The 40,924-nt window shown below is 68.5% G+C and carries 31 protein-coding genes and 1 tRNA gene; 12 read left to right on the top strand and 20 right to left on the bottom strand.

Features of this window, described 5'->3' with window-relative positions; genetic code table 11:
• Positions 1 to 698 precede the first annotated feature (698 nt).
• The 3 genes from K9U40_RS08025 to K9U40_RS08015 all read right to left on the bottom strand — a co-directional run bounded on the left by K9U40_RS08025 (position 699) and on the right by K9U40_RS08015 (position 7,419).
• On the bottom strand, positions 699 to 827 hold the full coding sequence (locus tag K9U40_RS08025; RefSeq protein WP_282889692.1) for a hypothetical protein: 129 nt from the start codon (positions 825 to 827) through the stop codon (positions 699 to 701).
• 249 nt (positions 828 to 1,076) lie between these two features.
• Positions 1,077 to 1,697, bottom strand: a complete 621-nt coding sequence (locus tag K9U40_RS08020; protein WP_282889691.1) for an invasion associated locus B family protein — start codon at positions 1,695 to 1,697, stop codon at positions 1,077 to 1,079.
• A gap of 136 nt (positions 1,698 to 1,833) precedes the next feature.
• Positions 1,834 to 7,419, bottom strand: coding sequence for a beta strand repeat-containing protein (locus K9U40_RS08015; RefSeq protein WP_282889690.1), 5,586 nt, complete (start codon positions 7,417 to 7,419; stop codon positions 1,834 to 1,836).
• A gap of 694 nt (positions 7,420 to 8,113) precedes the next feature.
• Between K9U40_RS08015 and K9U40_RS08010 the strand changes: the two genes are divergently transcribed.
• The 5 genes from K9U40_RS08010 to K9U40_RS07990 all read left to right on the top strand — a co-directional run bounded on the left by K9U40_RS08010 (position 8,114) and on the right by K9U40_RS07990 (position 13,032).
• The gene (locus K9U40_RS08010) at positions 8,114 to 8,782 is read left to right on the top strand and encodes a helix-turn-helix transcriptional regulator (RefSeq protein WP_282889689.1); all 669 of its coding nucleotides are present in this window, start codon (positions 8,114 to 8,116) and stop codon (positions 8,780 to 8,782) included.
• A gap of 238 nt (positions 8,783 to 9,020) precedes the next feature.
• On the top strand, positions 9,021 to 9,455 hold the full coding sequence (pedF, locus tag K9U40_RS08005) for a cytochrome c-550 PedF (protein ID WP_282889688.1): 435 nt from the start codon (positions 9,021 to 9,023) through the stop codon (positions 9,453 to 9,455).
• Positions 9,456 to 9,472: 17 nt separating this feature from the next.
• Positions 9,473 to 10,321: a substrate-binding periplasmic protein gene (locus K9U40_RS08000; protein ID WP_282889687.1), complete on the top strand. Its 849-nt coding sequence runs from the start codon at positions 9,473 to 9,475 to the stop codon at positions 10,319 to 10,321.
• A 96-nt stretch (positions 10,322 to 10,417) separates the two neighbouring features.
• Positions 10,418 to 12,178: a PQQ-dependent methanol/ethanol family dehydrogenase gene (locus K9U40_RS07995; RefSeq protein WP_414114810.1), complete on the top strand. Its 1,761-nt coding sequence runs from the start codon at positions 10,418 to 10,420 to the stop codon at positions 12,176 to 12,178.
• 167 nt (positions 12,179 to 12,345) lie between these two features.
• Entirely contained in the window at positions 12,346 to 13,032 is a 687-nt protein-coding gene (locus K9U40_RS07990; protein ID WP_282889685.1) for a response regulator transcription factor, read from the top strand.
• Positions 13,033 to 13,138: 106 nt separating this feature from the next.
• Here K9U40_RS07990 and K9U40_RS07985 read toward each other — a convergent pair whose 3' ends face one another.
• The 3 genes from K9U40_RS07985 to K9U40_RS07975 all read right to left on the bottom strand — a co-directional run bounded on the left by K9U40_RS07985 (position 13,139) and on the right by K9U40_RS07975 (position 16,723).
• Positions 13,139 to 14,521: an ATP-binding response regulator gene (locus tag K9U40_RS07985; RefSeq protein WP_282889684.1), complete on the bottom strand. Its 1,383-nt coding sequence runs from the start codon at positions 14,519 to 14,521 to the stop codon at positions 13,139 to 13,141.
• Positions 14,518 to 15,618, bottom strand: coding sequence for an FIST N-terminal domain-containing protein (locus K9U40_RS07980; RefSeq protein WP_282889683.1), 1,101 nt, complete (start codon positions 15,616 to 15,618; stop codon positions 14,518 to 14,520). The genes K9U40_RS07985 and K9U40_RS07980 overlap by 4 nt, the downstream gene beginning before the upstream one ends.
• Before the next feature lie 277 nt (positions 15,619 to 15,895).
• Positions 15,896 to 16,723 (bottom strand): transporter, encoded by an 828-nt coding sequence (locus tag K9U40_RS07975; RefSeq protein ID WP_282889682.1) that lies wholly within the window; start codon positions 16,721 to 16,723, stop codon positions 15,896 to 15,898.
• Here K9U40_RS07975 and K9U40_RS07970 point away from each other — a divergent pair.
• Together K9U40_RS07970 and K9U40_RS07965 are read left to right on the top strand one after the other, a co-directional pair.
• The gene (locus K9U40_RS07970; RefSeq protein ID WP_282889681.1) at positions 16,713 to 16,916 is read left to right on the top strand and encodes a hypothetical protein; all 204 of its coding nucleotides are present in this window, start codon (positions 16,713 to 16,715) and stop codon (positions 16,914 to 16,916) included. The genes K9U40_RS07975 and K9U40_RS07970 overlap by 11 nt on opposite strands.
• 244 nt (positions 16,917 to 17,160) lie before the next feature.
• Entirely contained in the window at positions 17,161 to 17,892 is a 732-nt protein-coding gene (locus K9U40_RS07965) for a response regulator transcription factor (protein WP_282889680.1), read from the top strand.
• A gap of 127 nt (positions 17,893 to 18,019) precedes the next feature.
• On the opposite strand, the gene K9U40_RS07960 is transcribed toward K9U40_RS07965, so the two are convergent.
• From K9U40_RS07960 to K9U40_RS07940, 5 genes are all read right to left on the bottom strand, one after another.
• The gene (locus tag K9U40_RS07960) at positions 18,020 to 18,658 is read right to left on the bottom strand and encodes a DUF6538 domain-containing protein (protein WP_282889679.1); all 639 of its coding nucleotides are present in this window, start codon (positions 18,656 to 18,658) and stop codon (positions 18,020 to 18,022) included.
• 86 nt (positions 18,659 to 18,744) lie between these two features.
• Positions 18,745 to 18,829 (bottom strand) — tRNA-Leu (locus K9U40_RS07955).
• A 313-nt stretch (positions 18,830 to 19,142) separates the two neighbouring features.
• Positions 19,143 to 19,913 carry an enoyl-CoA hydratase gene (locus tag K9U40_RS07950; RefSeq protein ID WP_282889678.1) on the bottom strand — a complete coding sequence of 257 codons (771 nt, stop codon included), beginning with the start codon at positions 19,911 to 19,913 and terminating at the stop codon, positions 19,143 to 19,145.
• Between the two features lie 162 nt (positions 19,914 to 20,075).
• Positions 20,076 to 20,957: a bifunctional DNA-formamidopyrimidine glycosylase/DNA-(apurinic or apyrimidinic site) lyase gene (gene mutM, locus K9U40_RS07945; protein WP_282889677.1), complete on the bottom strand. Its 882-nt coding sequence runs from the start codon at positions 20,955 to 20,957 to the stop codon at positions 20,076 to 20,078.
• Positions 20,958 to 21,182: 225 nt separating this feature from the next.
• Positions 21,183 to 22,349 carry a DNA recombination protein RmuC gene (locus tag K9U40_RS07940; protein WP_282889676.1) on the bottom strand — a complete coding sequence of 389 codons (1,167 nt, stop codon included), beginning with the start codon at positions 22,347 to 22,349 and terminating at the stop codon, positions 21,183 to 21,185.
• A gap of 80 nt (positions 22,350 to 22,429) precedes the next feature.
• On the opposite strand from K9U40_RS07940, the gene def reads away from it, so the two are divergent.
• The 4 genes from def (at position 22,430) to K9U40_RS07920 (ending at position 25,239) form a co-directional block, all read left to right on the top strand.
• Positions 22,430 to 22,948, top strand: a complete 519-nt coding sequence (gene def / locus K9U40_RS07935; RefSeq protein ID WP_282889675.1) for a peptide deformylase — start codon at positions 22,430 to 22,432, stop codon at positions 22,946 to 22,948.
• A gap of 118 nt (positions 22,949 to 23,066) precedes the next feature.
• The gene (fmt, locus tag K9U40_RS07930; protein ID WP_282889674.1) at positions 23,067 to 23,990 is read left to right on the top strand and encodes a methionyl-tRNA formyltransferase; all 924 of its coding nucleotides are present in this window, start codon (positions 23,067 to 23,069) and stop codon (positions 23,988 to 23,990) included.
• 14 nt (positions 23,991 to 24,004) lie between these two features.
• Complete coding sequence (truA, locus tag K9U40_RS07925) at positions 24,005 to 24,742, top strand: tRNA pseudouridine(38-40) synthase TruA (protein ID WP_282889673.1); 738 nt, start codon at positions 24,005 to 24,007, stop codon at positions 24,740 to 24,742.
• A 152-nt stretch (positions 24,743 to 24,894) separates the two neighbouring features.
• Positions 24,895 to 25,239, top strand: a complete 345-nt coding sequence (locus K9U40_RS07920) for a hypothetical protein (RefSeq protein ID WP_282889672.1) — start codon at positions 24,895 to 24,897, stop codon at positions 25,237 to 25,239.
• 72 nt (positions 25,240 to 25,311) lie between these two features.
• On the opposite strand, the gene trxA is transcribed toward K9U40_RS07920, so the two are convergent.
• The 9 genes from trxA to K9U40_RS07875 all read right to left on the bottom strand — a co-directional run bounded on the left by trxA (position 25,312) and on the right by K9U40_RS07875 (position 39,949).
• Positions 25,312 to 25,632 (bottom strand): thioredoxin, encoded by a 321-nt coding sequence (gene trxA, locus K9U40_RS07915; RefSeq protein ID WP_282889671.1) that lies wholly within the window; start codon positions 25,630 to 25,632, stop codon positions 25,312 to 25,314.
• Positions 25,633 to 25,718: 86 nt separating this feature from the next.
• Positions 25,719 to 29,222, bottom strand: a complete 3,504-nt coding sequence (addA, locus tag K9U40_RS07910) for a double-strand break repair helicase AddA (RefSeq protein ID WP_282889670.1) — start codon at positions 29,220 to 29,222, stop codon at positions 25,719 to 25,721.
• Positions 29,219 to 30,034 (bottom strand): PD-(D/E)XK nuclease family protein, encoded by an 816-nt coding sequence (locus K9U40_RS07905; protein ID WP_282889669.1) that lies wholly within the window; start codon positions 30,032 to 30,034, stop codon positions 29,219 to 29,221. Before K9U40_RS07905 ends, addA begins: the two co-directional genes overlap by 4 nt.
• Positions 30,031 to 32,211 carry a double-strand break repair protein AddB gene (addB, locus tag K9U40_RS07900; protein WP_282889668.1) on the bottom strand — a complete coding sequence of 727 codons (2,181 nt, stop codon included), beginning with the start codon at positions 32,209 to 32,211 and terminating at the stop codon, positions 30,031 to 30,033. Before addB ends, K9U40_RS07905 begins: the two co-directional genes overlap by 4 nt.
• A gap of 23 nt (positions 32,212 to 32,234) precedes the next feature.
• Positions 32,235 to 32,936 carry a nucleotidyltransferase family protein gene (locus tag K9U40_RS07895; RefSeq protein WP_282889693.1) on the bottom strand — a complete coding sequence of 234 codons (702 nt, stop codon included), beginning with the start codon at positions 32,934 to 32,936 and terminating at the stop codon, positions 32,235 to 32,237.
• Between the two features lie 62 nt (positions 32,937 to 32,998).
• Entirely contained in the window at positions 32,999 to 34,570 is a 1,572-nt protein-coding gene (gene tsaE / locus K9U40_RS07890; protein ID WP_282889667.1) for a tRNA (adenosine(37)-N6)-threonylcarbamoyltransferase complex ATPase subunit type 1 TsaE, read from the bottom strand.
• Positions 34,567 to 37,134: a sensor histidine kinase gene (locus tag K9U40_RS07885; protein ID WP_282889666.1), complete on the bottom strand. Its 2,568-nt coding sequence runs from the start codon at positions 37,132 to 37,134 to the stop codon at positions 34,567 to 34,569. Before K9U40_RS07885 ends, tsaE begins: the two co-directional genes overlap by 4 nt.
• Positions 37,135 to 37,390: 256 nt before the next feature.
• Positions 37,391 to 38,620, bottom strand: coding sequence for an ArgE/DapE family deacylase (locus K9U40_RS07880; protein WP_282889665.1), 1,230 nt, complete (start codon positions 38,618 to 38,620; stop codon positions 37,391 to 37,393).
• Positions 38,621 to 38,725: 105 nt separating this feature from the next.
• Entirely contained in the window at positions 38,726 to 39,949 is a 1,224-nt protein-coding gene (locus K9U40_RS07875) for a urate hydroxylase PuuD (protein ID WP_282889664.1), read from the bottom strand.
• A gap of 192 nt (positions 39,950 to 40,141) precedes the next feature.
• Here K9U40_RS07875 and K9U40_RS07870 point away from each other — a divergent pair.
• A partial coding sequence (locus tag K9U40_RS07870; protein WP_282889663.1) for a LysR family transcriptional regulator occupies positions 40,142 to 40,924 on the top strand: 783 nt, incomplete at its 3' end.

Raw genomic sequence — 40,924 nt, 5'->3', positions numbered from 1 at the left:
ATAGTGCATGGCTTCGAGGAACTTGCGGTCATCGCGCCCCTTGTCGCCCCGTCGCGACCGGCAAGCGCGGAACACCTCCAGAGCCACCGCCCAATCCTCGTCCGTCATCCGCGTCAGCATGGTCGACCTCGCCAAAAGCCGACCCGCTATGAATCACCGAAAGGACAAGAAGGGAATCCCCCTCCGACTCAACACGGCGAAATCCGTCCACACCGCCTAGGCAGTGTGGACACGTACCTGAGCCAGATGAGGGTTGCGGAGAGCGGAACGCGGGAGCCGTCCGCAAGCCGCTCGTAGCACCGTCCATCGGGACCGCGAAACACCTGCTTGACACTCGTGATCTGCATTCCGTTGCGCTTGGCGAAATCGTGGAAGTCCATCGGTTGTCATTTCCGTGGCTCGGCGGGGATGCGGGCGTGAGCTATGGCCACATGGGTGACATCAGCCCTTGGCCCCTTGTCTGTGGGCCGCGCGCGTAGGAACCGAACCGCGAAACGGTGCCAGGCCGCAGCGTCAGCGGCACCCCGGATTCGGAATCGTGGGCACCACCGAGGACGGTTCGGTTCTTCCGGGATGCGGGACAGGGGAAACCGTCTCCATCTTCCTTCCGCGCTGAGTCGTCAAAGCGCGCCCGGTGATGCCGTGCTCGACCGCCGCCATCGACGGCTTGCCACTGACAGCGGAAGCAACCTGAAGCATCACGCGGCCCGCGCCTTGGTGCCGGCCTCGACCTTGACGCCGAGGATGACGAGCGGGTCCGCCTCGGCGCGGCGGGTGCCGCCATCACGCTGGAGCAGGGCTTCCTCCGTCAGCTCGGCCTCGAACAACCGCGCAGGCGGGCCCGGATCGACCGGGTGAGGACATGCCCGGATCTGGCGGGGGCGGATCGTCGGCCTTCAGGGGGAAGACTGAAAGCTGGCGCGGCATCGCGGCAGGGGCGATGTGCCCTGCGATCAGACCGGGCCCGTGCCGCTCGTGGGCTGCAACCGGGTGCGCGGCGGGAAAAGAAAAAGCCGGATGCCTCTCCGGCATCCGGCTTCGGAACCGCTCGACGGTGTCGGCCCGAGCCGACCCGGTCAGACCTTCTTCAGGCCGGCCAGCACCTTGTCGATGCCGGCGAGGGCCAGCTTCACGTTCACCTGCCGCCCGTCCGCCAGATGGAAGCTCACGGTCGCTTCCTTGGCCGCGGCAAGGTCGTTGGCGAAGGCCTGATCGTAGGCGATCGAGGCTTCGCATTCGGCTTGGCCGCAGGTCTGGAAGGCGAGCCGCCGCACATTCTGGCCGATGGCGATGTCGACGCCTTCGCGCACCAGCACGCCTGTCGGGGTGGTCACCGCGATGGTCGGGACCTCCTTGGCATCACGACCGAGCTTGATGACCATCACGACGCGGTTGGTCTTGTTGTCGCTGACCCGCATGGTGGCCCAGCAGGTCTTCTTGGCGATCTTGGCTCCCGCCGCCGGTGGCAATTCCTGGCAGGTCAGTATCCAGTTGTCGAAGCGGGTGGTCTCGGTCTTCACCGGCCCGGCAGGCGCGGCGGGGGCCGCCGGCTGCGCCTGCCGCTGTTGCTGCTGCGCCTCGGCCGCCGTCATGGCCACCAGCCAGGTGGCCGCCAGGATCACAGCGGCGCCGGCACCGAGGAGGGCGCCGATACGAAGGGAATACGACTTGGGGGAATATGACTTGGAAGTGGTCACGGACGTCTCCGACATCTCGCAATCGGGCCGCGGGGGCTGGGGCGGCCGGGGAGGAAACCCACCGGCATGCTGCCGTTCAGTTGGGAAAGGCGGCGTGCCGGAGCACGCCGCCTCATTTCAACCCGACCGGGCTATCTCACCACTGGTAGCGAACGCCACCCTTCGCGCTGCCGGCGACATAGCTGTCGCCGAACTTGATGTCGGCATTGGTGAAGCCGTTCCAGCCGCTGTCCTTCGAGAAGACGTTCAGGCCGACGCCCACCTCGCCGAACAGGCCGTCGAAATTGTCGACGGTGGTGAAGGGCACGCCCGGATTGAAGACCGTGACCGCATTGTCGCCGAGGAACTCGTACCACAGGCGACCGGTGAGGCTGGCTTCGACCCGGTAGGTCGCGGCGTCGTAGGCCTGTCCACCCACCCGCGCGCCGATGCTGGCCCGCAGGCTGTCGTTGTTTCCGAAGTCCACCACCGTACCGGGCACGAGGGCGAGGTCGTTGATGTCGGTGTTCACGTAGCTGACCGTGGCCAGACCATCAACGAAGCCGGTCGCGCCCCACTTGTAGAAGCGATAGCCGGTATCCACCACGAAGCCGAGGTTGGTCGCATCCGTGGACTGCCCGAAATAGCCCGCCCCGACGAGGGTGGGGGCATTGTAGTCCATGGACAGGAAGTCAGCCTTGAACAGAGCGTCGAGGTACCAATTGGCGTTGATGTAGGTCGCGTAGACACCGACCGTGCCGCCCGAGTAATCCGCCGAGGTGGCCGAAGAGTCGAACGAGAGGTCGGAGGCCACGTAGCCGCCGAGGATGCCGAACACGAAGGCATCGTTCGGGTTGGTCACGCCTTCCTTGCCGAAGTCTGCGCCGGCCATGAACCCGTAGATGTTCTGGTTGTAGCCGGTGTCGAAGCCGTAATTGGCACCGTAGGCCTGGAAGCTGCTGGAGGCGTCACGCGACCCCCAGCTGCCGATGACCTTGCCCCAGACGCCGGGCGTGACGGAGGCCGGCGCACCGGTGACGGTCTTCACGCCTTCCTTGGTCACGAGGGTCGTGGTGGTGCCCTGCAGGTAGGTGCGCAGGTCGGCCTGGCGGTCGAGCCACACACCGGTGGTCTCGTGCCAGATGGCCTGGGCGCCGGTGACGAGCGACGGCAGTTCGAACACTTCCTGGTCGGGCAGGCCGATCAGGTACTGGTCGTTGCCGATGACCACCAGATCGTAAAAGAACAGGCCCTTGTCGATCACGCCGCCGAACTTGGCGCTGTAATTGGCCGATTCGGAGGAGATCACGAAGCTGGCCGGCTGGTCGGCGGTGTACTTGCCGTAGGTGACGCCGGCCGGATCGACCACGTCCACCACCTTGATGCCCGCGAGGTTGAGGGCACCGGGGCCGGCGTTCACGTCGTTGATCACCAGGGCCGTCTGGCCGGGGGTGACAAGACCGGCAATCGCCGCGCCGGTCACGTCCAGGCCGCCCACCTGCAGGATGTCCGAGGTGGAGCCGGCGGAGCCGAGGTAGGAGTCGAGGCCCACCTTGCTGTTGCCGACACCGTTGAACACACCGCTCACATAGGTCACGTCGCGCTGGCCGTTCCAGGCGATCTGGCCGGGCACCTCGTCGCGCAGGTCGAGCAGGCCGGCGCCGAGATAGGCGGCGTCGCCGTTGTTGAAGGTCTCGAGGCTGTAGAAGGAGGTGTACTCCGCCACATCCCCCTGGAGCGCGGTGACAACCCGGCCGGGGTTGTTCACCGTGTCGAAGCCGCCACCGAAGTAGTTGTTGCCGACGGTGACCCAGGTGTTGGAGCTGAAGTTGTTGAACACGTCGTCATTATGGGTCAGGCCGACCCGGCCGACGATGGTGCCGTAATTGTCGATGGTGGTGGCACCGCCGTCCGTATCGATCACGATGTCGCTGGCGGCGGTCACGAGGTCGTTGTGGACGGGGTTGGCGAAGGCCCAGGAGCTCACCAGCGAGTCGGCGCCCACCGTGATGGAGGTCGCGTCATCGCTGCGCACCGAGATCACCGCATCGGACCAGGACTGGCCCGAGCCGGACACAACGTTGTTGGAGCCGATGCTGATCGTGGCGATGTCGGCGTCGGAGATGCGGATGGCGTTGCCGGCTCCACCCTCGTTCGAGTCGCCGATGATCTGGACATAGGAGCCGGTGGTGATGTTGACGTTATCCCACCCGTGGGCGTGGATGGCGTCGTCTTCCGCGGAGATCACGGTCGGCACCAGCTCCGTGCCGCCGAGGACGTTCACGTAGATGTCGCCGGCCCCGAAGGAGCGGTTGGACACCCGGATGCCGTCGTCGCCGGCAACCACCGCGCTCGACGCACCCACCGTGACGGTCAGGTCGCCCTCGCCGCCGAACTTGTGCGCGACGATGCCGTCGTCAAGGGCCTGAACCAGGCTGTTGGTGCCGGTGGTGACGTTGGTCGCCCCCTTGGTGAACAGCGACGTCGCGTAGATGCCGTCATTCCCGGCCAGGATGGCCGAGTTCTCGCCGGTGGTGACGCTGTTGTCGCCGGTGCCGAAGAGATGGGCCGAGGTGATGCCGTTGGTCGCGGCAAAGATGATGCTGTTGAGGCCGGTGGTGGTCGTCAGGTTGCCTTCACCGAAGGCCTTGCCGGCAACGATGCCCGCGAAGACCGGCGCCGAGGGGTCGACGAAGGGGTTCGAGCCGATGGTCGAGCCTTCGCCGGTGGTGACGACCACGTTGCCGTCACCGAACGACTGCCCGGCGACGATGCCGACGCCGGAGGTCAGGATCGAGCTGTTCTTGCCGGTCGTCACCGTCACGGCGTCGCCGCCCGCGGTGGCGCTGTCGCCGAAGAACTTCAGGGCCACGATGCCGCCGAGGCCGGCATTGATGGCGCTGCCCTCGCCGGTGGTCACCACAACATTGCCGTCACCGAACGACTTGGAGGCGATGATGCCGATGTCGTGCGCGGCGATGGTGGTGGCATCCTTCTGGATCACCGTCACATTGCCGGCGCCGAAGAGGGCGTTGGCCTCGATGCCGTTGCCGAAGGCGGACGTGATGTTGGCGTTGGCGTTCACCGCCACGTCGCCATCGCCGCCCTTCAGGATGAAGATGCCGTTGTCCTGAGCGTCGATGGCGGCGTTGTTGGTCACCGTCACCGAGCTGGGGGACAGCGAGGCGCTGAGCACCTGGATGCCCTCGTCACCCGCGGTGATGGCGGCATTGGTGGTGATGCCGATATCGCCGTGGCCGAAATGGGCCACCGAGATGCCGTCGTCGCCGGCATTGATGGTGCCGTTGGCGGTGGTGGTGATGGTGATGGGCGCGTTGCCGATGCCGAGGGCGAAGATGCCGTCGCCGCCAGTGGCGCCGCCAGGGTAGCCGCCGATAGCCGCATCCACGTCGATGGTGGTCGCGCCGTCGCCGATCTTGAAGGTGGAGACGCCGATGCCAGCGGACTGGATGGTCCCGCCGGCATTGATGTTCACGTCCACCGCGCCGGTGCCGACATTGCCGGCCAGGATGCCGATGCCGAAGGCCTGGACATTGGCGTTCACATTGGCCTGGGCGAGGCCGGAACCAAAGGTCACCGCGGCGCCGCCGATGACCGGCGGGTCGATCTCGGCATTCACGTTGAGGGTGGCGTTGCCGGTGCCGCCGGCGAAGGCGGCGGCGCCGAACAGGCCGCCGGCGGAAATCTTCTCCTCGACGTTCACCGTGGTGTCGCCACCGGTGTTGAAGGCGATGATGCCCGAGCCGCCGGACGTGATCGCGGCGTTATTGGTCACCGTCACGGTGCCGTTGTCGCCGACAAGGCCGGCGATGATGCCCTGGGTGCCGGCCGTGATGGCGGCGTTGGTGGTCACGTCCACCTTGAAGTCGTCGCCGATCGCTCCGGCGATGATGCCGGCGCCGCCGGCGGTGATCGCGCCGTCGGTGGTGGTTTCCACCGTCACCGAGCCGGTCTTGCCGGATGCCAGCGCCATCACGCCGAAGCCGGTGACGTCGATGGTGTTGTCCACCAGCACGTCGGTGGTCGCGATGTTGCCGGCGGTGGCGGAGGCCAGGATGCCCGCGGCCGAATTGTTGATGATGCCGTGCTGCTCGACCGTGCTGGTGGCATTCTTGCCACCGCCCTGCGCCGTCGCGAGGCCGGTGATGGCGACGCCCGCACCGCCGCTCACCTGACCGTAGGTGTCGATGGTGCTGGTGGCGTTGCCGAAGACGCTTTCGGTGGAGGCCGCGATGCCGCCCAGACCACCGGTCGTGGTCCCGGAGGAGGTGATGCTGGTGGTGGTGGTCTGGTCGATGACGGTGTTGACGCCGATACCTACTCCCAGGCCGGAAGTGCCGGTGACAATCCCGTTGGTGTTGACCGTCACATCGCCGCCGATGCTGGTCCTATTGATCGCGATGCCCGCCAAGCCGCCGGAGACGGTGGTACCGCCGGCGGTGTTCACATCCACGTTGCCGGTGGCTTGATACTGGCTGTTGATGAGGACGCCAAAGCCGAGGGGGCCGCCGGTCGCCTGCGTCGCGCCGCCGAGGGTGACGTTCACGTCCTCCCCGCGCTGGAGCAGGTTGATGCCGGCAAGGCCGCCGGAAATGCTGGCGTTGCCAGTGGTGGAGACGTTGATCTTCTCGTCGGCGGAGCCGAAGAGGCCGGAACTCACCAGCGGCGCCGTGCCCTGCGCGGTGCCGGAGAAGCCGATGACGTTGATGTCGCCGTTGTCGGTGGTGAGGGCGAGGCCGGCAAGGCCGCCCTGCGCGGTGCCGGAGAAGGTGTTGACGTTGATGTCGCCCTGGGCGGTCTGGGCAAGAATGCCCGCACCCAGCGTGCCCTGAGCGGTGCCGGCGAAATTGTTGACCGTGATGTTGCCGACGACGGTGGCCGAGAGGTCAAGGCCGTTCACGCCACCGGTGACCAGGGCGGTGCTGGCAAAGTTGTTGGCGACGATATTGCCGCTCTTCGTCTGCGCCTGGATGCCATCGAACAGCACACCGTCGGACGAGCCGGAGAAGCCGGACAGGTTGATGTTGCCGACCGCCGTGGTGGCATAGATGCCGTTCACGCCACCCTGCGCCGAGGTGGCGAAGTTCTGGACGCTGATGTTGCCGAGGTCGCTGTCGAGCCGGACGCCGTTGATCCCGCCGAAGATGTGGGGGGCGGAACCGGAAGACGCCGCCGTGAAATTGTTCGCGGTGATGTCACCGCCGGCCGTCGCGATGATGCCGTTGCCCACCAGGCCGGTTGCGTTGCCCTGGAAGCCGCTGAGGTTGATTTCATCGCCGGCGGTGAGGACGAGGCCACTCACACCACCCGAGGTCGTGCTCGAGAAATTCGTGATCGTGATGTCGCCACCGGCGTCGTACGACATGCCGCTCACCAACCCAGCAGCGATGGTCGTTCCGGAGGTATTGACCGTGATGTCGTTTCCGGCTGTGCCGATGATGCCGAAGCCACCAACGTTGGCGCCGTTGGTGAGATTCACCGTGAGATTGTTGCCAGCAGTGCCGGTGACACCAACCGGGTTAGCCGAGTTACAATTCAGCGTGGCGTTGCCCAGGCTGAAGGCGTTGTTGCAAGCCGCCTCGGCCGCGGTCGGCACGAGGAGCGCGCCCATGGCGAGCGCCGGAACCAGTGCCGTGCTGAGGAGAAGGGCGCGCGTGCGCCGCTGGCGCAGGGAGATTTCCCCGTTCACGCCCGAATGGATGGTGCCGCCCTTATTGACCATCTGAACCCCCAGTAATCGGCCGATGCCCTGACCCGGCCGCAAAATCCATTGCTTCGATCGCGGATGACACGCGATCCTTGGATGCAGGTACGGCGAGCGCACCATGCAACTTGAGCGAACTTATCCAGCATGCGCAATCGCCGCTCCGCAACCAACGAATCTTTGCTACTCAAAATGCGAACTTCTTCACATTCGCGCAGTGTGTTGCAGTTTTGCACGAGACGCAAAAATATAAATAAATACAACTAACTAATCCAAATTTCCCGCTCCACGCGGGTCCCCGATACCTTGGGTAAGCCTGACTGACGCAAGTTAAATGGCGGTATAATAATACATCTATTTGCTTTTACACTCTGTTTGGATTGTTCTTCGCTGCGGCATGGGGAGCAGCCGTCTGGCGATGAACAACACAACCAAAGCGGGAGACGCGTTTAGCGTAAGTATTGCAACTCGTGCGGCGCAGACGATCTCGCCTCCGCCTTCAAGAATTGACCGTGCTCCCGGCGACGCGGACGCTGAAGGCGAACAGCCTGACGTAGACAAGGTCCCGCCTTTCGAAACCGCGACACTGCATACACTTGCGATCATTGGCGGAAAGACCGGCCTCCCGGGCACGGTCCATGTCACCTGTGCAGCGGAACCGGGGATCTTCATCGGCAAATGCTCCGAATCTGCCTCGGTCCGTGTCGATGACATGCAGCCCGCCGATGTTGAGGCCGGCCAGGCCTTCCTCTGCGTCATCGCGCGGGAGGGCGAGCTGCACCATGGGGCGGGCGAGGTCACCCTCGTCCTCATCCCGCGGCAGATGCTGAAGCTCGCCGATGCGCTCAAGGCGGCTCCGTTCGGCGTGACGACCGGCCCCGATCCCGCCCTCGACATCCTGGTCGCGCACGCCCGAAGCCTCCTCGGTCGCCCGCTGCCTCCAGCCTTGGCCCTGTTCTGCGAAAGCGGCCTGCTCGGCCTGCTGGCCTTCGCCGCCGGACCCGGCGGCAACGCAAGCGCGCGCAGCCCCGATGCCCGCGATGCGCGCGACGCGCTCTACCAGGAAATCCTGCTCGACATCGCCGCCAATTGCAGCCGGCACGATTTCGGCGTCTCGCAGGTGGCGCAGCGCCACAGAATCAATGTGCGCACGCTGCAGAAGCTGTTCCAGCAGCACGGCACCACGCTGAAGGAACACCTCACCTGGTCGCGCCTCCAGCTCGCCCGCAGCGCCCTCGCCGATCCCGCCAATGCCGGCAAGAAGGTCTCCGACATCGCCTTCGAGGCCGGCTTCAACGACATCGCCACGTTCAACCGGCTGTTCCGCCGGACCTTCGGGCGCACCCCCTCCTCGCTGCGGCAGGCCAACGGCGCGGGGTGAGCGCGCAGCGCCCGAGCGGAGCCCTCCCGGCATCGGTCAAAGACAAAACCCGTCGGCATAAGCCGTCCGCCGCCGTCCGGAAGGACGGCGCGGGCCGGGCTTCAGCTCCGCGGCATGCCGCCCGCCGGCAGGCGCCGGTGTGTGTACCAAAGGGCAATTGGAAGGCGCCGGCGTTTTGGTAGCGTCTTCTGCAACAGATGCCCCCACCAGCGGCATAAAATCTTCCGGGAGGAAAGTAATGCGACTTCGGTACGCCACAGTTACGCTTGCGCTTCTTTCTGCCGTCGGCGTCATCACGGCAGTCTACGGGCACGGCGACGTGGCGCCTCAGCCAGTCGACACGACGGGCCTCGACAAACTGGGCGATGGATGGCGGGAGGAAAACCCCTATCGCCTGTCGGGCGGCGATCAATACCAGCTCGCGATCAAGATCGGCACCTCCGGCTACAGCCAGAACTGCGCCCGCTGCCACGGCCTCGAGGTGATCTCGGGCGGCATCGCGCCGGACCTGCGCTATCTGGAGACCGGCATCGACGGAGACAAGTGGTTCATCAACCGCATCCGCCACGGCTACAGCCAGGACGGCGCCTACAAGATGCCCCCGTTTGAAGGGGTGCTCAGCCAGGAAGCCATGTGGGCCATCCGCTCCTATGTCGAGACCCGCCCGGAATAGCGGCGAGGAGGATGAAGATGCCCGTGACCCGCCTGATCCTCGCCGTCCTGATCGCGACCGTCGCGTGGATGCAGCCGGCCGCGGCCCGGCCCCTCGCCGCGGTGAAGGCGTCCGGCGAGCTGAAGGTGGCCGTCTATGCGGATTTCCCGCCGTATTCCTTCGAACAGGACGGCAGGCTCGTGGGCATCGACGTGGATGCGGCCCGCGCCCTCGCGGACGCCCTGGGGGTGCGCGTGTCCTTCATGGTCCGCGAGGGCGGCGAGAATCTGGACGACGATCTCAGGGTCAATGTCTGGCGCGGCGACATCGTGGAGCGGAAGGTCGCGGACGTGATGATGCACGTCCCGCTCGACCACGCGCTCGCGGCGAGGAATGACGACGCCTTCCTGTGCTGCGCCTATTTCCGGGAGGAGCTCGCGGTGCTCCACGACACGGCGGTGGTGCCGGAGGTGGGCAGTCTCGCCCGCTTCGGCGCCACGAAGATCGCCGTGGAGAACGACACCATCTCCGATTTCTTCCTCACCAGCGCGTTCCACGGCCAGTTGCGCAATTCGGTGGTGCGCGGACGACGCTTCGCCGACGCCGAGGAGGCATTCACCACCGGCGCTGCGCCGGCGCTCATGGCGCCGCGTGCGCAGCTCGAATGGGTCGTTCGCCGCACGCCCCGACATACCGCTCTTGCCCTGCCCGCCATGCCGGGATTGGCAAAGCGATCCTGGACGGTCGGCATCGCGGTGCGCGCGGACAGCCGCGACCTCGCCGATGCCCTCGGCGCGGCGCTCGGCGATCTGCGGGCGAGCGGCCGCCTCGATGCGATCTGCTCCCCCTACGGAGTCACCGCGCTCCCCGTTGCCGGGGAACAGTGACGTAGGGCGTACGTCCGCCTCGCGCATCAACAGAACCAACCAACGGGCAGCACAGCCCGGACGAGGGAGGAAAGCATGGGGTTGAAGCGATTTCTGATGTCGACGGCGGGAGCGTGCATCGCTGCGGTGCTGGCCACCAGTGCGGCGAAGGCCGAGGGGCCCACCATCAATGACCTGATGAACGATCAGGCCACCACCGGCGACGTCGTGACCTACGGCCTCGGCCCCCAGGGCCAGCGCTACAGCCCGCTGAAGGTCCTCAACGCGTCGAACATCAAGCAGCTCACGCCTGCCTGGTCCTTCTCGTTCGGCGGCGAGAAGCAGCGCGGCCAGGAAAGCCAGCCTCTGGTCCACGACGGCATCATCTACGTCACCGGCTCCTACAGCCGCATCTATGCCGTCGATGCGCGGACCGGCGAGAAGAAATGGGAGTATGGTGCCCGCCTGCCGGAAGGCATCCTGCCCTGCTGCGACGTCATCAACCGCGGCGCCGCCATCCTCGGCAACAAGGTGTTCTTCGGAACCCTCGATGCCCACCTGATTGCCCTCGACAAGAAGACGGGCAAGGTGATCTGGAACAAGACGCTGGAAGACTACCAGGCAGGCTATTCCAGCACCGCGGCGCCGCTCATCGTCCCCTCGGAGAAGTACGGGCCGCTCATCGTCACGGGCGTGTCGGGCGGCGAATTCGGAATCGTCGGACGGGTCGACGCGCGCAATCCCGAGACCGGCGAGCTCGTCTGGTCGCGCCCCGTGATCGAAGGCTTCACCGGCACGCTCGAAGGCAAGCCGTCCACCATGACCGGCAAGCTCAACGAGAGCTGGCCGGGCGACATGTGGAAGAATGGCGGCGGGGCCACCTGGCTTGGCGGCACCTACGATCCCGACACCAAGCTCATCTATTTCGGCACCGGCAATCCCGCGCCCTGGAACTCGCACCTGCGGCCCGGCGACAACAAGTGGACGGCGTCCCGTCTCGCGATCGACCCGGAGAACGGCGAGATCAGGTGGGGGTTCCAGACCACGCCCCACGACGGCTGGGACTTCGACGGGGTGAACGAATTCATCCCCTTCACCCTTGAGAAAGGTGGAAAGACCATCAAGGCCGGCGCAACCGCTGACCGCAACGGCTTCTTCTACGTGCTCGACCGCACCAATGGTGCCTTCCTTTCGGCCTCGCCGTTCGTGAAGAACATCACCTGGGCGAAAGGCATCGACGCCAAGGGGAGGCCGATCTACATCGACGACAACCGGCCCGGCGATCCCACCGAGGCGGCGGAAGGCAAGAAGGGCAAGTCGGTGTTCGCCGTGCCCTCGTTCCTCGGCGGGAAGAACTGGATGCCGATGGCCTATTCGCCGGACACCAAGCTGTTCTACGTGCCGTCCAACGAATGGGGCATGGACATCTGGAACGAGCCGGTCGCCTACAAGAAGGGCGCGGCCTATCTCGGCGCCGGCTTCACGATCAAGCCGATCTTCGATGACCATATCGGCTCGCTCAAGGCGATTGATCCCGCCACTGGCGAGGTCAAGTGGGAGTACAAGAACAGCGCGCCGCTCTGGGGCGGGGTGCTCACCACCGCCGGCGGGCTCGTGTTCACCGGCACGCCGGAAGGCTACCTCAAGGCGTTCGACGCTGCGACCGGACAGGAACTGTGGAAGTTCCAGACAGGCTCCGGTATCGTCGGCTCCCCCGTCACCTGGGTGCAGGACGGCGAGCAGTTCGTGGGCGTCACCGTGGGGTGGGGCGGCGCGGTGCCCCTGTGGGGCGGAGAGGTCGCCAAGCTGGTGAAGAATATCAGCCAGGGTGGCTCCTTCTGGGCGTTCCGCCTGCCGAAGCAGGTCGCCGGAAAATGACCGGACGGGCGGCCCCGGCCGGCCTCCGGCCGAGGCCGCCTCGATTGGCCGGAAGGTGTTCGGTTGAGAGAATGGGTCGGACCGGACCGGTCCGACCCCGAAGGGCCGCCGGAGCGGGACGGGGGAAACGTCCGCGCTCCGGCGGCCTGCTGGAAGGGAGTGGGAGCGTGGCCGAGGTGAGCCGGGTCCTGATTGTCGATGACCACCCGCTGTTTCGCGAGGCGCTGCACAGCGCCGTCAATGTTGCGTGTCCGGGGTCCGAAATCCGGGAGGCCACCTCCATCGCCGATGCGGTGGCGATGATCAATGCCACTGAGCTCGCCTTCGATCTTGTCCTGCTCGACCTCACCATTCCGGGCACCGAGGGCTTCGAGGGGCTGCTCGAGGTCCGGGCCCGTTTTCCCGAACTGCCCGTGGTGATCGTGTCCAGCTTCGAGGACACGCGCATCGTTCAGCAGGCGCTATCCTACGGGGCGGCGGGATACGTGCCCAAATCCTCCACCAAGGCGGAAATCGCCAGCGCCATCACCGAGGTCATGGCTGGCGCCGTCCACCTGCCGCAATGCCTCGGCGGCGCGCGGCCGGCCCTCTCGGGGGACGCCTGCGACGACCTCCTGGCGCGGCTGGCCGCCCTGACACCCCAGCAGTTGCGCGTTCTGCAGATGCTGCGCCTGGGCCTTCTCAACAAGCAGATCGCCCACGAGCTCGACGTCTGCGAACGGACGGTGAAGGCGCACGTTTCCGAAATCCTGCGCAAGCTCGGCGTCTACAGCCGCACGCAGGTCGTCATCGAAACTGCGAAAATCGATTTCGAAGCACTGTCCGAGACCCTTCCGCCGCGCTTCAGCCCCTGAGGCAGGACGGCGCGCTTCACGAACCATCGAGGATCGTGGCAAGGCCGGGCGCGTCACCCGCCCCTGCCAGATCCGTCCCTGCCAGATCCGTCCCTGCCAGGTCGCATCACGACAGGCAGTGCGTGATCAGCGCGCGCAGTTCCGCCGGCTTCAGGGGCTTGCGCAGGAGCGGAAAGCCGCGGGCCCCCACCCGCGCCTCGACCTCGGGCGAATGGTCAGCGGTGGTGATGATGGTCGGGACCAGCCGCCCGGTTGCGGCACGCACCGCATCGACCACGTCGAGCCCGCACAATCCGTTGTCGAGATGGTAATCCACGACGAGAAGGTCCGGCGCGAAATGCTGGTCGCTTGCGAGCGCCACGCTGGAGGCCACGTCGCGGGCGAAGCGCATGCTGCAGTGCCAGCGTTCCATCAGCGCCGACATCGCCTCCACGACCGGCCGGTCGTTCTCCACGAGCATGATGTGCGCGCCCCTGAGGCGATATGCGCTTGGAGCGGCGAGCCGCGCCACATCGACCACCGTGCCTTCCCGGGTGGCGATCGGCACGCTCAGGGAGAAAATGGAGCCACGGCCTTCCACCGAGCGAAACGCGAGCGTGTGCCCGAGCGCGTCCGTCATGCGGCGGACGATGGCGAGGCCGAGGCCGAGGCCGCTCCCAAAGGCGGCGTCGCCGCAGACGGCGGGTCCGCGATGGAATTCCCTGAATATGGCTTCGTTCTGGTCCGGCGGGATGCCGATCCCCGTGTCGACCACGTCAATCCTGAGTTGCTCGCCCCGCTGCCTCGCACCGAGGAGAACGCCGCCGGATGCGGTATAGCGGACGGCATTGGATGCGAGGTTCGACAGGATGCGCTTGAGCAGCATCGGATCGCTCCGGACGATCACATCCGGTGACTTGACGGACAGCCGCAGCCCTTTCTGGAAGGCAACCGGCGCGAACTCGCCGGCCACCGCCGCCAGAATCTCGCGTATGGACACCACGTCCATGTTCGGCACCATGACGCCTGCGTCGAGCTTGGAGATGTCGAGGACGCTCTTGATCAGATCCTCGATGGACGAGAGGGCGCGGTCCACCTGCTCCACCAGCTTCAGGCCGCCGGGCGCGAGCGAATGCTCGGCCAGCAGGGACACGAGCAGGCGCGCGGCATTCAGCGGCTGCAGCAGATCGTGGCCCGCGGCCGCGAGGAATGTGCTCTTCGAGCGGTTGGCCACTTCCGCGGCCTCCTTCGCCTCAAGCATGTCCCTGTTGCTTTTCTCAAGCCGGAACTTGGCGGCGAGCAACTCTTCCGTGCGCTTATGGACCTGCTCCTGCAGGATGATCGCGGTCTGGAACAGCGAGTAGGCGCTCGCCTGGTTTTCCATGATGCGTTCGGCGCGCTCGATAAGGACCGCATTTACCTTCTCGATGCGCTCGGCGCGCGTGAGGGGCTGCCCTGCCGGGTGGGGCCCCGCGATCGGACCGCATGTGCCAAGGATGATGTCGCTCACGTTCCAACTCCGCCACCGGGCACTGCGGCCTCCGGCTGGCCGAAGGCGATGCCGGTGAAGGTCTGGTTGATATGCATCGCGTTGTACTGTTCGCCGTAAGTGTGGAAGCCGACCACATTGTAATGGCGATAGCGGTCGGCGACACGCAGGGTGAGTTGCCGGCTCTCCGCCTCCACGCGGCGCAGCACGCACTCGAAGCCGAGCACGATGTCCAAGCCCCCGAGCTCGGCATCGAGCCTGCCCAGGGTCCGGTCGACGCTGTCGGCCATGTCGTAGCTACGGGCGAGGGTGAGCACGACGCCCTTGTCTATGGCGCAGAAGAAGGACAGCCCCTTGTCTTCCACCCGGCGGATGGAGCGGCAGAAATAGTCGTCTCCGATCTTCACCACGAGGGGATGGGAGGCGAAGCTCATGGGCGACAGGCTCGCGGGATTGAGGCCGACCATCTCGGCATATTCGACGGTCGCGGTGGCGCCGTTCATCTCGGTGACGATCCGATGCTCGGCGTCGCATTCCGTCACGACGAGGCGGACGTCGGTCGGCTGATAATGGTCGGACTTGAAGATCCGGAACGGCACCTGGGTGGAGAAGAGGCAAAGGAGCGCCGCATCCCGGTGGGCCGTGCCGTTATGGATGATCCAGGTTTCCCGGAAGGCGAGACCGTCGCCGGCCGAGCCCCCCACATGGGGCAGGTTGCGCAGACCCGCATGGAAGGCGGAAACCATCACCTCCTCGCGGTTGGAGAGGCCGTCGATGAGCGTGAGGGCGAAAGCGGAACCTTCCAGCTCTCGGCCGGCAAGCCGGCCGAGCCGGTCCACGAGCGCTGATGCACAGGCGGCGCCGCGCTCGAAGCCGTGCCGGGAGATCTCGGTCACGAGGCCGCTAACGCAGTGAAAGGCATCGGCCGGAAAGAGGAGCGCCACGGCGCCCCCGTCCATGGGGCCGAACGGCCCGATCTCGCCGGCCGTCGAGCATCCGAGCTGCTCGGGGACCGGAACCTCCCTGAGCAGCGAGTGGGCGAGCGGCGCCGCATCGAAGGCAGGCGAGAAAAAAACCAGGAGCGCCGCAAAACTCCCGCCGGCTGCAGCTTGTCTCACCGTTCGGACGAAGTCTTCGGCGTCTGCCTCGGTGCATATCACGGTCACGATACCGCTGTTCGCGGCCGAAACGGCATGGTCGAGTGGCCGCAACAACGGCGTGCCCTCCGATGTCTCTTCCCTGGGACTGTTTTTTTTGAGGCTAGCGTCTGACCGCCGCCACCACAAGATGATGTTGTGAGCCGGCGCCGGAAATCGGCGATGACCCCGATCGGCCCCGCGGGAGGCCGGTCGGGTCATGCTCACCTGCACACGGGGGAACCTCAGCTACCGTGCTTCACTTGTGAAGCAGGGCCGTCTGAGCCGGCGGGGGATTCCACAGCGGCACGATGAGGCGGAACCAGCCGCGCGTGTCGGTGCCGCCGTAATTCTCCTCGTAGACATCCGTGGTGAGGTAGGCCTGCGCAATCACCGGGCCGAAATCGTAGCCGACGAGGCCGCCCACCGCGAACTGGCTCTGCTTCCTATAGAGCGGCACCGGCGAATTGAGGTCCGTCGAGTAATAGGCGACCGGACCGATCTCGAACTTGCCGATCTTCTTGGTGGCGGTGAGGTCCACGTTCAGGAAGTCGGGATTGATGGTGTTGGTGTCGCCGGCGGCCTGGATGCCCCAGATGGCGTTGGCGGTGAGGTTCCAGCCGTCCGCCGTGTAGCTCAGGGCGAAGCGCTGGTTGAACGAGGTGGAATCGAAGGCGACCCCCGTGTCCACCCCGAGGTAGAAGCCCGCCAGGTAGCTGAAGCCGAAGCCGTTGCCGAGGTTCCAGGCGAGCTGGGCGGCGAACCAGGGATTGTAGAAGCCCGAGATGTAGTCGGCATTCTCGACGCCCACTTCCACCACCGGCACGGCGGCGAGCAACTGGAGCCGCCCGCCGAACAGGAACACGGGCGAGGCCCAGGCCAGCACGGGGATGTCCACGCCCACGCAGGTGGTATCAGGCGAGGTGTTGCGGCAGCCCCAGTCGGCTGTGTTCACGAAATAGAGGCCCTCCGGCAGCGGCGCACCGGTGGCGAGGCCCACCGTTTCGCCGGGCTGGGTCACCGAGCCCGCATGGGCCATTCCGGCACCCGCAAGCAGCATCAGGGTGCCCACGGCCGTGGCCTTCAAAATCGTTCCTTGCATCGACTTCCCCCCTTCACGCATGGCGGGCGATTTTGAGGCTCTCGCCTTCTTGATCCCGCCGCATTCTGTGCTGTTCAAAATCGAAACGGGCGAATTGCGTCCGCTGACGCTCCCGATTTCGACTGTCTTGACATTCAGCAATCACGCCGGCGATGGCCATTACCCTTTAGGGAAGTGAAAGGTCGTCCGGGTTTCCCTATCCCCGTCACGGCGACTGCCATTGCCCGAAGGTGAAATATTCCGCGCCCGGTGCCGCGGATATGCTCGCCAGCCGTACGGAGGATACGCCAAGGCATCCCAGCGCTGTTCCGGCCCCGCTCCCGTCGTCGCTCTCGGCGATGCTCGGCCACGGGCCATGGACACGACCAGCGGAGCCGATCCGTTCGACAAGAGGAAGCCGGAAAGGACTCGCAATGCCGCCCGTGAAACTTCTGCTCATCGACGGTGACGCCGATCACGGCAGCGTCCTTTCCAAGAGCCTCGGCAGCGCCGGATATTGCGTCGACTGGAAGATCCGAGGACGCGAGGGCCAGGAGGCGGCACTCGCAGGGGGCTACGGCCTCATGGTTCTCGATGCCCGGCTGCCGGACATGGACGGGCTCGACATTTGCCGCGCTCTGGTCCGGTCCGGCGAGGCACCGGGGATGCTGCTCCTCTCGTCATGCGCCGACGTGGGCCAGCGTGTGCGCGGTCTCGATGCGGGAGCCGACGACTATCTCGTCAAGCCGTTCGCACTCGAAGAGCTGCTCGCCCGCTTGCGGGCTCTGCTGCGCCGCCGCCTGGCGCCCGCCGGAGCCTCGGAGGCATGCCTGTCGGTCGGGGACCTCGTCCTCGACCGGCAGACGCGCGAGGCGAGGTCCGGCCAGCAGCAGGTTGAGCTCACCTTGCGCGAATTCCACCTGCTCGAATTCCTGATGCGCAATGCCGGGAAACCCCTTAGCCGAGAAAACATCCTCACCTATGTGTGGGATGAGCCGGTATCAATGAACTCCGTCGATGTCTACATGGGCTATGTGCGCCGAAAGCTCGGCGTCCTTCGCTCGGCGACCCGGGTCGAGACCATCCGCAGTGTTGGCTTCAGGCTGGCGCCGGTCCCTTCGCCCGGGCGAGGTGAACAGCATCTGGCCCTGCCTGTCCTGGCGTTTGACGCGTGACGCGTGACGCGGGCCGCTTCCAGCGCAATCCGCCTGCTTGTGGTCGCAACGGAGCCTCCCATCGGCTTTGCAAACCGAAGGTCGGGGGGTCGATCCCCTCATCCGGCACCATTTCAACGCATTGAAATCAAAAACGACTTTCTAGCGAGCCCCTGGCGCTAGGCCGGCCGATGGATGGCATTGTCGCCACCCTGTCGCCACCGCGAAGGAAATTCCCGTGCGGCTCAAGGAGGGCGATCCTCTTGGCTCGCAAGAAGCGGTCAGCAACAGATCCGAGGACCGCCTCCAGTTTCTCGGCATCATGTGCTTTGCGAATCTGCCGGCCAGCGCTCCCCCACACCGCGGTCTCCTCGTCCTCCCACCAGTCCTCGGCGATCACCATTCCCCTGCCTTCGACATGCTCGACTGCAAGGCTCCAGCCGCGATCCGAGTCCGCCCAGGAGCAATAGGGTTCGCCAGCCAGAGCGGTGGCCTGCTTGTGCGTCAGGGAAACAGGCGCCGAGACACGCAGCGCCTTCCAGACCGTATCGAGATAGGCGTCAATCTCCGCCGTCCGGCGCTTGACCTCGGCAGGGTCATCGGTTCGCAGCGATACGCGGACACTCGCAGCCTTCTCCGAAATGGTGAGGGCGATGGTCTGTGACCCCACCAGAACGTGCAGCGTCGTACCCACCGCCCGATCACGGACATCGGTTGGAATTCGCCGGACGAACTGATGATTGCGCGCGCCTTTTCGTCTCACGGGACGAACCAGCCTGAAGAGCATCGTTGCGCACCCTTGTAGCACAGTCGGGCTAGCGCAACACTCTGATAAGGCTGAACTTCTTGAGCTGGCATGCTTTCAGAAGTTGTTGGTGCCCAGGAGAGGACTCGAACCTCCACGGCTTTCACCACTGGTACCTGAAACCAGCGCGTCTACCAATTCCGCCACCTGGGCCCCGGACGGCCCGGGGCCGTCAGGAGCGCTTCACATAAGGGGGTGCGTGGGACGTGTCAATAACACCTGCACACCATGTGATCGAAAGCTGTGAACAAGCTCAGCCGTGACAGCGGAACCCACCTGGAGCCTGCCCCCCTGCGATCGACCGCGCCCGTGGGCGCGGCGAACACAGGGGGATCCACCGTGGAACCTCTCCCGGCCCGGGCGAGGCAATGGAACAAGTGTCACGCCACCAGCCATAGCCCGGGCCTGCCGGCAGCCGGGCGGCAACCACGGCGCCGCGCAGCCGGCATCGCCCCCGCCCAAATCGTCAATGCTCGAACTTCGCCGGGCGCTTCTCGATGAAGGCGGACATGCCTTCCTTCTGGTCGGCGAGCGCGAACTGGGCCTGGAACACCCGCCGCTCGAAGCGGATGCCCTCGGCCAGCGTGGTCTCGTAGGAGCGGTTCACGCTCTCCTTGGTCTGCATCGCCACGGTGGCCGACATGCCGGCAATGGCCGCCGCCACCTTCATTGCCTCGTCCACCAGTTCGGCGGCCGGCACCACGCGGGAGACGAGGCCCACGCGCTCGGCCTCGGCGGCGTCCATGAGGCGGCCGGTGAGGCACATCTCCATGGCCTTCGACTTGCCCACGAACCGGGTGAGGCGCTGGGTACCGCCGGCGCCGGGCATCACGCCCAGCTTGATCTCGGGCTGGCCGAACTTCGCCGTGTCGGCGGCAAGGATGAAGTCGCACATCATGGCAAGCTCGCAGCCGCCGCCCAGCGCAAAGCCCGCCACCGCCGCGATCACCGGCTTGCGGGCGCGGGACAGGCGCTCCCATGAGGTGATGAAATCGTCGAGATAGGTCGCCGGATAGGTGAAGGCCTGCATCTCCTTGATGTCGGCGCCGGCCGCAAACGCCTTCTCCGACCCGGTCAGCACGACGCAGCCGATGCCCCGATCCTGCTCGAACGCGTCGAGCGCCGCGTTCAGCTCGCCGATGAGCTGGCCGTTGAGCGCGTTGAGCGCCTTGGGGCGGTTCAGCCGGATGAGCCCCACGCGGTCGTGCTGCTCCACCAGGATCGTCTCGTATGCCATCCCATTCCTCCTCGTCGTCCGGCGTGACACCGGCACCTCCTCCCGCCGACGCAGAGCCCGCGGTCACCGTGCTCTATCGCGTCGTGGGATGAAGGCGAAGAGGCAATGCCGCACAGTCCCCGTGCAGGCCTGCCCCGCCTTTGGCAGGCACCCTTTGGCAAGCTACCTTTGGCAGGTGGGGCAATAGAAGGTGGAGCGCCCGTTCTGCACGATGCGCCTGATGGTGTCCTTGCAGCGCAGCGTCTGGCAGGGCTGGCCCTCGCGGTCATAGACCTTGAAGGTGTGCTGGAAATAGCCGAGCTCGCCATTCACCTGGCGGTGGTCGCGCAGGGAGGAGCCGCCGGCATGGATCGCCTCGCGCAGCACGTCGCGGATGGCGGTGACGAGCCGCTCCGCCCTGAGCGTGGGGGCGCCCTCGGTGGTGGCAATGGTGTGGGCGAGGCGGCGCGGCGACAGGCCGGCTCGGAACAGCGCCTCGCAGACATAGATGTTGCCGAGCCCGGCCACCAGCTTCTGGTCCAGCAGCGCCGCCTTGAGCGAGGTGTGGCGGCGGGCGCAGGCGCGGGCGAGATACTCCGCATTGAAGCCGTTGCCCAGGGGCTCCGGCCCCAGGCCCGCCAGCAGCGGATGGGACATGATCTGGTCGTAGGGCACGATCAGGATCGCCCCGAAGCGCCTGGGATCGTTGAAGGTCACGGTGGCGCCGCCGGCCAGGTGCAGCACCACGTGATCGTGCGGGCCGCCGGCCGCGCGCGGATGATGGAAGCGACCGGGCCGGCCCTTCACCGGCGCGCCCTCGATGCGGATGGACCCCGACATGCCGAGATGCAGGATCATCACCTCCCCGCCATCCAGGTCGGCGAGGAGGTATTTGGCGCGGCGCCCGATGGCCTCGACCCGGCGTCCGGCGAGGCGTTCGGCGAAGTTCTCAGGCAGGGGCCAGCGCAGGTCCGGCCGGCGGGCCTCGGCGCTTTCGATCACGGCACCCTGCAGGACGGGCATGAGACCGCGGCGGACGGTCTCCACCTCGGGCAATTCGGGCATGTTTTCCTAAACTCGGTGAGGCACGCCGCAACCGGCACGCGAATCGTCACGGCCTTGTAGGATCGGGCCGACCGGCCCCCCGCGCAAGATGGTGCTTCACCCTTTCCCGCCTTGCGGTCCCCGCGTCGCGACAGCCCTTGCGGCGGGAGCGGCGAAACCGCAGCGGGGGCACACATGCCACCCCGGCCCCATCGGCCGCAGACGGAGCTGACGAGGCTGGCGGCGTCACTTGAGCGGCGAGACCTTCTCCCCTTCCGGCTCGTTCAGGGGGGTCTCGAAATCCAGCTGCTCCAGGCGCAGGCCCCGGCGGGCGATCTTGTCGGCGGAGACCATGACCCGGCCCACATCGTCGCCCACCTGCGCGAAATGCCTGGCGAGCTCGCCCACCCGCTCGCGCAACCGGGTCACGTCGGTCACCAGCGCCGCCACTTCGGCGCGCACCCGGTCCGCCGCCTCGCGCATGCGAGCATCCTTGGCGATGGCCTGCACCACCTGCACCGCCAGCATGAGCAAAGACGGCGAGACCAGCACCACGCGCAGGCGGTAGGCCTCCTGCACCACGCCGTCGAAATGCTCGGAAATCTCCGCGTAGACCGATTCGGAGGGTACGAAGATGAGGGCCACGTCCTGGGTCTCGCCCGGCACGAAATAACGCTCGGCCACATCATAGACGTGCTTCAGGAGGTCGTTGCGCAGCCTCTGCCCCGCCGCCTTGCGGATGTCGGCCGAGGGCGCCTCGCGGAAGGCGGTGACCGCCTCCAGCGGGAATTTGGAATCCACCAGCAGCGGGCGCGGGTCGCCGGGCAGGAAGATGGCGCAGTCCGGCCGCCTGCCGTTGGAAAGGGTGTGCTGAAAGGCGAAGCTGCCGCGCGGCAGGCCGTCCGCCACGATGGCCTCCATGCGCGCCTGTCCGAAGGCACCCCGCGCCTGCTTGTTGGCCAGGGTCTCCTTGAGCGCGACCACCTGGGCGGAGAGGTCGGTGAGGCTGCGCTCCGCCTGCTCCACCATCACGAGGCGCTCGGCGATGCGGGTCAGGCTCTCATGGGTGGCGCGGGCGGTGGTGGACAGCGTCTCGCCGATGCGGTGGGAAGTGGCGTCGAGCCGGTCCGCCACCGCGCGGGCAAGCTCGCTCTGCCGGTGGGCGAGCACTTCCGTCATGCTCTGCACCCGGCCCGCGGTTTCCGCCTGGACACGGACGAGCTCGCGCAGCCGGCGATCCATTTCGTCGCGCCGGAGCGCCTCCTCGGCGGCTGCGGTGGCCCGCGCCCGCGACTGGCGCACACTGGAGACGAAGGCCAGAAACACAACAAGCGCAAGCAGCCCCGCGCCGAGGGCTGCGGCCTCGGCCAGGGTGACGGCATGGCCCGCCAGGCTGAACAGCGCCTCCTGCATGACACCTTCTACCGCGATTCTTCGTCCGAACAAACAGCGAACATATTGACCAAATCCGCAGCTTCGCTTATCTCGCGGGAATGGCGACGCGACCCATCCTCATCATCCCCGAGCCCAAGCTCCGCACCCTCTCGGCATCGGTCGAGAAAATCGACGGCGAGATCCGCAAGCTCGTGGAGGACATGTTCGACACCATGTACGACGCGCCGGGCATCGGCCTGGCCGCGATCCAGGTGGGCGTGCAGAAGCGCGTCGTCACCATTGATGTCGCCCGCGAGGGCGAGGCGAAGAAGCCCATCGCCCTCATCAACCCCGAGATCATCGCGGCGTCCGAGGAAACCTCGGTCTACAGCGAGGGCTGCCTCTCCATCCCCGAATATTACGAGGAGGTGGAACGGCCGGCGCGGGTCACCGTGCGCTTCCAGGACATCGAGGGGCAGGTGCGCGAAGTGGCGGCGGACGGGCTGTTCGCCACCTGCGTGCAGCACGAGATCGACCACCTGAACGGCGTGCTCTTCATCGACCACATCTCCAAGCTGAAGCGCGACCGGGTGATCAAGAAGTTCACCAAGCAGGCGCGGCACAAGGACGAGGTCTGACGCCCGGACCCCGCCACGCCCTCCCCGTTGATGCCCCCTGGCATCCGGGTCGTTTCGCTCAACCGCCGCGCGGACCTGACCGGACTTCGGCAGGCCGGACCGGCCCGGATCAGGCAGCATGCGCATCGTCTTCATGGGGACGCCGGATTTCGCCGTGCCGACCCTTTCCGAGATCGTCGGCCGCGGGCATGAGGTGGTGGCGGTCTATACTCGCGCGCCCGCTCCGGCCGGCCGGCGCGGGCTCGACCTCACCCCCTCCCCGGTCCACCAGGTGGCCGAGCGCTTCGGCCTCAAGGTGCTGACCCCGAAAAGCCTGCGCAGCGCCGAGGCGGCGGCCGAATTTGCCGTCCATGACGCGGACGTCGCCGTGGTGGTGGCCTATGGCCTCATCCTGCCGCCGGCGATCCTTGCCGCGCCGCGGCTCGGCTGCCTCAATTTGCACGGCTCGCTGCTGCCCCGCTGGCGCGGCGCGGCGCCGATCCAGCGCGCCATCATGGCCGGGGACGAGGCGACGGGCGTTTGCGTGATGCAGATGGAGGAAGGCCTCGACACCGGCCCCGTGGGCCTCGTGGAGCGCATCCCCATCGGTCCCGACATGACCGCGGGCGACCTCCACGACCGCATGATGGTGCTGGGGGCCGACCTGATGGCGCGCGCTCTGGCGGCGCTGGAGCGCGGCGGCCTCGCCTTCACCCCCCAGCCGGAGGCGGGCGTCGCCTATGCGGCCAAGATCGAGAAGACGGAGACCCGCATCGACTGGTCGCAGCCGGCGCAGGTGGTGCATGATCGCATCCGCGGGCTCGCGCCCTTCCCCGGCGCCTGGTTCCCGCTGGGGCCGGACGAGATCCGTGTGAAGGTGCTGCGCTCAACCTTGGCGGACGGCGCGGGCGTCCCCGGCGAGGTGCTGGACGACCGCCTCACCATCGCCTGCGGCACCGGCGCGGTGCGGCTGGTGGAATTGCAGAAGGCCGGCAAGCAGCCGGCGGGGGCGTCGAGCTTTCTCAATGGAAACGCCGTTCCGCCAGGCACCCGGCTCGCCTGAGCCGCTTCAGCCTCATGCCCCGCTACAAGCTCACCATCGAATATGATGGCACCTCCTATGCCGGCTGGCAGATCCAGGCCGACCGGGAGACCGTGCAGGGCGCGCTGGCGCAGGCATTCCGGCGCTTCTGCGGCGAGGACGTGCTGGTGGCCGGGGCCGGGCGCACCGATGCCGGTGTTCATGCCACCGGCCAGGTGGCCCATGTGGACCTGTCGCGGCACTGGCGGTGCGATACGGTGCGGGACGCGATGACCGCCCAGCTGCGCCCCCACCCGATCGCTGTCCTCCACGCGGAGGAAGTGCCGGACACGTTCGACGCCCGCTTCTCCGCCATCAAGCGGCACTACCTCTACCGCATCGTCAACCGGCGGCCGGACCTCGCCCTCGACCGGGACCGCGCCTGGCGCATCCCGCAGAAGCTCGATGCCGGTGCCATGCACGATGCCGCCCAGCGGCTTTTGGGCAAGCACGATTTCTCCACCTTCCGCGCCGCCGAGTGCCAGGCCGCATCGCCGCTGAAGACGCTGGACCAACTGGACGTCTTCCGCTCCGGCGACGAGATCCGCATCGTCACCTCGGCGCGGTCCTTCCTGCACCATCAGGTGCGGTCCATGGTGGGCTCGCTGATGCGTGTGGGCGAGGGCCGCTGGAGCGCGGACGATCTGGAGGCCGCTCTGAAGGCCGCCGACCGCACCCGCTGCGGCCCCATGGCGCCGGCCGCCGGGCTCTATCTCGCCGCCGTCAGCTATTGAGGACTGGCGGCCTGCGGCGCCCGGCCATCACCCTTTTGTAAGCCGCGGCGATCGCCGGACCAGGAACGTCTCCAGCGCGCCGGCATTTCCCCTTCACAGCCCACGAGGACCTGCGAGGCGGGGTCCAGGCGGCAGAAGAGGGACTTGCGACCATGTTTGGCTTTCCCTTCCACAGCCGGCGTTCCGCGCCACAGGCCCGCGGCTTCGCCCCATCCCACGTGGTGGCGCGGCTGGTGCCTGCGGCGCCATGCGGCTGGATCTTCTTCGATGGCAGCGAGACCCGCATGACCACCGATGACGGTGCCACCCTCGTCATTCCGGGCGGCGCCTTCTTTCCCCGGGAGGCGCGCCGTTATGCCAACGAAGGCGAGGCGCGGGCCGAGGCGGCACGGCTCAACGACGCGGGCCTGTGCCTCGACCGGCCGTGGCGGGCAAGGCCGGCCTCCGCATTCGATGACGGGCGATCATCCCTCGCCCGTGCGGTGGCGCAGTTCTGACGGCATCCGGACAAGGCAAAGCCGCCGTTGCCGGCAGGCAGCGGCGGCTCCGGTTTTCAAAGCGGGACCCGATCAGATCGCGCCGTTGATCCACTGCACCAGCTTCGCCTTGGGGGCGGCGCCCACCTGGCGGGAGGCGATCTTGCCGTCCTTGAACAACAGCAGGGTGGGGATGGACATGATGCCGTACTTGGAAGCGGTGGCGGGATTCTCATCCACGTTCAGCTTCACGATGCGGATCTTCTCGCCCATCTCGCCGGACACTTCCTCGAGGATGGGGGCCACCATGCGGCAAGGACCGCACCATTCGGCCCAGAAGTCCACGATGACGGGCGCGCCGGACTTCAGCACGTCCTGTTCAAAACTCTGATCCGAAACCTTCTCGACCGCCATGGCAGACCTCGTAGGGGAGAACCGGGGGAACCACTGAATGTTGAGACCGAACGTAGGGAGCCCCTCCCCTCCTCGTCAAGGCACCGTCACGGCGAGGTGAGGCCGAGCCGCGCCAGTGCCGCCTGCAGGCGGGTGGACTCGAGCCGGAAAACGCGAGGACCCGCCGTATAGACGAGCCGGGCCTCGAAAGCGCGCCCGGCGAACACCTGCGACAGAAGGGCGCCATAGACGGCGAGCTGCGCCACATAAGCCTCCGCCACGTCTTCCGGCCGCTGGGGTGGAGTGCGGTCGGTCTTGAAATCGGCGACGATCAGGAGGCCGGGCGTCACCGCCAGCCGGTCGATGCGGCCGGAAACATGAAAATCCGCACCCTCCTGTGCCTTCAACCGGCCAATGACGGGCACTTCCGCCCGGCTTCCCGCGCCGAACAGGTCCGCGAGCGGCGCATGGCCGATGACGCCGAGTGCTTCCTCCAGCACCTCCCGATGGATGTCGTCCGCCACCTTGTCTGCCGCGTGCCGCAGCAGCCTCAGGCCCGCCGCCACGCGCTCGGGCACCGGCACATCGGGCAGGCCGGCGAGCAGGCGGTGGACGAGGTCGCCTCGCACCAACGGCGAGAGCGCCGTCTCGGGCCCCGGCGTGCGCAGGGGCGAGGGACCGGCGGCTTCGGCTTTGGACGGGCGCAGCAGGCGCGGCGCAGGTTGGGGCGCCGGCGGATGCGGGAAGGCGGGCAGCGCCGCCGCCTCCCCAACCACGGACGAGGGCGCCGCCGGCCCGGCCACGGCGAGGCCCGGCCCCTTGTTCCAGCGCAGCACCCGCCCCTCGAAGCCAAGGGCGTCCCGCTCCTGCGCCTCCCCGGCGAGAGCGGCGCGCACCAGCTCGTACCAGCAGCCCTCCGGCCGGGCATGGGCCTTGTCCTTGGCCGGCGCGCGGGTCTCGGCGCCGCAGACGATCACCGCATCCTCGGCGCGGGTGAGGGCCACATAGAGCAGGCGCCGGTGCTCCTCCAGCTCGCGCGCGGCGGCGGCGGCGCGGGCGGTGGCGAGCCGTTCGGGGTCTTCCGCCTTGCGCGGGGCCAGCACCGGGACCTCACCCTCCGGCCCCGGCACGCTCACAAGGCCGCCGGCGGAGCGCGCCTTCGGCATGTCCACCGTGTCGGCGAGGATGACGATGGGCGCCTCCAGCCCCTTGGCGCCGTGCACGGTCATCACCCGCACCTCGTTGCGCCCGCTCTCCATGTCGCGCTTGGTCTCGGCGCCACCCCGGCGCAGATAGGCGAGGAAGCCGGCGAGGCTGGCCGGCTCGGTGGATTCGTAGGCGCGGGCCAGCGCCATGAATTCGTCCAGCACGTCCGCCGCCTCGGGGCCGAGCCGGGCCAGCATGGCGCGCCGCCCGCCGTCGCGGCCCAGCACCCGGGCGTAGAAATCGAACGGCCTCAACGAAGTCGCCTCCCCACGCCATGCCGCAAGCCGCGCCCAGACGGCGGCATGGCGCGCATCTGGTGCCGCCTTGAGCGCGTCCGCCAGCCGCCCGCCTCGGCCGGGGCAGAGGGCGAGGAGGTCGTCGTCGGCGAGGCCGAACAGCGGGCTCTTGAGCAGAGCCGCCAGCGCGAGGTCGTCGTCGGGGGAGACCAGCGCGTCGCCCAGCGCCATCAGGTCGAGGGCGGCGATGTGCTCCGCCACCACCAGCCGGTCGGCCCCCGCCACTTCCACCTGCGCATCCTTCAGCTCCTTCAGCGCGCGGATGACCGCCTCGAACACCCGCCCGCGCCGGCGCACCAGCACCAGCACGTCGCCCGCGCGCATGGGCCTGCCCTGCCGCGAGGGGATGGCAAGGCCCTGCGCGATGCCGGCCTGGATGAAGCCGGCGATGCGCTGGGCGAGCCGGCTCACCGGATCGTCCGCCGGCGCCTCGTCCAGCGGCCGGCGCCAGTTGTCGGGCTGGGTCGCGGGCTCGGGCGTGGTGGTGGGCCAGATCTCCACCAGGGCCGGCGCATCGGCGCGGATGGCGGCATGCACGGGGGCCACGGCGTCCAGCGTAAGGCCGTCATGGGCCTCGGGGCGGGAGAAGATCTGGTCCACCGCCTCCAGCACGCCCGGGGCGGAGCGGAAGGAATGGGGCAGTTCCACCCGCCGCAGGGCCTCCGGCCCCGCCTTGCGGGCGAAGGTGGCGCGCATCTCGCCGAAGGCCCGCGGGTCTGCGCCCTGGAAGGAGAAAATGGACTGCTTCTCGTCCCCCACCACGAACAGGGTGCGCGTCACATCCTCCCGGGCGCCGGCGCCGGAGAAGAAATCGTCGGCAAGGCCCTGCACCACCCGCCATTGCTGCGGGCTGGTGTCCTGCGCCTCGTCCACCAGGATGTGGTCGATGCCCTGGTCCAGCTTGTACTGCACGAAGGTGGGCTGGTCCGAGAGCAGCCGGGCGGCCTTGACGATGAGGTCGTCAAAATCCAGCAGGCCGCGCGCGGCCTTCTCCTGTTCGTAGCGGCGGACGGCTTCCGCCGCGAGGGTCAGGGCGGCCTCGGTGCGCTCCAGCGTGCGGGCGCCGAGCAATTGGTCGGCGAGGCCGGCGAGGCGGTCGCGCTCGTCCCGAAGCCGCGCGGCAAGGCCGGGGGCACGGTCGGCGAAGCCCTTGGTGAAGAGGTTCCGGTCCGAGCGCGGCCCTTCCGACCCGAAGAACACCCGCCGCCAGGCCGCAAGGCCGGACGCCATGTCCCCCGCCTCGGCGGCGGCCAGAAGATCGTCGCCCCGCGTGCGGTCGGTGGCCTTGTCGGAGGCGGAAAGCTCTGCCGCAGCGCTCGCCCATTCGGAATGGGGCAAATGGGGGCTTGCCAGCATCTGCACTTCCAGATCCGCCACATTGGCATCCGCGGCAAGACCGAGCGCCCGCGCAACCGCCGCCCGCCGCGCCTGGGGCGTATCGCCCAGCGGCAGGATGCGGGCGCGCAGGGCGATGGCGGCCTCCAGCAGGCCGGAAAGGCCACTGTCGGACATGTCCTGCGTCAGCCGCGCCAGCGCCTCGCCAAGGGGCGCATTCGGCACACGGGTGGCCGCCACCACGAGGTCGGCGCGGATGCGGGCCATCAGCTCCTGCCGCCCCACCTCGTCCAGCTCGCCGAAGCCGGCGGCCACGTCCGCCTCGAACGGGAAGCGATGCAGCAGCGCGCCGCAGAAGGCATGAATGGTCTGGATCTTCAGCCCACCGGGCGTCTCCAGCGCCGCGGCGAACAGCCGGCGGGCGCGGGCGCGCAATGCGGCGTCGGGGGCCGAGCCCACGGTCTCGCGGATGGCGGCATCCAGCTCCCCATCGGGCAGGCGGACCCAGCGGCCGAGGATGGCCAGCACCCGGTTCGCCATGTTGGCCGCCGCCGCCTTGGTATAGGTGAGGCACAGGATGCGCCCGGGCGGCGTGCCGGCGAGCAGCAGGCGGATGACGCGGCGCGCCAGCACATGGGTCTTGCCCGAGCCGGCATTGGCCGACACCCAGGCCGAGAAGGCGGGGTGCGAGGCCTCCGACTGGCGGCGCGTCGCCTCGGACTTGGGATCGCGGGCGGCAGGGGAAGTGGCTTCGGCGGCGAGATCGGCGGTCATTCGCCCTCCTCCCCGGAGAGCGCCCATTCGCGCACGCGGGCGAGATGGTCATAGGTGCCGAAGGTGCCGGACCATTGTGGCGCGGCCAGCGAGCGATAGCCCTGCGCCTCGTTCTCGAACGCCTTGAGCAGGCTTTCGAGGCCGGCGAGCGCGGTCTCGGCGAGGTCCATGGTGTCGCGGTCCTTGACGCGGATGGGCTTCTCCTCGCCCCCGGCCGCGCCGCCCTTCAGTTCCACATAGAGCAGATCGACCACATCCGCCGCCGGCGCCTTGGGAAAGGCCCCACGCCGGGCCATGGCGGCCTCCAGCGGCAGCTGGGGCGAGAGCGAGGCGGCCTGTTTCGCGCTCGGCGCCGTGCCGGTCTTGTAGTCGAGAATATTGAGCAGGCCGTCGCGGCGCACCTCGATGCGGTCGGCCCGGCCGGTGAGGCGGAAGGTGATGCCCCCCAACGGAATGTCGAGGCTGCCGGCATCTTCCGCCACCACATGGTCGAGATGCGCCCGCCGCTCCCGCTCGAAGGCGATGAGGAAGCCCGCCGCCCGCTCGAACCGCGCCCACCACAGGGCATGCTCGGCGGGGAAGGCCTTGAGCGGGGCGAAGGCGCGGCGGCCTTCCTCCAGCAGCTGTTCCAGCGCGTCGGGCGGCAGATCGCGGGGATGCGCCTGGGTGAAGCGGCCGATGGCCTCGTGCAGGGCCGATCCGCGTTCCGCCCCGCCGGGGGCGGCGTCCAGCGGATCGAGCGGCAGGAGGCCGAGAACATGACGGGCATAGATGGAGTAGGGATCGCGCAGGAAGGTCTCGACCTCCGTCACCGAAAGCCGGCGGGGGCATCGTCCAGCCGGCGCGCGGCCTGAACCCAGCGGCTGCCGCGGGCGCGGGCGGCATTCCATTCCGCCTCGCCCGCCACGGTCTTCAGCCGCTGCACGAAGCGCGAGGGCACGCTCTGGGTGCCGCCCACCTTGGCGGCGAAGGTCAGCACCACCTCGGCGGCGCCGAAGCCCTGGGCGAAATCGTGGGCGGCGAGGCCGATGCGCCGCTCCGGCAGGTCCAGCCCCAGATCGCCGCGCATGGGCCGGCTGAGCCAGGGATCGGTCTCGGCGATGCGCGGCCAGCTGCCCTCGATGAGCGCGCCCAGCACCATGCGATCCACATGGATGAGCCGGGCTTCCAGCGGGCCGAGGATGCGGATGCGCGCGTGCGGCTCGGCGCGCGGGCGCACCATGGCGTCGGCGAACAGGGCGCCGGCCGCGTCCGCATAGGCCGACAGGTCGAGGGCGGGGCCATCGCCCGCCGCCCCGTCCAGCGTCTCGAAGGTGCGCGCCAGCGCGGCTTCCGCCGCATCCTCCGCGTCGAGGTCGAGAGGGCCGGCCGCCGCCTCCCAGGCGGCGCGGTGGGCGGCGACCAGATCGGCGAGGGGCACCGCGCCCCGTTGCGCGCCGATGGCCAGCAGCGGCCCCAGCGCCCGGTCGAGCCGTTCAATCAGATCCCGGGCGCGGGCCAGCGCCGCCTCCCCCATGCGCCGGCGCGGGTCGGCGCCGCGAAAATCCTCCCGGTCGAAGGCGGCGATGGCATCCCTCAGGCCGCCGATGCCGGCGCGCGGGCGCGGACCGCGCAGGGCCGCCAGTTCCAGCGTCGCCACCGCATCCGCCTTCGCGTCGGGCTCCAGCCCGAACCGCGCCAGGGGATGGGTGAGGAGCGCGAACAGGGGCACCGGCGCCAGGTCTTCCGCCGCTGCCATCACCAGCAGGCCGGCAAGCCGCCCGGCGGGGCTGTCGGCCAGCGGCGTGCCGGCGGAATCGTCCAGCGCCACGCCGAAGCGCGCCATCTCCGCCGCCACCCGGCGGGCGAGGTCCCGGTCGGGGGTGACGAGGGCGGCGGTCTCGCCCTCCCGCTCCAGGCTGTCGCGCAGCAGCAAAGCGATGGCGAGGGCCTCGGCACGCGGGTCGTCCGCCTCCACCACGCTGATGCCGGCCATGGCCGTGCCCAGCGCCGCCGGCGGCAGGCGGTCGGAGAGGCTGGCCCAGAGGTCGGAGGTCTCCGCCTGCCGCATCGCCTCGCTCATGAGCCGCTCGCGGCCGAACGGAGCCGGCGCGGCAAGGGGTAGGACCTCCCCGCGCGCCACGCCGAGGCGCGGCAACAGCCGGGCGAGGCCGTATTGGGGATGGTCCGGCGCCGCGTCCCGCCCGTCGGTGATGCGGGCGAAGGAGGCGGCATCCAGGTCCTGGTCGAGGCCCGGCAGCACCACGGCGCCTTTCGGCAGGTTGGCGATGGCGGCGAGCAGCCGGGCGGTGGCGGGCATGGAACCGGTGGAGCCCGCCGCGATCACCGGGCCGGCGCCGCTCCCCAATGTGGCGAGGCGGCGCGCTTCCGCGTCCACCAGCGCGTCGCGCCGGGCCGCCGGCTCCACCAGTCCGGCTTCGGCGAGATAGTCAGTGAAGGCGCGCCGGGCGATGCGCACGAAATCGAGCCCCACGCGGAAATAGCGGTCCAGCTCGTCCGGCACCAGCCCGTCGAGCCCGTCCACGGTCAGCCCGGCCGTGGTGAGGTCGTCGAACAGGGCGCCGAGGGCATCGGCGAGGGCAAAGGTGGCAGCGGTGCCGGCGGCCACCGCCTCCCGCCCTGCCGCTTTCGCCAGGGTGTCGCGCCAATGAGCCACCAGCCGGGCCAGCACCAGGCGCCGATGCACCGGCGCGATGGCATGGGGCGCGGCCAGCACCGGCGCATCCTCGGAGAAGGCGAGCGCGTCCTCGTCCACGTCGCCTAAAGGCACGATCTTCGGCAGCAGCAGCACCGCCCCGCCGGAGGCCTGAAGCAGCGCCTCGGCGAACAAGCGCCCGGCACGGCGGGTGGGCAGGAACACCGTGGCGCCGGCGAGCGCCAGCGGATCGGCGCGGGGGGCGAAGCCCTCCACCAGCGTGCCGTCGAGCAGCGCCGCCGCCAAAGTCGGCAGGAACGGCGCCGAGGACGGAATGGTGAGCACGCGCGGCACAGCCGCCCCTTTCTGTCTGGCGTTCAGTCGCTGGACGTCTGGATTGCCTCCTCGGCGAGGGCGATAGCGTCGGGCGTGCCCACATGCATCCAGATGCCGTCGAGGCGCAGGCCGAACAGGCGCTCCGTTTCCCCCGCCTTGTCGAAGATCCGGTTGAGGGAGAAGGCGCCGTCCGGAGCGCCCTCGAACAACTCCGGCTTCAGGATGGCGGCACCGGCATAGACGAACGGAGATATGGTGCGTTCCAGACGACGCGACAGGTGGCCGAGCGAATCCATCTGGAAGTCGCCCCGGCCGTCATAGCCGATGGAATGGGCGGCCGATGCGAGCAGCAGCAGCGCATCCATCCGCTCGGGATCGAAATGCTCCATGAGCCGGCCAAGGTTGGCCCGCGTGCCCTCGATCCAGATGGTGTCCGAATTGATGGCGAGGAACGGCCCCGGGCCCAGCAGCGGCAGCGCCTTGTGCACGCCGCCGCCGGTCTCCAGCAAGTCGCCCCGCTCATCGGACAGGATGACCTCCGGCGGCCGCCGGCGTGCCTTCAGGTGCGCTTCGAGCATGTCCGCATGGTGGTGCAGGTTGACCACCGCCCGGGGGATGCCGGCATCGCCCACGCGGTCGAGCACGTGATCAATGAGAGCACGGCCATAGACCTCTACCAGCGGCTTGGGCCGGGTGTCGGTGAGCGGGCGCATGCGCGTGCCCATCCCGGCGGCGAGCACCATTGCGGTGGAAATCCGGGCGGCGGAATTCGGGGCCGTGGAACGCCCGGCCAGTCCCTTGTCGGTCACGCGGCGAAATCCCTGGATGGCAGCACCGCCTCGTACCACATCCGGAGCGAGCCGAGATCCTGGTGGCTGAGGCAGCGGGCAAGATGGCGGCGGATGCGCGACAGGTGACGCAGATAATGCGGCTTGCCGTCGCGATCGTTGAGCCGGGTGAAGATGCCGAGGATCTTGGACGCCCGTTGCGCACCCATCAGCGCATAGGACCGCGCGAAGCCGCGCACGTCGAAGGTGGGGTCGGCCTCGCGCCGTAGCTTCACGTAATGGCCCACCAGCTGGAGCTCCAGGTCTTCCGGCACGTCCACCCGCGCGTCCTGCGCCAGCGAGACCACGTCATAGGCCGCCGGCCCCATGACCGCATCCTGGAAATCGATGAGGCCCACCCTGCGCAGCCCCTCGCGGCCGGGCAGCCAGATGAGGTTGGGGGAATGGTAGTCGCGCAGCACCCAGGTGGCCGGCTCGGCCAGCACCGGGTTGAGCGCGCTGCGCCACAGCAGGTGGAATTCCTCACGCACGACGCCGTCCAGCCGGATGCCACGGGCCGGCAGGTACCAGTCCAGCATCAGGTCGATCTCGGTGAGCATGGCCGCCGCATCATAGATGGGCAGCGCCCGCTCCACCCGCGGCGCCACGTTGAGCGTGCGCGGCAGGTTGCGGGTGTGGAGGGCGGCGAGCACCTCCATGGCGGCATGGTAGCGCTCGGGGACCGGCGCGGGCGGCGCGCCGGCGACGATGCCTTCCCGCCCCAGATCCTCCAGCACCAGCAGTCCCGTATCGAGGTCGGCGGAATAGAGCAGCGGCGCCGAGAAGCCCTGCGCCAGCAAGGCCCGGTCCATGGCCACGAAGGGCTTCACGTCCTCCGCCAGATGCACGAGCTGGCTGTAGGGCAGGCCCCGCCGCAGGGGCGGTCCGTCCGGCTGGCGCGGCGCATTCATGAGGATGGCGGAGCGGCCGGGCATGACGAGGCGGGTGTAGGAGCGGCTGGAGGCATCGCCCTGCAGGAACACCCGCTCGGCGGTGGCGAACCCGCTCTGTTCGATCAGGCTGTCGGCGATCTGGAACCGATCGAGCCGCGCGCCCACGCTGCCATGCCCGGTGAGGATGGCGATCCGCGCCTCCGGCCCCAGCCCCGCCCCGTAGTCGGTGCCTGCGGCGTGGAACAGCTCCACGTCGAGGCGGTCGGCCGGCAGCCGCTCCTCCGCCCGGTCCGGCCATTCCACCAGCAGCAGAGCATTCTCGCGCAGCTCATCCCAGCCGAGCTCGTCCAGTTCGTCGGCCTCGAGGATGCGATAGAGGTCGGCATGCACCACCCGGCCGCGGGGGAAATCGTAGGAGATCAGGATCGGGAAGGTGGGGCTCGGCACGTCCACCGTCGCATCCTCGGCGAAGGCGCGGATGAGGGCGCGGGCGAACTCGGTCTTGCCCGCCCCGAGGTCGCCGGTGAGGGTGATGGTGTCCCTCGGCCCGAACCAGGTGGAGAGCCAGCCGGCGAGGCGGGCCGTCGCCGCGAGATCTTCGAGCACGACGCGGCAGGCGACGGGCTGGCCGGCAAGGCGTTCGATGACGAGGCTCATTCGGCGGCCTCTCTCCGGCCTTCGCCGGACAAGGGAAAGATGCAGGTGGCGATGGTGCCCTGGATGTCGCGGCCTCGGGCGTCGCTGCCATTGGCGTCCGGCCCGCGTCCGGCCGGCGCCACGGTGACGGAGCCGCCGTGGAGCGTCATGAAGGAGCGCACGATGGCAAGGCCCAGCCCCAGCCCGCGATGGCGCGGGCCGGCGCTGCGGCTCTCGAAGCGCTCGAACAGGGTGTCGGCCACCTCCGTGGGCACGCCCTGCCCCTCGTCGCGCACGGTGAAGACCAGCGCCCCATCCCGCCGCGCCGCGCCGAGGCTCACCGTGCCGCCGGGGGGCGACACCGCGATGGCGTTGGACAAAAGATTGAACAGGATCTGCCGCACCCGCCGCCCGTCGGCGACGAAATGGCCGGCATCCGGATCGATGCTGACGGAAAGGTTCAGCCCCGCCTCCGCCACCGGATCGCGCACCGCCTCGGCGACGCCGAGCACGGTCTCGCCCACGTCCACGTCGGACAGGTCCAGTTCCATGGCCCCGGCGTCGATGGAGGCGAGGTCGAGGATGTCGTCGATCAGCGCGCGCAGCAGGTCCGAGGACTGGCGCATGTGGTCGAGATAATCCTGCTGGCGGGTGTTGAGCGGGCCGGCGAGGCCCTCCCGCAGCATGTCCGCAAAGCCCATCAGCGAGTTGAGGGGCGTGCGCAGGTGGTAGGAGACGTGGCCGACGAAGGCGTTCTTCAGCTTGTCCGCCGCCTCCAGCGCCTCGGCGCGCTCGATCAGCGCCCGTTCCACCTTCACGCTGTCGGTGACATCCCGGAAGGTCACCATGGTGCCGCCATCCGGCAGGGGCTGGGTGGCGCCGTCGAGCACCCGGCCATCCGGGCGCTCGAGGCGCAAGGTCACCGCCTCGCGTGGACCGATGGTGGTCACCGCATGGCGGATGCTCGCGAAGGCCGAGGTCTCCCCATGAAGCGGCCGGCACAGGGCCGCCACCGCATCCACGTGCGGCTTCTCGCCCAGCGCGCGCGCATCCAGCGACCACAGTGCGAGGAAGGCGTGGTTGTAGAGGTTGAGCCGCCCGTCCGAGCCGAACACCGCCACCGCTTCCGCCAACCCGTCCAGCGTCTCGCCCTGGATGCGGATGAGGTTGTTGTAGCGGCTTTCCAGCGCCACGTGCTCGGAGAGGTCGTCGAACAGATAGGTGACGCCGCCCTCCGCATTGGGCGTGACCACCACCCGCAGCATCTGGCCGCCGGGCAGGTGCCACCAGTCGTTCACCGGCTCGATGGCGCGGTAGGCCTCGCGCAGCTGGGCGCGCCAGCCGCGGAAATCCGCCTGCTCCGGCACCTTGCGGCGGGTGCGCAGGTCTTCCAGGATCTCGCCTTCCGCCGGGTGCTGGTCGAGGAAGGCGGGGGAGAGGTCGAACAGGCGCTCATAGGCCGCATTGTGGAACACGAGGCGCTCGTCGGCGCCGAAGATGGCCACCGCCGTGGTGAGCTGGTCCAGGGTGCGGCGATGGGCGGCGACCGCCTGCTTCATCTCCGCCCGGGCGTCCTCCTCCGAGGTCACGTCGATGGCGATGCCGGCGGTGCCGAAGGGACCCGCCACCTCCACCACCTCCATCTGCCGCCGCTGACCCTTGGTGACGGCCTTCACCCGCTGGCGGAAATGACCCTCCGCCCCTTCCGCACTCGCGGCGGCGGCCCGGGTCCTGCCATCGAGGAGGTCGAGCCCCTGCGCCCGCGCCTCCTCCGCCGTGGCGGCGCCCACCGCCGCCACGAAGGCGGGGTTCACATAAGACAGCGTGCCGTCCGCCCCGCGCAGCCAGGCCGGGGCCGGGGCGGCGTCGAGCAAGGCGGAGAGGCCAGATGCGACCGGCCCGGCCTGCGCCTGCGAAACCTCTTTTGAAGCCGGCGCGAGCAGCAGGATGCCGGCGCCGGCGCGGCTCCTGCCATCGAGGCGCAGCGGCCCGGATGCGGTATCGAAGGTCTCCGAGAGGTTGCCGTCTCCGGCCTTCAGGCGGGCGAGCGCGGCCTCGAAGGCGGGCGCGGCCGGACCCAGCTCGGCGCGCAGCGCTTCTGGGGTGCGGCCGAACAGATCCGCCGGAGCCTCCCGCCCGGTCCACAGCAGGAAAGCCGGGGCGCCGTCGGAGAGCAGGACGCGGCAGGCCTGCGCCTCGGCACGGGCGCGGGCGGCCGAGGCGGCGGCATCGGCGGCGGCGCGCTCAGCCGCGGCGATACGGCCACGCAGATCCTTCGCCTCTCGCCGGGCGCGCACAGCGGCGAGGCCGGCCATGACGGCCGCCGCGAGGCCCGCCACCGGCCAGAACGCCCCGGCAGCGACCGGGACACCGTCCCAGCCTGCCGCCGCGGGCGTGGCCGAGGCGAGACAGGTCGATGCAAGCAATGTCGAGGCAAGCAATGTCGGGGCGCGCGAAGCCGATGCCCGGCAGACGGAGGCCATGGACGAAAGGAACGAGCGCAGCAACGCCGTCAGGCGAGCGCTCTCGCGCTCACGCCCGCGCCTTCGGCGCGGAACGCCGCTGGTCCGGATGCGGTCCGCCATTCGCCCCGGTGTCCTTCCCCTGCCCGACGGGCGCCGCAGCCTCTCTCCAGCGCCCCGCGAATCATCGGCCAACTCTACCGAAGGGGCAACGGCCGTTGAAGGGCGCGCCGGCCACAGCACACAGGCGCATCGTCCCATCGGCGGCGAAGTCACGCCTTCCACAGGCCGGAGGGGGAGAAGGCCGGGCGGGCGCACCTGCCCCCCCGCACTTTAATACCGTCATGCCATTTTGGAATTTCCAAACCGGCACTGACCCCTACGCGAGCAAATCGCGCAGGGTGAGGGCGATGACAAGGGTCGCCTTGTCCAGGTCGGACAGCAGCAGGTTCTCGTCGGCCCGGTGGCCGTTGGCCTCCTCGATGGTGTGGGGGCCGGCGCCGTAGAGCACCACCGGAACGCCGGCCTCGGCATAAAGCCGCGCATCCGTGTAGATCGGAACGCCGGTCTCCTTCACCTCTTCGCCGGTGACAGCGGAGGCGTTGCGGCACAGGACCGACGACAGACGCTTCGTCCCCTCGCCGGGCACCAGCGGCCGCGCCAGCAGGATGCGCCGCACCTCCACCCGCGCCTTCGGGAAGGCGGCGGCGGCATCGGCGATCACCTTGCGCACCTCCGCCTCCACCGCTTCCGGGCTCTCGTCGGGTACGATGCGCCGGTCGAGGCGGAAGGTGACGCGGTCGGGCACCACATTGGTGTTGATGCCGCCGGAGATGAGGCCCACCGTCAGCTGCGGCGAACCGATGCCCGCCACCTCGGATACCTTGTCCTTCAGCGTTCCACGATAGGCATAGAGGGCGGTGAGGATATGGTTGGCCGCCTCCAGCGCGTCGATGCCGGTGAAGGGCAGCGCCGCGTGGGCCGACCTGCCGTTCACCTCCACCTCCAGGTGCAGGCAGCCGTTATGGCCCACCACCACGCCATAGGTGAAGCCGGCGGAGACGGCATAATCCGGCCTGGTGATGCCCTGCTCGAGAATGAAGCCCGGCCCCACCTCGCCGCCGATCTCCTCGTCATAGGTGAAGTGCAGCTCCACCGTGCCCTTCAGCGGCAGGCCCGAGCGCTTGAGCGCGTCGAGGGCGAAGGCATAGGTGGCGAAATCCGACTTGGAGACGGCGACGCCGCGGCCATACATGCGCCCGTCCACCACCTCGGCGCCATAGGGGTCCCTGGTCCAACCCTCGCCGGGGGGCACCACGTCGCCATGGGCGTTGAGGGCGATGACCGGCCCGTCCCCGAAGCGGTGGCGGACGATGAGATTGGTCACCGAGATCATGCCCGCCGCCTTCACCCGGTCGGCCGGAACGGCATGGCGCTCCACCGTGTGGCCGAGCCCTTCCAGCAGCTCGGCGGCACGCGCGGCGTGGGCGGCGCAATCGCCGGGGGGATTGTCGGACGGCACCTTCACCAGCTCCGCCAGGAACGCGCGCTGCGCGTCGGCGCGCTCGGCGATGAGGTGGCGCAGGGTGTCGGCGTCGGGGGTCGTCATGGGGCTTTCCTTCGATTCAACGGACTGTTTGATGCTTGGGTCGACCGAAACGGCAATGGCGTCGCGCCCGGCCGGAGCCGGGCACGACAAGGCGGAAGACCAACCTTACTTGCCCGCCCCCCAGGCCTTCAGCACCGCGCGGTCCTCCTCCGACAGCTCGGTGACGTTGTTGGGCGGCATGGCATGGGTCAGGCCGGCCTGCACCAGGATGAGATGGCGGTTGCGGGCGATCATCTCCGGCGTGTCCAGCAGCACCCCGCGCGGGGCGACGGCGATGCCCTCGTAAAGCGGCTCGGCCGCATGGCACATGGAGCAGCGGCCCATGACGATGTTCGCCACGTCGTCCGGCACTTCCACCGGCGGCCCGCTTTTGGCGAAGGCCGGCGCCACCAGCGGCGGCAGGCCGAGGGCGGAGCGGCCCATGGGGGTCGTGGTGGCGGAAATGGCGATGCCAAGGATGAGGCACACGGCCGCCACCAGCCAGCACCACGCCTTGTCGCCGCGCCCGGAATGGCGTTCGTTGTAGTAATAGCGGATCACCGTTCCCGCCACCAGCGACAGCGCCACGATGACATAGGCATAGGGCGTGGAATAGGTGAGCGGATAGTGGTTGGAGATCATCAGGAAGACGACGGGAAGCGTGAAGTAGTTGTTGTGCGACGACCTCAGCTTCGCGGTCTTGCCGTAATAGGGGTCCGGTACCTGCCCCGCCTTCAGCGCCGCCACCACCTTGTGCTGATTGGGGATGATGACGAAGAAGACGTTGCCGCTCATGATGGTGGCCATGAGCGCGCCGGTATGGATGAAGGCCGCGCGGGGCGAGAACACCTGCTGGAACAGGAAGGCCGCCAGCACCACGCCCGCGAACACGATGACGCCCACCGCCAGCGGAGTGTTGCCGAGCCTGGAGCGGCACAACTGGTCATAGGCGATCCAGCCGGCCGCGAGGCCCCCCATGCCGATGGCGAAGGCGACGAACGGCTTCAGGTTCATCACCGCCGGGTCGATGAGATAGATGGACGACTGGTAGTAATAGATCCAGATCAGCAGGAAGAAGCCGGTGAGCCAGGTGGCGTAGGACTGCCACTTGTGCCAGCCAAGCTCCTCGGGAAGGAAGCTCGGCGCCACCAGATACTTCTTTACCTGGTAGAAGCCGCCGCCGTGCACTTCCCAGGCCTCGCCGCCCTTGCCGGCGGGAATGTCCGGTGTCGCCTTCAGGCTGGCGTCGAGATGCATGAAATAGAAGGACGAGCCGATCCACGCCATGCCGGCGATGATGTGCGTCCAGCGCAGCAGCAGGCTGCCCCACTCGTGAAGGATAGGTTCCATGTCCGTTCAGGTCCCGTAGCTGGAAGGCGAAGGGGCATTTTCCTCGGAGCACGTGTCCAGCGGCCCAAACCCCGGGCCGGATGGACGACACGCTCCCCTGCCATTTTCTGACCGCGGAATCTTCCGGCGCCATTGGCCCCGCCGTCCCGCTTGCGTATCGTCGTGAAAGTCGGGGTCCAAGGACGCGTCATCGTGCTCGAAAACATGAAGGTCTTCGTCACGTCGGTGGAAAGCGAAAGCTTCTCTGAGGCCGCGCGGCGGCTGCGCCTGTCCGCCAACGTGGTGAGCCACCGCATCCAGATGCTGGAGAAGCATCTGGGCTGCCGGCTGTTCAACCGCACCACCCGCCGCATGAGCCTCACCGAGCAGGGCCGCGTCTATTACGAGGCCATCACCGAGGCACTGCGCATGATCGAGGCGGCGGAGAGCAACGTCTCCGAGCTCGGCGCGTTGCCACGGGGCGCCCTGAGGGTCACGGCGCCGCTGCATCTGGGCCGGCGCCTGGTGGCGCAGGTCTCGGCGCGCTACCAGGAGGCGCACCCGGAAATCGACGTGCGCCTGCGCCTTTCCGAGCACACCCTTGACCTCATCGCCGAATCCATCGACGTGGCGCTGCGCCTCGCCACCTTCGAGGATTCCAGCATGATCATGCGCAAGGTGGCACAGGTGGAGCGCATTTTGTGCGCCTCCCCCGCCTATCTGGCGCGGGCCGGGGTGCCGCTCCGCCCGCAGGACCTTCTCGCCCATCAATGCCTGCTCCTCAGATTCGCGAGCCTTCGGGAGTTGCGCTGGATGCTGACCGAAGACGGCCGTGACCTCGCCGTCCCCGTCACCGGCCACCTGGAGGCCGACGATGGCGACGTGCTCACCGTCTGGGCCCTCGAAGGGCGGGGCATCGTGGTGAAGCCCCGCTTCGAGGTGGCGGACGCGCTGGCCGAGGGCCGCCTGGTGCCGGTGCTTCAGGCCCACCCGCCC

The sequence above is a fragment of the Xanthobacter autotrophicus genome (assembly GCF_030015065.1).
In the GTDB taxonomy this organism is placed as follows: domain Bacteria; phylum Pseudomonadota; class Alphaproteobacteria; order Rhizobiales; family Xanthobacteraceae; genus Xanthobacter; species Xanthobacter autotrophicus_D.
The sequence above is the reverse complement of the archived record's forward strand: the minus strand, read 5'-3'. Positions and strand labels throughout refer to the sequence as shown.

Coding starts and splice junctions, on each gene's coding strand:
- K9U40_RS07880 (WP_282889665.1), bottom strand. CDS start 38,620: ATGACGACCCCCGACGCCGACACCCTGCGCCACCTCATCGCCGAGCGC.
- K9U40_RS08010 (WP_282889689.1), top strand. CDS start 8,114: ATGCAGCCCGCCGATGTTGAGGCCGGCCAGGCCTTCCTCTGCGTCATC.
- K9U40_RS08000 (WP_282889687.1), top strand. CDS start 9,473: ATGCCCGTGACCCGCCTGATCCTCGCCGTCCTGATCGCGACCGTCGCG.
- K9U40_RS07995 (WP_414114810.1), top strand. CDS start 10,418: ATGTCGACGGCGGGAGCGTGCATCGCTGCGGTGCTGGCCACCAGTGCG.
- K9U40_RS07885 (WP_282889666.1), bottom strand. CDS start 37,134: ATGGCGGACCGCATCCGGACCAGCGGCGTTCCGCGCCGAAGGCGCGGG.
- tsaE (WP_282889667.1), bottom strand. CDS start 34,570: ATGAGCCTCGTCATCGAACGCCTTGCCGGCCAGCCCGTCGCCTGCCGC.
- mutM (WP_282889677.1), bottom strand. CDS start 20,957: ATGCCCGAATTGCCCGAGGTGGAGACCGTCCGCCGCGGTCTCATGCCC.
- K9U40_RS07950 (WP_282889678.1), bottom strand. CDS start 19,913: ATGGCATACGAGACGATCCTGGTGGAGCAGCACGACCGCGTGGGGCTC.
- truA (WP_282889673.1), top strand. CDS start 24,005: ATGCCCCGCTACAAGCTCACCATCGAATATGATGGCACCTCCTATGCC.
- K9U40_RS07960 (WP_282889679.1), bottom strand. CDS start 18,658: ATGCTCTTCAGGCTGGTTCGTCCCGTGAGACGAAAAGGCGCGCGCAAT.
- addA (WP_282889670.1), bottom strand. CDS start 29,222: ATGACCGCCGATCTCGCCGCCGAAGCCACTTCCCCTGCCGCCCGCGAT.
- K9U40_RS07875 (WP_282889664.1), bottom strand. CDS start 39,949: ATGGAACCTATCCTTCACGAGTGGGGCAGCCTGCTGCTGCGCTGGACG.
- K9U40_RS08015 (WP_282889690.1), bottom strand. CDS start 7,419: ATGGTCAATAAGGGCGGCACCATCCATTCGGGCGTGAACGGGGAAATC.
- K9U40_RS07940 (WP_282889676.1), bottom strand. CDS start 22,349: ATGCAGGAGGCGCTGTTCAGCCTGGCGGGCCATGCCGTCACCCTGGCC.
- trxA (WP_282889671.1), bottom strand. CDS start 25,632: ATGGCGGTCGAGAAGGTTTCGGATCAGAGTTTTGAACAGGACGTGCTG.
- K9U40_RS07920 (WP_282889672.1), top strand. CDS start 24,895: ATGTTTGGCTTTCCCTTCCACAGCCGGCGTTCCGCGCCACAGGCCCGC.
- K9U40_RS07895 (WP_282889693.1), bottom strand. CDS start 32,936: ATGGTGCTCGCCGCCGGGATGGGCACGCGCATGCGCCCGCTCACCGAC.
- fmt (WP_282889674.1), top strand. CDS start 23,067: ATGCGCATCGTCTTCATGGGGACGCCGGATTTCGCCGTGCCGACCCTT.
- pedF (WP_282889688.1), top strand. CDS start 9,021: ATGCGACTTCGGTACGCCACAGTTACGCTTGCGCTTCTTTCTGCCGTC.
- def (WP_282889675.1), top strand. CDS start 22,430: ATGGCGACGCGACCCATCCTCATCATCCCCGAGCCCAAGCTCCGCACC.